The sequence below is a fragment of the Azospirillum brasilense genome (assembly GCF_007827815.1).
GTDB classification, from domain to species: domain Bacteria; phylum Pseudomonadota; class Alphaproteobacteria; order Azospirillales; family Azospirillaceae; genus Azospirillum; species Azospirillum brasilense_C.
Genome location: NZ_VITH01000018.1, coordinates 1 through 57,671, shown reverse-complemented (window position 1 = coordinate 57,671; position 57,671 = coordinate 1). Strand labels below are relative to the sequence as shown.

General features: G+C 69.2%; 46 protein-coding genes, 1 tRNA gene and 1 rRNA gene (1 of these 48 running past the window's edge). 21 read left to right on the top strand and 27 right to left on the bottom strand.

Annotated features, from left to right (window positions below; translation table 11 throughout):
- On the top strand, window positions 1–456 hold the 3' portion of the coding sequence (locus FBZ83_RS32115) for a hypothetical protein (protein ID WP_247888502.1). It extends 303 nt beyond the left edge of the window; 456 of the gene's 759 nt are visible here — the last part of the coding sequence; its start codon lies beyond the left edge, outside the window; its stop codon occupies window positions 454–456.
- A 153-nt stretch (window positions 457–609) separates the two neighbouring features.
- On the opposite strand, the gene FBZ83_RS27205 is transcribed toward FBZ83_RS32115, so the two are convergent.
- The 3 genes from FBZ83_RS27205 to rocF all read right to left on the bottom strand — a co-directional run bounded on the left by FBZ83_RS27205 (window position 610) and on the right by rocF (window position 4,184).
- Entirely contained in the window at window positions 610–1,725 is a 1,116-nt protein-coding gene (locus FBZ83_RS27205; RefSeq protein WP_145689921.1) for a M14 family metallopeptidase, read from the bottom strand.
- Window positions 1,726–1,972: 247 nt separating this feature from the next.
- Window positions 1,973–3,190 carry an ornithine--oxo-acid transaminase gene (rocD, locus tag FBZ83_RS27200; protein ID WP_145689920.1) on the bottom strand — a complete coding sequence of 406 codons (1,218 nt, stop codon included), beginning with the start codon at window positions 3,188–3,190 and terminating at the stop codon, window positions 1,973–1,975.
- A gap of 28 nt (window positions 3,191–3,218) precedes the next feature.
- Complete coding sequence (gene rocF, locus FBZ83_RS27195) at window positions 3,219–4,184, bottom strand: arginase (protein WP_145689919.1); 966 nt, start codon at window positions 4,182–4,184, stop codon at window positions 3,219–3,221.
- A 130-nt stretch (window positions 4,185–4,314) separates the two neighbouring features.
- Here rocF and FBZ83_RS27190 point away from each other — a divergent pair, with 130 nt between their 5' ends.
- A complete protein-coding gene (locus tag FBZ83_RS27190) occupies window positions 4,315–4,743 on the top strand; it encodes an Lrp/AsnC family transcriptional regulator (protein ID WP_014198205.1) in 429 nt (142 codons plus the stop codon).
- A gap of 1 nt (window position 4,744) precedes the next feature.
- Here FBZ83_RS27190 and FBZ83_RS27185 read toward each other — a convergent pair whose 3' ends face one another.
- The 19 genes from FBZ83_RS27185 to FBZ83_RS27095 form a co-directional block, all read right to left on the bottom strand.
- A complete protein-coding gene (locus FBZ83_RS27185; RefSeq protein ID WP_247888501.1) occupies window positions 4,745–5,824 on the bottom strand; it encodes a ParA family protein in 1,080 nt (359 codons plus the stop codon).
- 131 nt (window positions 5,825–5,955) lie between these two features.
- Window positions 5,956–6,741, bottom strand: a complete 786-nt coding sequence (locus FBZ83_RS27180; protein WP_145689917.1) for a galactosyltransferase-related protein — start codon at window positions 6,739–6,741, stop codon at window positions 5,956–5,958.
- Entirely contained in the window at window positions 6,738–9,224 is a 2,487-nt protein-coding gene (locus tag FBZ83_RS27175; RefSeq protein ID WP_145689916.1) for a tetratricopeptide repeat protein, read from the bottom strand. The genes FBZ83_RS27180 and FBZ83_RS27175 overlap by 4 nt, the downstream gene beginning before the upstream one ends.
- Window positions 9,225–9,235: 11 nt before the next feature.
- Window positions 9,236–9,958: a hypothetical protein gene (locus FBZ83_RS27170; protein WP_145689915.1), complete on the bottom strand. Its 723-nt coding sequence runs from the start codon at window positions 9,956–9,958 to the stop codon at window positions 9,236–9,238.
- A 19-nt stretch (window positions 9,959–9,977) separates the two neighbouring features.
- The gene (locus tag FBZ83_RS27165) at window positions 9,978–10,955 is read right to left on the bottom strand and encodes a glycosyltransferase family 10 domain-containing protein (RefSeq protein WP_145689914.1); all 978 of its coding nucleotides are present in this window, start codon (window positions 10,953–10,955) and stop codon (window positions 9,978–9,980) included.
- A gap of 166 nt (window positions 10,956–11,121) precedes the next feature.
- Window positions 11,122–11,197: transfer RNA gene (locus tag FBZ83_RS27160), tRNA-Phe, on the bottom strand.
- A gap of 98 nt (window positions 11,198–11,295) precedes the next feature.
- Complete coding sequence (gene yacG / locus FBZ83_RS27155) at window positions 11,296–11,481, bottom strand: DNA gyrase inhibitor YacG (protein WP_145689913.1); 186 nt, start codon at window positions 11,479–11,481, stop codon at window positions 11,296–11,298.
- Between the two features lie 3 nt (window positions 11,482–11,484).
- Window positions 11,485–12,726 carry a ribonuclease E/G gene (locus tag FBZ83_RS27150; RefSeq protein ID WP_145689912.1) on the bottom strand — a complete coding sequence of 414 codons (1,242 nt, stop codon included), beginning with the start codon at window positions 12,724–12,726 and terminating at the stop codon, window positions 11,485–11,487.
- The gene (locus tag FBZ83_RS27145; protein ID WP_145689911.1) at window positions 12,723–13,328 is read right to left on the bottom strand and encodes a Maf family protein; all 606 of its coding nucleotides are present in this window, start codon (window positions 13,326–13,328) and stop codon (window positions 12,723–12,725) included. Before FBZ83_RS27145 ends, FBZ83_RS27150 begins: the two co-directional genes overlap by 4 nt.
- Window positions 13,329–13,384: 56 nt before the next feature.
- Window positions 13,385–13,603 (bottom strand): translation initiation factor IF-1, encoded by a 219-nt coding sequence (gene infA, locus FBZ83_RS27140; protein WP_014198195.1) that lies wholly within the window; start codon window positions 13,601–13,603, stop codon window positions 13,385–13,387.
- A gap of 142 nt (window positions 13,604–13,745) precedes the next feature.
- A complete protein-coding gene (locus tag FBZ83_RS27135) occupies window positions 13,746–14,837 on the bottom strand; it encodes a lytic transglycosylase domain-containing protein (protein ID WP_145689910.1) in 1,092 nt (363 codons plus the stop codon).
- A 109-nt stretch (window positions 14,838–14,946) separates the two neighbouring features.
- Complete coding sequence (locus tag FBZ83_RS27130) at window positions 14,947–17,253, bottom strand: hybrid sensor histidine kinase/response regulator (RefSeq protein ID WP_145689909.1); 2,307 nt, start codon at window positions 17,251–17,253, stop codon at window positions 14,947–14,949.
- Between the two features lie 151 nt (window positions 17,254–17,404).
- Window positions 17,405–17,866, bottom strand: coding sequence for a low molecular weight phosphatase family protein (locus tag FBZ83_RS27125; RefSeq protein WP_109070989.1), 462 nt, complete (start codon window positions 17,864–17,866; stop codon window positions 17,405–17,407).
- A 16-nt stretch (window positions 17,867–17,882) separates the two neighbouring features.
- Entirely contained in the window at window positions 17,883–18,365 is a 483-nt protein-coding gene (locus FBZ83_RS27120) for a UPF0262 family protein (RefSeq protein ID WP_040134544.1), read from the bottom strand.
- Entirely contained in the window at window positions 18,362–19,681 is a 1,320-nt protein-coding gene (gene hisD, locus FBZ83_RS27115) for a histidinol dehydrogenase (protein ID WP_145689908.1), read from the bottom strand. Before hisD ends, FBZ83_RS27120 begins: the two co-directional genes overlap by 4 nt.
- Entirely contained in the window at window positions 19,665–20,399 is a 735-nt protein-coding gene (gene hisG / locus FBZ83_RS27110; RefSeq protein WP_247888500.1) for an ATP phosphoribosyltransferase, read from the bottom strand. The genes hisD and hisG overlap by 17 nt, the downstream gene beginning before the upstream one ends.
- Window positions 20,400–20,520: 121 nt before the next feature.
- The gene (locus FBZ83_RS27105; protein ID WP_145689906.1) at window positions 20,521–20,997 is read right to left on the bottom strand and encodes a hypothetical protein; all 477 of its coding nucleotides are present in this window, start codon (window positions 20,995–20,997) and stop codon (window positions 20,521–20,523) included.
- Between the two features lie 40 nt (window positions 20,998–21,037).
- Complete coding sequence (locus FBZ83_RS27100; RefSeq protein ID WP_145689905.1) at window positions 21,038–22,330, bottom strand: pentapeptide repeat-containing protein; 1,293 nt, start codon at window positions 22,328–22,330, stop codon at window positions 21,038–21,040.
- 112 nt (window positions 22,331–22,442) lie between these two features.
- Window positions 22,443–24,581 (bottom strand): hybrid sensor histidine kinase/response regulator, encoded by a 2,139-nt coding sequence (locus tag FBZ83_RS27095; RefSeq protein ID WP_145689904.1) that lies wholly within the window; start codon window positions 24,579–24,581, stop codon window positions 22,443–22,445.
- A 569-nt stretch (window positions 24,582–25,150) separates the two neighbouring features.
- Here FBZ83_RS27095 and glgX point away from each other — a divergent pair.
- Both glgX and FBZ83_RS27085 read left to right on the top strand, forming a co-directional pair.
- Complete coding sequence (glgX, locus tag FBZ83_RS27090) at window positions 25,151–27,436, top strand: glycogen debranching protein GlgX (RefSeq protein WP_145689903.1); 2,286 nt, start codon at window positions 25,151–25,153, stop codon at window positions 27,434–27,436.
- Between the two features lie 172 nt (window positions 27,437–27,608).
- Window positions 27,609–27,806 (top strand): Nif11-like leader peptide family natural product precursor, encoded by a 198-nt coding sequence (locus tag FBZ83_RS27085; RefSeq protein ID WP_145689902.1) that lies wholly within the window; start codon window positions 27,609–27,611, stop codon window positions 27,804–27,806.
- Window positions 27,807–27,821: 15 nt separating this feature from the next.
- On the opposite strand, the gene FBZ83_RS27080 is transcribed toward FBZ83_RS27085, so the two are convergent.
- Window positions 27,822–28,163 carry a hypothetical protein gene (locus tag FBZ83_RS27080; RefSeq protein WP_145689901.1) on the bottom strand — a complete coding sequence of 114 codons (342 nt, stop codon included), beginning with the start codon at window positions 28,161–28,163 and terminating at the stop codon, window positions 27,822–27,824.
- 12 nt (window positions 28,164–28,175) lie between these two features.
- On the bottom strand, window positions 28,176–28,454 hold the full coding sequence (locus tag FBZ83_RS27075; protein ID WP_236778250.1) for a helix-turn-helix domain-containing protein: 279 nt from the start codon (window positions 28,452–28,454) through the stop codon (window positions 28,176–28,178).
- Window positions 28,455–28,681: 227 nt separating this feature from the next.
- Between FBZ83_RS27075 and gpmA the strand changes: the two genes are divergently transcribed.
- On the top strand, window positions 28,682–29,443 hold the full coding sequence (gene gpmA, locus FBZ83_RS27070) for a 2,3-diphosphoglycerate-dependent phosphoglycerate mutase (RefSeq protein ID WP_145689900.1): 762 nt from the start codon (window positions 28,682–28,684) through the stop codon (window positions 29,441–29,443).
- Window positions 29,444–29,496: 53 nt separating this feature from the next.
- On the opposite strand, the gene FBZ83_RS27065 is transcribed toward gpmA, so the two are convergent.
- Complete coding sequence (locus FBZ83_RS27065; RefSeq protein WP_145689899.1) at window positions 29,497–31,773, bottom strand: helicase-related protein; 2,277 nt, start codon at window positions 31,771–31,773, stop codon at window positions 29,497–29,499.
- Window positions 31,774–32,355: 582 nt separating this feature from the next.
- On the opposite strand from FBZ83_RS27065, the gene FBZ83_RS27060 reads away from it, so the two are divergent.
- The 5 genes from FBZ83_RS27060 (at window position 32,356) to FBZ83_RS27040 (ending at window position 40,668) form a co-directional block, all read left to right on the top strand.
- A complete protein-coding gene (locus FBZ83_RS27060) occupies window positions 32,356–33,048 on the top strand; it encodes a WecB/TagA/CpsF family glycosyltransferase (RefSeq protein WP_145689898.1) in 693 nt (230 codons plus the stop codon).
- Window positions 33,049–33,051: 3 nt separating this feature from the next.
- Window positions 33,052–35,418, top strand: coding sequence for a GumC family protein (locus FBZ83_RS27055; RefSeq protein ID WP_247888499.1), 2,367 nt, complete (start codon window positions 33,052–33,054; stop codon window positions 35,416–35,418).
- Window positions 35,419–35,604: 186 nt separating this feature from the next.
- Window positions 35,605–36,864 carry an endo-1,4-beta-xylanase gene (locus FBZ83_RS27050; RefSeq protein ID WP_145689897.1) on the top strand — a complete coding sequence of 420 codons (1,260 nt, stop codon included), beginning with the start codon at window positions 35,605–35,607 and terminating at the stop codon, window positions 36,862–36,864.
- 161 nt (window positions 36,865–37,025) lie between these two features.
- Window positions 37,026–37,952 (top strand): class I SAM-dependent methyltransferase, encoded by a 927-nt coding sequence (locus FBZ83_RS27045; protein WP_145689896.1) that lies wholly within the window; start codon window positions 37,026–37,028, stop codon window positions 37,950–37,952.
- 229 nt (window positions 37,953–38,181) lie between these two features.
- Entirely contained in the window at window positions 38,182–40,668 is a 2,487-nt protein-coding gene (locus FBZ83_RS27040) for a cellulase family glycosylhydrolase (RefSeq protein WP_145689895.1), read from the top strand.
- Between the two features lie 169 nt (window positions 40,669–40,837).
- Here the strand turns inward: FBZ83_RS27040 and FBZ83_RS27035 are convergent, their stop codons facing one another.
- Window positions 40,838–42,319 carry a lipopolysaccharide biosynthesis protein gene (locus FBZ83_RS27035; RefSeq protein ID WP_119510211.1) on the bottom strand — a complete coding sequence of 494 codons (1,482 nt, stop codon included), beginning with the start codon at window positions 42,317–42,319 and terminating at the stop codon, window positions 40,838–40,840.
- 860 nt (window positions 42,320–43,179) lie between these two features.
- Here FBZ83_RS27035 and FBZ83_RS27030 point away from each other — a divergent pair.
- From FBZ83_RS27030 to FBZ83_RS26975, 11 genes are all read left to right on the top strand, one after another.
- Window positions 43,180–44,625, top strand: a complete 1,446-nt coding sequence (locus tag FBZ83_RS27030; protein ID WP_145689894.1) for an exopolysaccharide biosynthesis polyprenyl glycosylphosphotransferase — start codon at window positions 43,180–43,182, stop codon at window positions 44,623–44,625.
- A gap of 291 nt (window positions 44,626–44,916) precedes the next feature.
- Window positions 44,917–46,254 (top strand): O-antigen ligase family protein, encoded by a 1,338-nt coding sequence (locus FBZ83_RS27025; protein WP_145689893.1) that lies wholly within the window; start codon window positions 44,917–44,919, stop codon window positions 46,252–46,254.
- Between the two features lie 63 nt (window positions 46,255–46,317).
- On the top strand, window positions 46,318–47,250 hold the full coding sequence (locus tag FBZ83_RS27020) for a glycosyltransferase family 2 protein (RefSeq protein WP_145689892.1): 933 nt from the start codon (window positions 46,318–46,320) through the stop codon (window positions 47,248–47,250).
- Window positions 47,251–47,266: 16 nt separating this feature from the next.
- Window positions 47,267–48,466, top strand: coding sequence for a glycosyltransferase family 4 protein (locus tag FBZ83_RS27015; RefSeq protein WP_247888498.1), 1,200 nt, complete (start codon window positions 47,267–47,269; stop codon window positions 48,464–48,466).
- 80 nt (window positions 48,467–48,546) lie between these two features.
- Window positions 48,547–49,674 carry a glycosyltransferase family 4 protein gene (locus FBZ83_RS27010; protein WP_145689890.1) on the top strand — a complete coding sequence of 376 codons (1,128 nt, stop codon included), beginning with the start codon at window positions 48,547–48,549 and terminating at the stop codon, window positions 49,672–49,674.
- A gap of 116 nt (window positions 49,675–49,790) precedes the next feature.
- Complete coding sequence (locus FBZ83_RS27005; RefSeq protein ID WP_145689889.1) at window positions 49,791–50,702, top strand: polysaccharide deacetylase family protein; 912 nt, start codon at window positions 49,791–49,793, stop codon at window positions 50,700–50,702.
- Between the two features lie 540 nt (window positions 50,703–51,242).
- Window positions 51,243–51,542 (top strand): acyl carrier protein, encoded by a 300-nt coding sequence (locus tag FBZ83_RS26995; protein ID WP_145679156.1) that lies wholly within the window; start codon window positions 51,243–51,245, stop codon window positions 51,540–51,542.
- Between the two features lie 64 nt (window positions 51,543–51,606).
- Complete coding sequence (locus tag FBZ83_RS26990) at window positions 51,607–53,166, top strand: class I adenylate-forming enzyme family protein (RefSeq protein ID WP_145689888.1); 1,560 nt, start codon at window positions 51,607–51,609, stop codon at window positions 53,164–53,166.
- Window positions 53,167–53,204: 38 nt separating this feature from the next.
- Window positions 53,205–55,223, top strand: coding sequence for an asparagine synthase (glutamine-hydrolyzing) (gene asnB / locus FBZ83_RS26985; protein WP_145689887.1), 2,019 nt, complete (start codon window positions 53,205–53,207; stop codon window positions 55,221–55,223).
- 93 nt (window positions 55,224–55,316) lie between these two features.
- Entirely contained in the window at window positions 55,317–56,324 is a 1,008-nt protein-coding gene (gene nadE / locus FBZ83_RS26980) for an NAD(+) synthase (protein WP_137141467.1), read from the top strand.
- A gap of 38 nt (window positions 56,325–56,362) precedes the next feature.
- On the top strand, window positions 56,363–57,427 hold the full coding sequence (locus FBZ83_RS26975; RefSeq protein WP_247888497.1) for a GNAT family N-acetyltransferase: 1,065 nt from the start codon (window positions 56,363–56,365) through the stop codon (window positions 57,425–57,427).
- 151 nt (window positions 57,428–57,578) lie between these two features.
- On the opposite strand, the gene FBZ83_RS26970 is transcribed toward FBZ83_RS26975, so the two are convergent.
- Window positions 57,579–57,671: ribosomal RNA gene (locus tag FBZ83_RS26970) — 23S ribosomal RNA — on the bottom strand; the annotation flags it as partial.

The window sequence follows — 57,671 nt, the reverse complement described above, 5'->3', positions numbered from 1 at the left end:
ACATTCTGGGGCAAGGCATCCGATGCCGTTGAGTCCCTTTCGGGCCGTGCATCCGGGACGCCCGGCCCACTCGACATTTCGGCAGAACAGATGAGTCAGACCGCCGCGCGGCGCAGCGCGATCAAAAGCAGCGGCATGACCGGCGCTCAGGAAATCGCCGCGATGCAGCAAATGCAAAGCGAGATCTTCGGCAAGAATGTCGAGGGGTCCGCGGAATTCGAAGCCGCCAAAAGATCCTTTGGAAATGTCAGCACGCCGTATTTTATGAGCGCTGGCGATGAACGCTACGTGCAGAGTGACGAAGAGCGCCAAGCCGGACAGCGCTTGAACGAACTTGGCTTCAAATCGGAAAAATTCGAATCCGCCATCAAGATGTTGGCCGAAGCGGACGTGAACAATCACGCGAAGGAAAACGAAAAGATCCTTGATAAAATCAAATCCGAATCAGCGTCGTGAGACGGATCGAGAGAGCGAGCATGGCCAGGATTGCCACCTCTTGCCGGCAGCGCCGCATGGCTCTGCCGACGTGGCCCCCTCAATCAGCGCCAGCGCTTTGATCGGCCGAATGTCGCGGCTGAACAACGATGAGGGCATCATCGTGCAACTGGATTACGCGCTCAGCAACGGCCCCGTCCGCCGCAGCGTCGTCCCCGCCACCTTGGCGATCCGCTTGCCCGCCAGGGTGAAGCGGGTCGCGCTGTGGGCGTAGAGCACGCCCGCCGACTCGCTGCGCACTGGGGTCACCTCGCCGGTCAGCGGGTCGAGGATGTCGGCGACCACGGCGCCGGCCTCGACGCGGTCGCCCGCCTTGTGATGGAAAACCACCACGCCGCCCACCGGCGCGGTCAGCGGCTCGGAAGATTCCAGCAGGGTCGGGGCGCACAGCGGCTCCGGCAGGGCCGGCGGCTCGCCGGACAGGACGCCGACGTGGGTGAGGAAGCCAGCGATGGCCCGGGCGTCCGCTTCGCCCTGGGCGTGCTCCACGTCGGCCTGCCCGCGCAGCTCCACGGTCACGGAATGGCAGCCGAAGGGGATCGGGCGGTCGGGCCAGCGCTTGGCAAGCTCGTTCCAGGGGCGGCTGACCGCCTCGTCGAAGGGGTCGCCGCCGGATTCCTCGGCCAGGAAGACCGCCTGCGCGCCCAGAAGCCGCTGCAACGGGGCGAAGGCCTCCGCCGAGGGCGTCAGGGTGTAAAGGTGCATCACCGCTTCCAGGTCGCAATGCAGGTCCAGCACCCAATCGGCCTGGAGCGCCAGTTCCAGAAGACGGTGCTTCATGTGCTCCGTCTCGGTGCGCGGGGTGCGCTCGGCCAGCGCGTCGGCCAGGGCGGCGCGGATGGCGGCCTTGTTGGCCTCGCCGTCGTCGGTCAGCCGGTCGGCCACGCGCTCGGCCACCGCCTCGGTCAGGTTGGGGTAGTCGCGGTTGAAGTTCTTGCCGTCGTCCTGGTCGAAGCGGCCCAGGTGATGGTCCATCAGCGACTGGCCCAGACCCACCGGGTTGGCGACCGGGACGAGGATGACCTCGCCGGCGATCCGCCCCTCGGCCTCCAGCGCGGTCAGGATGCGGCGCAGCTTGTCGGCCACCAGCATCGCCGGGATCTCGTCGGCGTGCAGCGACGCCTGGATGTAGGCGCAGGGCCGAGCGCCCGCCGTGCCGAAGCGCTGGACGGTCAGGGTCCGCCGGGTGCCGGGGGTGGCGGACGGGAGGTCGATGATGGCGCTGTGCATGGCGGATCGCTGCCGGATAAAGGAGAAGCCCGCCCCACCGTGGCGAAGGCCGGGGCGGGCCGCAAGCGCCTTTTGCGCTGGGCTGTCGCGATTAAGTCCCCTCTCCCCCCCGGGGAGAGGGTTAGGGTGAGGGGGTTGCGCTTGGCGGGACGTCCGGCACAAGCGCAACCCCCTCACCGGCCCTCCGGGCCACCCTCTCCCCGGAGGGGAGAGGGTTAAAAGGGGCGAATGCGATGACCCTGGCCTTTTACGGAACGGCGGTGCCCGTCAGGACGGCGTCGAACTGCTCCAGCGCCCAATCGACCTGCTCGCGGGTGATGACCAGCGGCGGGGCGATGCGGATGGTGTGGTCGTGGGTGTCCTTCGCCAGGACCCCGCACGCCCGCAGCGCCTCGCAATAGCGGCGCGCCCCGCCCGCCTCCGGGTGCAGCTCCACCGCCAGCATCAGGCCGCGCCCGCGCGCCTCGCGGATCACGTTGCTGCGGATGGCGCCGAGCCGCTCCAGGAAATAGGCGCCCTGGGCGGCGGCGTTGTCGATCATGCCCTCCTCCACCAGCACCCGCATGGCGGCGCGGGCGACGGCGCAGGCCAGCGGGTTGCCGCCGAAGGTGCTGCCGTGCTGGCCGGGCTTCAGCACGCCCAGCACCTCGGAGTTCGACAGCACCGCCGACACCGGGTAGAAGCCGCCGGACAGCGCCTTGCCGATCAAGGTGACGTCAGCCTCCACCCCCTCGTGCTCCTCGGCCAGCAGCTTGCCGGTGCGGCCCAGCCCGGTCTGGATCTCGTCCAGGATCATCACGACGTTGCGCTCCGTGCACAGGTCGCGCACCCGGCGCAGATAGCCGGCGGGCGGGATGACCACCCCGGCCTCGCCCTGGATCGGCTCCAGCAGGACGGCCACCGTGTTGGGGGTCAGCGCCGCCTCCAGCGCCGCCGCGTCGCCGAAGGGCACGGTGCGGAAGCCCGGCGTGAAGGGGCCGAAGCCGCCGCGGGCGTCCGGGTCGGTGCTGAAGCTGACGATGGAGATGGTGCGGCCGTGAAAATTGTCCGAGCAGACGATGATCTCCGCCTGGTTCTCCGGCACGCCGCGCACCTCGTAACCCCACTTGCGCACCGTCTTGATCGCCGATTCCACCGCCTCCGCCCCGCTGTTCATCGGCAGGATCTTGTGCGAGCCGGTCAGCGCCGCCAGTTCCTCGTAGAACGGCGCGAGCTGATCATTGCGGAAGGCGCGGGAGGTCAGCGTCAGCTTCGACGCCTGTTGCACCATCGCCTCCAGGATCTTCGGGTGGCAATGGCCCTGGTTGACGGCGGAATAGGCCGACAGGCAGTCGAGGTAGCGGTTGCCCTCGGTGTCCCAGACATAGACGCCCTCGCCGCGCGCCAGAACGACGTCCAGCGGCTTGTAATTGTGGGCGCCCAGGCGGTGTTCGGTCCCGATCAGGTCGGCGGCGTGCGGAAGCATGGCGTTCTCTCCGGTCTGGGTTTCTTGTTCAGACGGCTTGGCCGCCGATCTGCGACTGGGTGACGGCGGGGTCGATGATGCGGCGCCCGAACAGGCTCGCGACCAGATCGACCAGCAGGAGCGCGCTCTTGCCCCGCTCGTCCAGGAAGGGGTTCAGCTCCACCACGTCGAGCGAGCCGACGACGCCGGCGTCGTGAAGCATCTCCATGATGAGGTGCGCCTCGCGGTAGGTCGCCCCGCCCAGCACCGCCGTCCCCACCGCCGGCGCGATGGCGGGGTCGAGGAAGTCCACGTCCAGGCTGACGTGCAGATGGCCGCCGGCCTGCCGCACCCGCTCGATGATGCGGCGCATGTGGACGCCGACCCCATGCTCGTCGATCAGACGCATGTCCACCACGTCCACCCCGCGGGCGCGCAGCAGGCGCCGCTCGCCGGGGTCGAGGGAGCGGATGCCGAACAGATGCACATGGGCCGGGTTCACGGTGGCCCGCTGCTCCGGCGGAAACACGTCGTCGAAACCGTCCTCCCCGCACAGCAGGGCCACCGGCATCCCGTGCATGTTGCCGGACGGCGAGGTGTGGGGGGTGTTGAAGTCACCGTGGGCGTCCAGCCACAGCACGAACAGCGGCGTACCCGTCTCCCGGCAATGGCGGGCCACCCCGGTGACCGAGCCCATGGACAGGCTGTGGTCGCCGCCCAGGAAGACCGGCACGCCGCCCGCCTGCATCATGGCGTAGGAGCGGTCGGCCAGCGCCCGCGACCAGGCGGTGATCTCCGCCAGACGGGCGGTGGCGGCGTCGCCCTCGCTCCAGGGATTGGGAGCCAGGTCACCCAGGTCGCGGACCTCGTGCCCGAGATCGCGCAGGGCGCGGACCAGCCCCGCCGTGCGCAGCGCCGCCGGCCCCATCAGGGCGCCGGGATGGCCGGCCCCCGCCTCGATGGGAACGCCGATGATCTCCACGAAGCGCTGATCGTCCCGATCCCCCGACGCCATGCCGTCCCTCTCCCGGTGTGAAACTGTCTCCCATGACTATCGGGGGCCGAGCAGGCGACAGAAAGACGGAAAAGTGCCAACGAACGGCGGCGTTTTTGACAGTTTGCCAAGCGCAGCTTATCATTTTGGCATGGATGACCTGGACCACCGCCTGCTGGGTCTGCTGCGCGCCGACGCGCGCCAGCCCGTCGCCGGCCTCGCCGCCGCGCTGAAGGTGTCGCGCGCGACCGTGCGCGCCCGCATCGACCGTCTGGTCGAGAGCGGGGTGATCGCCGGCTTCACGGTGCTGCTGCGCAAGGATCTGCGGCCTGCCATGGTCCGGGCCATCACGATGATCGAGGTGGAGGGCCGCGCCGCCGAAACGGTCATCGCCCGCCTGCACGGTTTTCCGGAGGTGCGGACGGTCTACACCACCAACGGGCGCTGGGACGTCGTCGCTGAAATCGAAACGGAGTCGCTGGAGGCCTTCGACGACACGCTGCGCCGCGTCCGGCAGATCGCCGGCATCGCCTCCACCGAGACCAGCATCCTGCTTTCCGCCCGCAAGGCGGTGCTGTAGGTCAGCCGCCGAGCCCCGCCAGCACGCCGCCCAGAAGCGGTTGCCCGAACAGCGCGCCCAGGGCGAAGCCGACGATCAGCCCGACCGCCGCGGCGACCAGCGCCCGGCCGCCGCCGCCCTTCGGCGCCTCCGCCGACGCACCGCGCCCATTGCCGCCGCCCGTGGAGTCGTCACCCTCGTCCGGCGCCGCCGCGCGGCGGGCGCTGTAGGAGGAGTCGGTGTCGGCGTGCCACGCGCGGATGCGGTCCTGCGCCGGCTTCAACTGCTCGTCGGTCGGGGAGGAACCGCGGCCGTGGACGATTTCCCAGCCCAGCGCCAGGAAACGCGTGGTCGTCCGCCCTTCCGGGCTGAAGATCGCCGCGGGCATCCGGCGGTAGGTCGCCTTCACCACATCCACGTCGTAGGGGATCGCCGTGCGGAACATCAGATCCGGGAATTCGGAGCGCAGCAGGGTCAGCGATTCGCGCCCAACCTCGTCGTTGGTGATCGACAGCATCAGGATGCCGGCCACCGACAGGTTGGGGTTCATGCCCTTCTGGATGTGCTCGACCACCGACAGGGTGCGCTTCAGCCCGTCCAGCGCGTAGCGCCCCGGAAAGACCGGAAGCACCAGCCGGTCCGACGCCGCCAGCGCGCCCGCCGCCAGATGGCCGAGCGCCGGCGGGCAGTCGATCACCACATAGTCCGGCGGGTTGCGCGAGAAGTGCAGCGCCTTGCGCAGGCCGCGCTGCGAGCCGCCGCGGGCGTCCAGCGCGTGCTCCAGCGAATAGAGCTTGCGCGCGCCGACGATCATCGACAGCCCGTCGAAGCTGGTCGGGGTGATGGCGTCCTCGACGAAGGTGTCCTGGCTCAGCAGGTCGTTGATGCCGACGCGCGCCTTCTCCCGCAGCAGGAAGTTGCTGGTGGCGCTGCTCTGCGGGTCGAAGTCGATCAGGACGACGCTCTTGCCCAGCGCGGCCAGCGCCAGGGCGAGGTTGACGGAGGTGGTCGTCTTGCCGACGCCGCCCTTCTGATTGTACACCGCCAGGATGGTCGGCTGCCGCGTCTCCGGCGCGTCGAAGACGTCTTCGTGGCTGGTCATGTCCATTCCGCTTCGTCGTTTCGCGGGTGTTCGTCCTGCGGGCCAAGAGCCGCCGAAAGCGGCGCACTATAGCCAAGCCTGCGGGCCGATGTCTTCCCGCAGATGCGCGGGTGTCCCGAAAGGTAACAGGTTCAGCGTGCCTTGAAGGCCGCCAGTTGGCCGGGCAGCGGCGCCATGGTCAGGCGGACGCGCACGATCTCCCACCGTCCCGCGGCGCCGGGATGGATGCCATCGCAGGGGCGGCGGTCGAGAATCTCGAAGGACAGGCTGGACAGGCCGTCCTCCTCCGGGATCGTGCCGCCGGACCAGTTCGCCTGAAACACCCGCTTGTTGACCCGCGAGATGGGCGAGGCCGAGGCGTCGGGGTTGAAGCCCTCGTTGTCGTGGTCCAGCGGCTCGAACCGGCCGGGCCGCCGCGCGGTCGGGATGCGGCGGGAGCGGATGCGCAGCGACAGGTCGAAATCCTCGTAGCCCCAGCCCCAGTAGGCGTTGGAATAGCCGTCGATCCGCCGGAACACGTCGTTGGGCATCAGCAGGACGCCGCCCATCGTGCTCTCCAGGTCGGTGGTCACCGTCTGGTCCGAGCGCCCCGGCGCCACCGGCCGCTGCTCCGCCCCGAAGGACAGGATGGGGGTCGGCCGGTCGACCCAGGCGTAATCGGCGTCGATGGGCAGATAGTCGATGTCGTGCAGGCAGGTGTAGCCGCTCTCCGCCTCGCCCAGCAGGAAGCCGACATTCTTGATGGCGCCCCGGTTGAAGGGTAGCCCGGCCTCCTGCTCCACGATGGTGACGCGGTAGTCGATGGGATCGGCGAGCGTTGCGAAGTAAGCGCCGACCCGCGGCACGAAGTCCCGCAGATGCGCCGCGCGGTCGCGGTAGGGCACGACGATGTGAAGGCGCCGGTCCATGGTCGTCATCGCGGGTCTCCTGCCGGTGCGAAGCGTTGCCAGATCGCCCGATAGGCGTCCTCCAGATCGCGGGCGAAGCGGTCGCCGTCGAACAGCGGGCTGGCCGTCCGCGCCGCCGTCAGCCGCGCCTTCAGCCCGGCCAGCCGTGCCGGATCGCGGGCGAGGTCCAGGGCCAGCGCCTCGTAGGACTCCAGCGAGTCGGTTACCAGCTCCGGCAGCCCCACCGTGTCGAGCAGGCTGGCGGCCACCCGCCCGGCGAAGGTCGCACCACGGCATGTCACCACCGGAAGCCCGGTCCACAGCGCGTCGCTGGCCGTGGTGTGGGCGTTGTAGGGCAGCGTGTCGAGGAACAGGTCGGCCAGCCGGTGCCGCGCCAGATGCTCCGCCAGGGGGCGCGGCGGCGCGAAGACGAGACGCTCCGGCGCCACCCCGCGGGCCGCCGCCTCGCGCCGCAGGTTGCCGGCGACCAGCGGGTTGCCGGCGTAGAGCCACAGCACGCTCCCCGGCACGGCGCGCAACAGCCGCGCCCAGACGTCGAACACAGCGGGCGTCAGCTTGTAGGGGCTGTTGAAGCAGCAGAAGACGAAGCCGTCCTCCGGCAATCCGCAATCGGCGCGCGACGGGGTGCGCTCGGCGATGGCGCGGTGGCGGTCGTTGGGCTGGTAGCAGTGGGGGAGCCGGACCACCGCCTCGCTGTAGACGCCCTCCTCGCCCGGCGGGATGGTCGCCGCGTCGGCCAGGATGACGTCGATGAAGTCCGCCCCCAGGGTGCCGGGATAGCCCAGCCAATTCACCTGCACCGGGGCGGGCCGCGCCGCCAGGATCGCCGTGCGGGCGAAGGCCGTGTAGCCCTTCAGGTCCACCAGGATGTCGATGCCGTCGGCGGCGATGGTCTGCGCGGCGTCGCGGTCGGAACGGTCGCGCAGATCCACGAAGCGCTCGACCGCGGCGGTCAGGCGGCGGCGCATCGGGCTGCCGTCGTCGATGCCGGTGGAATAGGCGGTGACGGCGAAGCGGGTGCGGTCGTGCCGCTCCAGCAGTTCCGCCATCAGATAGGCGGTGGCGTGCTCGTGGAAGTCGGCGGAGAGATAGCCGATGCGCAGGCGCCCATCCCCGGGACCGGCGGCGCGCGCCACCGCCGGCACGCCGCGTGCCTTCTGCCGCGCCCAGCGCTCCGCCGCCGCGCGCTGGTCCGCCGGGGTCGTGTCCACCGCCAGCAGGCCGAAGGGCGGCACGCCCAGCGCTCCGGCGCGCAGCCGCCCAATCAGGTCGCGCTCCAGGGTCGGCAGGTCACGCCAGTCGCAGGCGTGCCGCTGTTGCTGCACGAGCTGCGCCAGCGCCGGGTTGTAGGCGGGGGAAAGCCGGCGAACGCGGCGGAGGGCCTCGATGGACGGCGCGACCCGGTCGGCCAGAGTCGCCGCGGCGGCCAGATCCTCCCACCCCGCCGGGTCGCCGGGATCGAGGGCCACCGCCCGGCGCAGCGCGTCGAGCGCGGCGTCCGGCCGCAAGGCGCCGGTCAATGTCTGCCCAAGAACCCGCCACGCCGCGCCATGCTCCGGATGCCGCCCGATCGCGCCGCGCAGCACCGCCAGCGCGCCCGCCGTGTCGTGCAGGCCGAGCAGTTCCACCGCCAGATCGACCGCCGCCACCACGGAGTCGGGCTGGAGTTCGAGAACCGCCCGGTATTCGGCCACCGCCTCCTCCCGCCGGCCGGCGGCGGCCAGCGCGTTGGCGAGGTTGTGGCGCGGGGCGGGATCGTCCGGCGCCAGCCGCACCGCCACCGCGTTCGCCCGCACCGCCTCGCCCCAACGGCCCGCCGCGTGGGCGGCGTTGCCCAGCAGCATCCAGCCGTGACGGTCCGCCGGGTTCAGCGCTGCCATGCGTCCGCCGATCCGCCACGCCTCGTCCGGGCGCCCGGCGGCCGAAACGAGGCCGCCGAGGTTGTTCAGGGACACCGCGTGCTCCGGGTTGCGCGCCAGCGCCGCGCGGTAGGCGGATTCGGCCTCGGCGGTCCGGCCCAGAGCGTCCAGCGCGACCGCCAGATTCTTCCAGGTGCCGACGTCCTCCGGCCGGTGGCGCAGGGACTCGCGGTAGGCGGCCTCGGCCTCGGCCGGCCGGCCCAGCTCCTGGAGCGCCACGCCCAGGTTGTTCCACACGTCGCCAACGTCGGGGCAGGCCGCCAGGACGGTGCGGTAATGCGGCTCGGCCTCCGCCGGTCGCCCCTGGGCGTGGAGGGACAGCGCCACCCCGTAATGAGCGTCGAGGGAGTCGGGCGCCAGCTTCAGCGCCGCGGCGTAGACCGCCCCCGCCGGCCCCCATTGTGACAGACCCGCCAGCAGGCTGCCGAAATCCAGATAGATATCGGCGTTCTTGCGCAGCGCCAGCGCCTGCTGGAACAGCGCCACGGCGTCCCGCACGCGGCCCTCGCGCTGGGCGGCGACGGCCTGCCGATGCAACGCGGCGGCCTGTTCGGCGGTGTCGGGACGGTCCATGGGCGCCCCCCTCAGTCCCGCTGGCGGGTGTGCAGCAGGATGCGCGGAATCTCCGGCAGTCGGCGGTCATCGCCCCATTGCGAGATGTCGGGGATGGTGCTGACCCCGCGGCGGCGGGCAAGCAGGCTGAGGATGCTCTGGTCGTGGCGGTGGTCGCGGAACTCCGGGTAGTTCGGCTTGCCGCACTCGTTCGGCGCGTCGGTGAGGATGCGCTCGTCCTGGGCGAAGCGCAGCCATTCGGAGACGAAGGCGATGGTCTCCGGCGTCCGCTCGCAGACGATGAAACTCGCCAGGATCTGGGTGGCGTCGGTGTATTCGGGACGGTCCAGCCGCATGAAATGGAAGCAGTCGCGCTTGGTCCAGCCGCGGTTCTTGAATTCGTCCTGCAACGTGAACAACAGGATGGGCAGGTCACGCCGTTCCCGGCAGAGGTCGATCACCGGATCGGCGCGGTGCACGAAATGGGCTCCGCTGTCGCAGTAGAACAGCACGTCGCCGTCCTTCAGATGGCCGCGCAACAGGGTCCAGATGGCCCAGGGCTTCCACAGCCAGTAGCCCGCCCCGCGCGGCTGGTCGAGGATGAAGCGGTTGCGCTCGGCGAAGGCCGGGTCGATGTGGCTTCGCCCCAGCATGGCCACGGAATCGAAGCCGCCGATCTCCATCCCGCTCCGCGCGTTGCGCTTCTGCGCTCCCAGGAAGGCCCCGTCCGCGTAGTTCAGCAGCACCCGCGCCATCGCTCCCTCTCCCCGGCCCTCACAGCCGGCTCTCGATCCAGTCGGCGAGGCGGTAGGCGTCGAAATGGAACTCCTCCGTCCCCAGGAAGGGCGCCACGGCGCGGTGGGCGCAATAGGCGTCGTAATCACCGTCCACCGCCAGGATGTGGTCCACCGCCTCCTCGTCCGTGGCGAAGCGCGACACGTCGATGAAGCTGCCCGCCGCCACCTCCCGCTCCAGGTCGGGATCGCCCCAATAGAGCGGCACCGCCCCGGCCTGGAAGACGTCGAGGATCTTTTCCGTCAGATAGCCGGGGTGGCTGGCGTTCTCGAAGGCGAAGGCGAAGCGGTAGCGTTCGAAGACGCGGATCTTCGCCAGCCAGCCCATCTTGACGACGCTGCCGGTGTTGTTCAGGTGCCAGCCCACCGAATCGACGCGCCGCCGCCCGTCCAGCACCGGGAAGAAGCGGTTGCGGCGCTCCCCGTTCGGATTCTTGTAGAGGAAGGCGCAGAAGCCGCGCTCCGCGAAGGCCGCGCGCGTCGGCGGCACCGGCGGCAGCACCGGGGAGCAGAAATGCGGCACCGCCCCCTCCCGCATGTGCTCATAGGCGTGCATGACGTAGAGCGGCAGGCGGTAATGGCGCGGATCGTCGACGCGGTCGAAGGACACCGCCATGTCGAAGCCGTCCAGCGGCGGGCGCACGTTTTCCCCGGTGAAGAACAGGGTGCGCCGGCTGCGCGCCTCGCGGTGCCGCCCGCCGAAGACCGACACGATGGCAAGGTCGCTGTCGTCCTCGACCACCGACAGGTCGAAACGGCTGGACAGGATCTCGATGAAGAAATTCGTGCCCTTGTCGAACTCCGGCCAGAAGTCGTGGAAGGCCAGCTTCAGCCGGGGCCGACCGCCGCGCCGCCCACGGTAGGGGCCGTGCAGCAGGAAGCGGTCGAGCCGTTCCGGATCGCCGTCGGGCTTCGAGAGGAATTCCGCCAGAAACGCGCTTGTCCGCTGATCGAGCATCCCGTCATCCGTGCCGGATCGTTGCGCGACGCACGATACGGTCGCCGCGACGCGAACGCCACCCCTTCCGCGCGCTCGCCGGTCCGGGTGACGCAGCGCGGACAACAAAAAACGCCCCGCGGATGACGGAGCGTTTGCAACACCACAATCCCTTGAGGGGAAGAAATGGTGCCCAGGGACGGAGTCGAACCGCCGACACGGGGATTTTCAGTCCCCTGCTCTACCAACTGAGCTACCTGGGCACCGAGGCCGCGGCGGAGACCGCGGCGCGTCGAGGCGCGCTTTGTAGGCAAATTCGCCGGGCCTGTCCAGCCCTAAAATGCAGAAATCCGCCGCCCCGTCACTCGCGCTCGTCCGCCTCTTCGACGTCCGGGCGGTCGGGGCTTTCGATGCGGTAGACGCCGCCCAGCCAGCGCGACAAATCCACGTCGGCGCAGCGCTTGGAGCAGAAGGGCTTGGTCTCCTCCACCGCCGGACGGCCGCAGATCGGGCAGGCTTTCTCAGATGGCTTCTGGTTGTCGTTCATCGCTCAATCCTCCGCCGCGGCCGTGCGGACGGTTCCCAGCAATTCGGCCAGGGCCGTGCCGCGCCGGGCGCGGGTCATCTCCACCAGACCCAGCTTGGACAGGCCATAGACCTGGGTCTGCGCCGGGTCATCCTCCACCGCGCGGGACAGGGCGTTCAACAGCCGTTCGGCGTCGCCCCGGTTGCGCATGTTGACAAAATCGACGACGACAATGCCCCCGGCGTTGCGCAGGCGCAGTTGCCGGGCGATCTCCGCCGCCGCCTCCAGATTGACGTCCAGCGGGTTGCCGCGCTCCCCCGCGTTGACGTCGACGACGGTCATCGCCTCCGTCCGCTCGATGACCAGCGACCCGCCACCGGACAGCGGCACCCGCGTGCCGAGCAGCGTTTCGATTTCAGCGTCGAGATCGCGCAGGTCGAACAGCCGTTGCCGGCCGTCGGAGGGCGCGGCGATCAGGCGGGCGTCGAACGCCTCCACCCGCTCCTCCAGATCCGGCGCGCGGTCGGCGCACCAGCCGGCGAGGTCACGGGCCAGCGCCGCGTCGTCCACAATGATCCGCGACGGAACGGCCGCCCCATGCTCGATCAGGGCGCGGCGCGGCGCGTCAGGACCGGTCAGCAGCAATGCGGGTCCGCCGCCGCGCTCCGCCGCGTCGCGGATGGACCGCCACGCCAGATGCAGCGCGTCCGACTCCGCGACCAGCAGCCCGTCCGGCGCCGTGGCGGCGCCCGCCCGGACGATCCAGCCGGTGCCGGGGGCGATGTCCTGGATGCGGCGGGCCAGTTCGGTGCGCTCCGGCCCGCTGCCCAGCCGCTTCGACACCGCGACGTCGCGTCCCAGCGGCGCGTGCACCAGGAAACGGCCCGGCAGGGTGATGTCCATGGTCAGGGACGGCCCCTTGGCCCCGGTGGCGTCGGCCTTCACCTGCACCAGCACGGTCTGGCCGGTGCGCAGCAGGTTGCCGATCCGCTCGCCCTTGGCCTTCGGGCGCCCCTTCGGCCCGCGGGCGTCGAGCGCCGAGAGCAGGCCCGACTTGCCGGTGCCGAGATCAACGAAGGCGCCGTCCAGCCCCGTCGCGATGCGCTCCACCCGGCCGAGGAACACATGGCCCAGCAGGGACGGACGCTCGGCATGGTCGATGTAGAGGTCGGTCAGCCGCCCGCCGGTCAGCACGGCGGCCCGCGTCAGCGGACCGTCGCGGTCGATCAGGATTTCCGATGCGGCGCCGACGGTGCCTCCCGTCACGGCAGCGGGAACCCCGCGCCGCGCAGCAGCGCCGCCACTTCGAACAGGGGCAGCCCGACCACGTTGCTGTAGGAGCCGCCGATCCAGCGGACATGGGCCGCCGCCCGACCCTGGATCGCGTAGCCGCCGGCCTTGCCCTGCCATTCGCCGCAGGCGATGTAGGACTCGGTCTCCTCGTGGGACAGCGACTTGAAGGTCACGTCGGTGCGCACCAGCCGGTCCGACCGGCGCAACGCCTCGCCATCGCCGGTGGGCGACAGCAGCACGACCCCGCCGAACACCCGGTGCCGCCGCCCGGACAGCAGGCCGAGGCAGGCGCGCGCCTGCTTCTCTTCCTCCGCCTTGGGCAGGATGCGGCGGCCGCAGGCGACCACCGTGTCGGCGGCCAGCACGAAGGCGCCGGGATGGCGCGCGGCCACCGCAGCGGCCTTCTCGCCGGCCAGACGCAGCGCGTGCTGGGGCGGAAGCTCCTGCGGCAGGGGCGACTCGTCGATGTCTGCGGGGTCGACCGCGTCGGGCACCACGCCGATCTGGCGCAACAGGTCGAGCCGGCGGGGCGAGGCGGACGCCAGCACGAGCCGGTGGGTGGTTTCGGTGCTCATAACGCGGGGAGGATGGCCGACGGTGGAAACCGGTTCAACGCGGGAAACCGGTTCAATCACTTGAACCGGAACGTGATCCGGCCCTTGGTCAGGTCGTAGGGCGTCATCTCGACGTTGACGCGGTCACCGGCCAGCACGCGGATGCGGTTCTTGCGCATCTTGCCGGAGGTGTGCGCCAGCACTTCATGCTCGTTGTCGAGCTTCACACGGAACATCGCGTTCGGCAGCAGCTCGACGACGGTTCCGGAGAACTCGATCAGATCTTCCTTAGCCATAGCCCCTTAAGTCCGTAACAGTTTCGAGGCAATAACTGACCTCCCGAAGCCGCCCGGTCAAGGGGGATTCCACCGGGGGCGGTGAGCCTCCGGCGTGGGGGTTGGCCAAAGCCTTCCAGATGGGACGGAAACAGCCGGCGGTTCAGCCGAACGGGTTTCCGTCGCCGTTTTCATACTCCCCCGCGCCGTCCGCGTCCATGCCCGCGGTGCCGCCAAGGGCCGCCGACTGGAAAGAACTGAGCGGCGACGGGCCGCCGTCGAGCCGCAAGCGGGGTTCCGCGGCCTGCGCGATGCGCTCGAACATCTCCTTCTGGTCGGTGTCCATGCGGCGCGTCAGCCGCGCGACGGTCTCCGACGCGGTGAGTTCCCGGCCCGTGGCACGGTCGTAGAACAGGCCCCGGTTGCTCCGCGCCGCGGCGGGCAGAAGCTCCGCCGCGGCGGCCCTGGGCGATGACTCGGCGGCGCGGAGCAGCTTGGCGGCCCCGCCCACCCCCAGCACATAGGCGATGCGGCTCTCGGTCTCCGACACCGGGCGCTTCAGCCGCTCCTCCAGCCGGTCGCGCCCCTCGGACAGGTAGCGCGCGGCCATGCCGGCGGACAGGTCGACGTCGTGGCGCAGCGCCAGGATCTGGCGGCGCACCGCCGGGTCCTTGACCGAGGGAATGCCGTTGCGGCTCTGGATCGCGCTCGCCAGTTCGCCCTGGCCGTAGGCGGAGCCGTGGCGGCGGAACAGGTCCAGCCAAGTGCGCTCCAGGAACTGGAACGGCCCGGCGGCGGAGCTGGAGCGGTTGCGGGCCGCCGGGTCGAGCCCGCTCTCCTGGGTCGCCTGGGCGAGGATGGCGGTGAAGCTGTGGCCCGACAGGCCGGCGACCTGCTGGGCCGCCAGAACCACCTGCCCGGCGGCCGGGCTGTTCGCCAGGGCGGCGCCGATCACCGTCGACTGGGTGGCCGCCGCGGCGGCGGCCGTCGCAACGGCGCCAGGGGCGGCCTCGGGCTTGCGGGCGGGAAACGGCACTCGGGTCCCGTCGGCAAGCTGGATCGGCGCCTCCGGCTTCGTCGCCGGCAGAGGCGGCACTTTCTGTCCGTTGGCCAGCCGCCCGCGGGGAAGCGGCTGGGCGTCCGCCAGCGCGCTTTGGAACGATCCGCCCGGCGCGGCGCCGGTGGCGGACGGCGACGCGGGAACATCCGGCTTGCGCTCGGGAAGCGGGGCGAATGGTGGCAACGCGACCTTCATGGAACACCGGAACCGTCAGACCGGAACCGCTGGCGCGGAACCCTTCGTCGCAGCTTTAGCACAAAAGCCTTAATTTTTCTTAATCATTGCCGGAATCGGCGGGGCCGGATCAATCCACGGGCGTATCGACCGTCCGGGCCGCCCTTGGATCGACCGCCGTCCGCCGCCCTTCGCCGTTCCAATGATCGACGGCGGCCAGGAGCTTGTTCTTCTCCAAGGGCTTGGCCAGATGGTCGTCCATCCCGGCCTGCCGGCAGCGCTCCACCTCCACGGCCAGCACGCCCGCCGACAGGGCAAGGATCGGGACGCGGCCCGGCGCGCCGGGAAGCGCCCGGATGCGGCGCGTCGCCTCCAGACCATCCATCACCGGCATCTGGACGTCCATCAGGACCAGGTCGTAGGCCCGCTCTTGCACCGCGGTCACGGCGGCGGCGCCGTCGGGCACGGCGTCCACATGGTGCCCGGCCCGGGTCAGCATGGCGATGACCAGATCGCGGTTCATCGCCAGATCCTCGGCCAGCAGGATGCGCGCGCCGCGGCTGGACGGCTGGTGGTGGGTCAGCGCGCCGCCGTCATGGTCGTCCCGTTCCGGGGCGCTGGCGGGCTTCAGCGGCAGGCTGAACCAGAAGGTGCTGCCGACGCCGGGGCGGCTTTCCACGCCGATCTCGCCGCCCATCAGCTCGACCAGACGGCGGCAGATGGCCAGCCCCAGCCCGGTGCCGCCGCGCCCGCGGTCGAGCTGGCTGAAGCGCTGGAACAGCTCGCGCTGGCGGTCCTCGGGCACGCCGATGCCGGTGTCGCTGACGGTGACGGTGTAACGGCGGGGGCCCGACTCGTCGCCCATCGCCTTGACGGTCAGGCGGACGCTGCCGGTGTCGGTGAATTTCACCGCGTTGCCCAGCAGGTTCAGCAGGATCTGGCGCACCCGGTCGGGGTCGCCCATCACATAGCCGCGCGCCGCCGCGGAGACCGAGGTGTGGATCTCCAGCCCCTTCTGATCGGCGGCCAGCCGCACGATGGCCTCGCAGCGGTCGGCCAGGTCGTCCAGCCGGAACGGCACGCAGACCAGATCGAGCTTGCCCGCCTCCAGCTTTGACAGGTCCAGCACGTCGTTGATGACGGTCAGCAGGGAGCGCCCGGCCTCGCGGACCTGCGAGGCGTAGCGCCGCTGCTCCGCCGTCAGGGGCGTTTCCAGGAGCATGTCGGCGAAGCCGATCACGCCGTTCATCGGCGTGCGTATCTCGTGGCTCATGGTCGCCAGGAAGTCCTCCTTGGCGCGGCTGCCGGCGCGGGCCTCCTCCATGGCGGCGCGCAACTCCTGCTCGCGCCGCTTCAGCCGGCCCGACATGTCGTTGAAGGCGTTGGCGACCAGCCCGATCTCGTCGGGCGCGCCGCGCGCCTCCACCACGGTCCCGACGTCGCCGGCCCCGATCCGGGTCGCCGCTTGGCTTAGAACGCGCATCCAGCGCAGGACCGAGGCGTGGAGCAGCGACCAGAGCGCCGCCACGCTGAGCAGCCCGGCGATGCCGAGCAGGACCAGCCCGCGCAGCAGGTCGCGCTGGGCGTCCGCCACGATCGGCCCGGTCGGCATGCCCACGGCGAAGACGGTGTCGGTTTCCCCGGAATGGCGGAAGGCCCAGATGCGGTTCAGCCCGTCGGCGCTTTCGCCCTCGAACGCGCCGCTGTCCTCGGCCAGCATGCGCCGGATGTGCGGGAAGTCCGCCAGGCTGCGCCCGACCCAGCCTTCCGGATCGGGCTGGCGCGCGATCACCACGCCGCGGCGGTCCAGCACCAGGATGCGCGCGTCGTCCTGCCGCGTCACCTTCACAAGGTCGGTCAGCCAAGCCAGATCGATGGCGACGCCCAGCACCCGCTCGACCTCGCCGTTCACCAGCACCGGCTGCACCGCCAGGATCAGCGGCTTTCCCGACCGCTTGCCGACCACCACCTCGCTCAGCACGAAGGACTTGGTGTCGAGCGCCCGCTGGAAATACTCACGCTCGCGCAGGCTGATCCCGGAGCCGGGACCGGTCGTGTCGCAGATGAGGAGGCCGTTCGGGTCGGTCACCCACACGCCGGTCGTCCAGCGGTGCTGCCGCGGCATCGGCGCCAGCGTGGCGACGCAGGCGTCGGTGTTGCCGTGGGCGGCGTCGCGGACCGACGGCACCAGGGCGAGGACGCTCAGCAGGTTCCGCGCCTCGCCGATCAGGTCGCGCTGGCGCTCCACCCCATCCTCGGTCAGGTGACGCGCCAACTCGCGGGCGCTGCTCAGGCGCTGGTTGAGCTGCTGGTCGAAGAAGTACAGCGCCCCGGCCAGCGGCAGGGCCAGGGACGTCAGAACGACGACCATCAGACGCAGCCGGAGACTCCGCAGGCCGGTGGCACGAATCAGGCGGGACGGCAAACCGGCGGGCATCAGGCGGAGGACCTCTCAGGGACCGCTAGAGTCTAGGCGGGGGGACGCACGTCATTCGATGATTCATCTCAATAGCACCTCAACCCAACCTTGAAAAAGGACTTCCCCGAAAGCCGTCGCCGCGCCCTCCGATGATCACACAGGCCGATGATCACACCGTCGGGCCGCGGGACAGCGGGAAGCGCTCCTTGATCTTGCCCAGCAGGCCGTCGCGCACCTTGCGGTAGGCGTCCAGCATGGCCTCGCGGTTGCCGTCCACCAGCGTGGGGTCGAAGGTGTTCCAGAACTCCACCTCGCAGGCCATCGTGCGGGTCATCTCGATGGCGCGGTGCTGCGCCTCCGGCGACAGCGACACGATCAGGTCGAAGTTGGTGTCCTCCAGATCCTCGAAGCTGCGGCAGCGGTGGCGGGACAGATCGATGCCCATCTCCTCCATCACCGCCACGGCGAAGGGATCCACCTCGTCCCCCTCGCGCACGCCGACCGAATCGACATAGACGCGGGTGCCGTGGAAATGCCGCATGATCGCCGCCGCCATCGGGGAGCGGATCATGTTGTAGGTGCAGGCGAACAACACGCTCGTCACGGGGAGCGGTTGCAGCACCGGGGCCATGCGCCGCCCGACCCCGTCAGCCGCGGATGTGGAGGACGCAGATCAGCGTGAACAGCCGCCGCGCCGTCTGGAGATCCATCTCGACCTTTCCGGCCAGCCGTTCGCGCAGCATCTCCGATCCTTCGTTGTGCAGGCCGCGGCGCCCCATGTCGATCGCCTCGATCTGCGAGGGGGTGGAGCGCTTGATCGCCTGATAGTAGCTTTCGCAGATCAGGAAATAGTCCCGGACGATGGACCGGAAGCCGGTCACCGGCAGGGTGATCTTGTCCAGCGCGCTGTCGTCGTCGCGCCGGACGTCGAAGACCAGCCGGTTGTCCTCGATCGACAGATGCAGGTGATAGGGGCCGTCGTCCGCATGGTCGCAGGGGCAGAACTCGTTGTCTTCGAGCAGGTCGAAGATGGCAACCGCGCGCTCGTGCTCCACCTCCGGCTTGCGCCGGATCACGGTCTTCTCATCGAGCGTCACATGGACGATGCGCCGGTTGCCCTTCGTGCTCACCCTTGACCTCCCCCCGGCAGGCGCAGCGCCACCGACAGCGCGTGCGCGTCCAGACCCTCCGACCGGGCCAGCGTCACCGCCGCCGGGCCGATCGCCTTCACGCTCTCCGCGTCGCAGGCGACGAAGGTCGTCCGCTTCATGAAATCCAGCACGTTCAGGCCCGACGAGAAGCGCGCGGAGCGCGCCGTCGGCAGGACGTGGTTCGGGCCGGCGACGTAATCGCCGATGGCCTCCGGCGTGTGGCGGCCGAGGAAGATGGCCCCGGCGTTGCGCACCTTCGCCGCCAGCGCGTCGGGGTCCTCCACCGCCAGCTCCAGATGCTCCGGCGCCAGACGGTCGATCAGGGCCGGCGACTCGGCCAGCAGGTCGCGCACCACGATGATCGCGCCGTGCTCCCGCCAGCTCTCGCCGGCGATGGCGGCGCGGGGCAGCGTCTCCAGATGCGTGTCGACCGCCGCCGCCACCGCGTCGGCGAAAGCCGGGTCGTCGGTGATGAGGATCGACTGGGCCGAGGTGTCGTGCTCCGCCTGGGACAGCAGGTCCATGGCGATCCAGGCCGGGTCGTTCCGGTTGTCGGCGACCACCAGGATCTCCGACGGGCCGGCGATGCTGTCGATGCCGACCGTGCCGTAGACCAGACGCTTAGCGGCGGCGACGAAGGCGTTGCCGGGGCCGACGATCTTGTCCACCGGAGCGATGGTCGCCGTGCCGTAGGCCAGGGCGGCCACGGCCTGGGCGCCGCCGATGCGGTAGATCTCGGTGATGCCGCAGCGCTTGGCGGCGGCCAGGACCAGCGGGTTGATCGCCCCGTCCGGGGTCGGCACCACCATGACGATGCGCTCCACCCCGGCGACCTTGGCCGGCAGCGCGTTCATCAGGACGGAGCTGGGGTAGGACGCCGTGCCGCCCGGCACATAGAGGCCGGCGGCGCCGACCGCCGTCCAGCGGGCGCCCAGCCGCACGCCCTGGGCGTCGCGGTAGTCGGTGGTCTCCGGCACCTGGAGCCGGTGGAAGCTCTCGATGCGCTCCGCCGCGGTGTCGAGCGCGCGCAGCAGGTCGTCGCTGCACTTGCCCACCGCCGCGTCCACCTCCTCCTGGGAGATGCGCAGGGTTTCGGGCGTCAGCGTCTGGCGGTCCCAGCGGGCGGTGTAGTCGATCAGCGCCGCGTCGCCGCGCTTGCGCACCGCGTCGATGACGCCGGCGACCAGCGCCTGGACGTCCTCGCTGGTCTCGCGCTTGGCGTGCAGCAGACCCTCGAAACCTTTGGCGAAGCCGTCGGCGAAGCGGGGGTCCTGGGCATCAAGCCTGACGGGCATTCACAGCCTCCCGGAAGCGGTCGATCCAGCCGGAGATTTCCTCGGGCCGCGTCTTGAAGGCGGCCCGGTTGACGATGAGGCGGGAGGTGACGTCGGCGATGTGCTCGATCTCCACCAGACCGTTCGCCTTCAGCGTCGAGCCGGTGGACACCAGATCGACGATGCGGCGGCACAGGCCGAGGGTCGGGGCAAGTTCCATGGCACCGTTCAGTTTCACGCACTCCGCCTGCACCCCGCGCGCCGCGAAATGCTTCCTGGTGACCTCCGGGTATTTGGTCGCGACACGCACGTGGCTCCAACGCGACGGATCGTCGCTCTCCCCCAGTTCGACCGGTTCGGCGACCGACAGGCGGCACTTTCCGATGCCGAGGTCGAGCGGCGCGTAGATTTCCGGATAGTCGAACTCCATCAGCACGTCGTTGCCGGCCACGCCCAGATGGGCGGCGCCAAAGGCGACGAAGGTCGCCACGTCGAAGGAGCGGACACGGATGATGCTGAGGTTCGGGATGTTGGTCGCAAAGCGCAGGAGCCGGCTGTCCGCATCGTCGAACGCCGCTTCCGGCTCGATGCCGGCGTGGGCGAGCAACGGGCGCAGCTCCTTCAGGATGCGTCCCTTGGGCAGGGCCAGAACCAGCGGCTGATCGGCCGGCACAGTCGACGACTCATCGGCCAACGCGCTGGGCGCCGGCACGCCAAGAGCACGGGTATCGGCGGGCAAAGAACTCTCCTCGGGCTGAACCGCTGCCCGGATATACCACATTCCGCGCCGCCGTCACGGTCTTAGGAGGCATAGTGCGGCGCAGAACGGCGTTGCCCGGCGCTGAAACGGCAACGGCCGCTCAGTTGACCACCCGCCAGCTTCCGTCGGGCTGCCGGCAGGCGGTGCCGTAGCCGGGCTGCGCCAGACCGCCGACCATCAGCGTCGTCTGGTATTCGCGGCAGAGCTGGCCGTTGCGCGCCGTGTAGGCCGGGCCGGTCGGGGTGGCGGCGATGGGGGCCGGCGCGGGTTCGGTGAAGACCACCGCGGGCGGCGGGGCCGGGACCGGCGCCGGCTGCACATAGACCACCGGGGGCGGGGCCGGCACCACATAGACCGGCGGCCCGTAAACCGGCGCCCCATAGACCGGCGGATAGCCGTGGAAGTGCCGGTAGGGCGGCGGATAGTCGGGATAGACCGGCCCACCGAAGGACAGGAACACCGACGACCGCGCCTGCGCCGGACCGGTCAGGGCCGTCAGCCCGACCGCCAGCGCCAAACCGAAGACCACGCCGCCGAACACAACGCCACCGCGAACCGCACCGACGCGCCCGGACATGGGACAGCACTCCAGCAGGAAATCCGCAACAGATATAGTCCTAAAGCTTGAGCCCCGCCACACCGTCGAGAATGGCGCCGTCGGACAGCGAGCGCCGGTCCAGCTTCGCCCCGAACATGCGGGCGTTGGTCAGGTCCGTCTTGGTCAGGTCGCAGCCGGACAGGTTGGCGAAGGACAGGTCGGCCCCCGCGAAACTCACCTCGCGCAGGCAGGCGCCGCGCAGGTCGGCGTAGCGCAGCCGCGCGCCCGTCAGGTCGGATTGCATCGACCGCTTCTCGTCGAAATAGAGCGGGCGCAGGTTGGCCTTGCGCAGGTCGGCGTTGTTCAGCTTGGCCAGCCGCAGATTGACGCCGCGCAGGTCGCCGCCGATCAGCTTTGCGAGCCGCAGATCGCCCTTCTCCAGGACCGCCGCCTGAAGCTGCACGCTCGTCAGGTCCAGCCCGTAGAGCGTCGCCCCCACCGCCCGCAGCATGGTCAGGCAGGTGTGGGCCAGCGACGGGGCGTGCCGCAGGTCGAATCCCGAGAGGTCGAGCGCCGTCCCCTCCGCCCCGCTCGACCCAACCCAGCGGATGTGGTCGTGCAGAAGCTCATCCAGCGGGCGCCCGAGTTCGGCGACGACGCGGCCCACCGGATCGTCGGTCAGGGCGTCCTCCATGTCGGCGTCGGCCAGTTCGGTCATGACCATGGTGGCGCCGGTCAGCACCGCGCCGCGCAGGCAGGCGCCGCGCAGATCCGCTCCCGACAGGTCCGCCCCTTCCAGGTTCGATCCGGTGAAGTTGGCCCCGCGCATGGTGGCGCGCACCAGCTTGCACCCGCGCATCAGCGCGTCGGTGAAGTCGGTGTGGATGGCCATGGCGCCGGACAGCCGGGCGTTGGTCAGGTTGGCGCCCGACAGGTCGGCCCCCGACGCCTCCGTCGGCTGGGAGTCCACCTTGAGGATGCGCAGGCTGCCGTCGCGGTCCTTTTCCGCCAGCGAGCCGTCGCGCAGGTCGGCCTCGAACAGGTTGGCGCCGATCAGGATGGAGCCGCGCAGGCAGGCGCCGCGCAGGTCCGCCTTGATCAGGCTGGCGTTCTCCAGGTTGGCCAGCCGCAGGTCGGCGGCGAACATCGACGCGCAGTCGAGCCGCGCCCCGGCCAGGTTGGTCCCGCGCAGGCTGGCCCCGGCGAAGTCGGCGTGGGCGAGGTCACGCCCGGCGAGGTCCAGCCCGTTCAGGTCGAAAAAGGACAACGTCGCCCGCGCCCCGCCGATGCGGGCGTTCCGAAACATCTCGTGCCGGCGCACCACCGCGTCGAGCTGGACCTGATCCAGACGGGTGAGAGGACGCTGCTGCATGGCCGTGTTCGCCTCCGATCACGGTTTCAGAGTACCTTTTGCGGCCTTCACGAATCATTAATGCAGCACTCGATAGGAGGCTCTTCCTGTCGAGGACGAGACCTTCCGGCGGTCAGGCCGCGGACGACCGGCTGTGGCGGACCGGCTGGCGGTCCGTTCCCAAGGCGTTCAAGGCGTCGCGCAGCACGTCGGGGGTGACGGGCTTGTGCAGCAGCCGGCAGCCGGCGGCCACCGCCTCGCGGATGCGTTCGGGGGCGGTGTCGCCGGTCAGGATGATGCCGGGGATCGGCCGCCCCTCCTGCTCCGCCGCGCGGGTCACCGTCTCGGCGCCGGTCAGCGGTCCCGGCAGGCGGAAGTCGGACAGGATCACGTCCGGGCAGCGCGGGGCCGCGCGCAGCGCCGCCAGCGCCGCCGGCCCGTCCGCCGCCATCAGAACGTCGTGGCCCCAGCTTTCCAGAAGGAGTTGCATCCCGGCGCTCTGCACCGGGTCGTCCTCCACGATCAGGATCAGGCGGGTGTCGGAATCCTCCGCCCGGCCGGCGACCACCGGGATCACCGCGTCCGTCCGCGATTCGCTGGCCGCCAGCGGGACCATGATGGAGAAGACGGAGCCATGGCCGGGGCGCGAGCGGACCTCCACCGCGTGGCCCAGCAGCGCAGCCTTGCGGCGCACCTTGGGAAGCCCCAGCCCCAGGCCGCGGCGGCGGTCGCGCTCCGGGTTGCCGAGCTGCACGAAGTCTTCGAAGATGGCGTCCAGATGCTCCGCCGCGATGCCGGAGCCGGTGTCCCACACCTCGATGCGCAGCCATTGGCCGCGCCGCCGGCAACCGACCACGACACCGCCCGACGGGGTGTAGGCGATGGCGTTGCGCAGCAGGTCTCCCAGCATCCGCGTCAGCAGCGTGGCGTCGGTGCGCACCATCGCGGGGAAGCCGCGCACCCGCAGGTCCAACGCCTTGTCCGCCGCCAGCCCGCGGAATTCCGTGGCCACGCTGTCCAGCACCGTGGCGACCGGCACGTCGGCGATGTTCGGACGGACCACCCCGGCGTCCAGGGTGGCGACCTCCAGCAGCGCGTGCAGCAGCTTCTCCCCGCTGTCCAGCGCCTCGCCCATCTTCTCGGCGATCGACCGCTCGCGCGGCTCCTTCAGCCGCTCCATCAGCAGATGATGGAACAGGCGCAGCGCCTGGAAAGGCTGGCGCAGGTCGTGGTTGGCCGCCGACAGGAAACGGGCCTTGGCCTGGTTGGCGCGCTCCTTCTCGGCCAGGGCGCGGACGAGCTTCTGGTTGAGGGAGCGCAGGTCGGCGGTGCGCTCCTCGACCCGCTGCTCCAGCCGGGCGTTGGCGTCGCGCAGGGCGTCGCGGGCCGCCGCCTCGCGCCGCAGGCTGGCCCAGCCGAGGGCGGCCAGCCCGAACAAAGCGAGGACGCTGACGCCGACCATCATGAAGCCGTGCTGCAGGCGGTTGCTCCACGGCTCCAGGACGATCCCGCGCGGCAGGGCGACCGCGGCGACCGCCGGGAAGTCGCGCATCCGCTTCAGGCCGATGACGGCGCCCTCTCCACCGACCGTCCAATCGCTCTCGCCGGCATCCTCCCCCGGCCCCAGCGCCGGCAGCGGGCCGATCCCGGCGCCCCCGATGCCGGCCAGCCGCGTGCCGTCCAGGCGGAACAGCCCGGCCACGTTGTGCCGCCCGTCGCTGAACACGTCGAGCACCGTGTGCAGGCTGGACGAGGGAAGCGCCAGCAGGACCGCCCCCTCCAGAATGCCCCCGCGCCCCAGGATGCGGCGGACCATCAGGATGGAATCCAGCCCGTCCACCTGCCCGTGCAGAAGCTCGAGAGCGCCGTCCGCCCCCTGGAACAGGCTGGCGGTGCCGCCGTCGGGATGGATGGAGGGGCCGAACACCGTCCGGCCGCCGGCGTCCAGGATGGACAGCGCGCCGAACCGCGACGCCGCCAGCGCCTCGCCCAGGGCCCGGTCGGCGAGCGACGCGAAGCCGCCCTCTTCCAGCCGGTCGGCGACCCGCGCCAGGGCGGCGGCCCCGCCGTCCAGCACCGCGTCGGCGTGCCCTTCGAGGAAGGCCGCGGCCTGCCGGGTGCCGCGTTCGGCGCGGTCGAGCGTGCTGACGTAATCGACCAGCGACAGCCCCCCCCAGGCCACGCCGCCGAGCAGCGTCATCACCAGGACGATGGCGGCCAGGATGGCTTTCGGGTGGAAGTTCAGCAAGGCGTTGACCGGGAGCCGGATCATGGGCGGGCGCGTCTTGGTGAGGCGGGGCGGAGACGGCGTCGCCGATCCGCCGGATGCACGATGCCGTGGATCACCGGCGAAGCCTGTGTCCGGGGCGATGATCGATGGATGGGAAGCGGACTCAAGGGTTCGAGGATCGCCGGACAGCGCATCGCGCGTGGGTTGAAAGAGCGGCAGAGGAATGGCCGCCAACGCCGCCCATCATTGATCTTTCCACGTCTTCACATCCGAAGACCCGGAGACGGCATGGAAAGGCGAAAGTTGTCATTTGCGTTACACCCGCTTCCTCAGCCCTTTGTCGGAAAGCCCCCGGACATCCCCCAGAAGTTTATTTGCCTTTATTGTCTGGAACCGATGATAGCATGCGATAGTTATCGGCGCGACTCGCCATGGCGACTATGACCATACTCATACCGAACCCACTCTTTGGGTGAGGGAGGACCAATTGCTTCGGCCAGGAGTTGAAGCTCCGGCATTCATCGGAAATTGTGCCGATGACGGGATCACCCGGGCGGTCTGCGCGTTCCTGTGCTGCTTCATGCCGCAACGCGCCCACACGAGGTTCAACCGTGAAGAAGCCGCCGTTCGCTCCTAAGGTTTTCCGCCAGTCCCGCATCCGGGAAGGTCTTCCCTACCCTCTCGGCGCCACATGGGACGGGCTGGGCGTCAACTTCGCGCTGTTTTCCGCCAACGCCACCAAGGTGGAGTTGTGCCTGTTCGACCAGGAGGGGCGCCGCGAGCTGGAACGGATCGAGCTGCCCGAATACACCGACGAGGTGTGGCACGGCTATCTGCCGGACGCCCGGCCGGGCACCGTCTACGGCTACCGCGTGCACGGGCCGTACGAGCCCAAGGCCGGCCACCGCTTCAACCCGAACAAGCTGCTGCTCGACCCCTACGCCAAGCACATGGTCGGGCCGCTGCGCTGGTCGGACGCGCATTTCGGCTACCGCGTCGGCTCGCCGCGCGGCGACCTGTCGTTCGACCGGCGCGACAGCGCTCCCGGCATGCCGAAATGCGTGGTGATCGACCCGGCCTTCACCTGGGGCCACGACCGCCACCCGGCGATCCCCTGGGAGAAGTCGATCTTCTACGAGACCCACGTGCGCGGCTACACCATGCGGCATCCGGCGGTGCCGCCGCAGTACCGCGGCACCTTTGCCGGCTTCGCCCAGCAGGAGGTGGTGGAGTACATCCGCTCGCTGGGCGTCACCGCGGTGGAGCTTCTGCCGGTCCACGCCTTCGTGGACGACCGCTACCTGCTGGAAAAGGGGCTGCGCAACTACTGGGGCTACAACAGCATCTCCTTCTTCGCGCCCGACCCGCGCTACATGGCGACCGGCGCGATCCATGAGTTCAAGGAGATGGTCGCCCGCCTGCACGACGCCGGGATCGAGGTGATCCTCGACGTCGTCTACAACCACACCGCCGAAGGCAACGAGATGGGGCCGACGCTGTCCTTCAAGGGCATCGACAACGCCTCCTACTACCGGCTGGCGCCGGACCCGCGCTACTACATCAACGACACCGGCACGGGCAACACGCTGAACCTCGTGCATTCGCGCGTCCTGCAGATGGTCACCGACAGCCTGCGCTACTGGGTGACCGAGATGCATGTCGACGGCTTCCGCTTCGACCTCGCCACCATCCTGGCGCGGGAGACCTACGGCTTCGACCACAGCGGCGGCTTCCTCGACGCCTGCCGCCAGGACCCGGTGCTGTCGCGCGTCAAGCTGATCGCCGAGCCGTGGGACTGCGGCCCCGGCGGCTATCAGGTCGGCGGCTTCCCGCCGGGCTGGGCGGAGTGGAACGACAAGTTCCGCGACACCGTGCGCTCCTACTGGAAGGGCGACGAGGGCAAGCTGCCCGAACTGGCGACCCGCATGGCCGCTTCGGCCGACGTGTTCAACCGCCGGGGCCGCAAGCCCTGGGCCAGCGTCAACTTCGTCACCGCCCACGACGGCTTCACGCTGCACGACCTCGTCGCCTACAACGACAAGCACAACGACGCGAACGGCGAGGACAACCGTGACGGCCATTCGCACAACATCTCCTGGAACCACGGGGCGGAGGGGCCGACCGACGATCCGGAGATCAACGCCCTGCGCTTCCGCCAGATGCGCAACCTGCTGGCCACGCTGCTGCTGTCCCAGGGCACGCCGATGATCCTGGCCGGGGACGAGTTCGCGCGCAGCCAGAACGGCAACAACAACGCCTACTGCCAGGACAACGAGATCAGCTGGATCGACTGGGAGGGCGTCAGCGACGAGGGCTGGGCGCTGACCGACTTCGTCCGCCACCTGATCGGGCTGCGGCAGAGCCACCCGCTGCTGCGCCGCGGGCGCTTCTTCACCGGGGCCTACAACCCCGACCTGGAGGTGAAGGACCTCACCTGGATCACCCCCGCCGGCGAGGAGAAGACGACCGAGCAGTGGCAGGACCCGATGGCCCGCTGCCTGGGCATGCTGCTCGACGGGCGGGCGCAGGCCACCGGCATCAAGAAGGTGGCGTCCGACGCCACGCTGCTGCTCATCATCAACGCCTACCACGACGTGGTGCCGTTCAAGCTGCCGGAGGTCGCCGGCGGCAGCCGCTGGCTGACCCTGGTGGACACGACGGAGCCCGAACGGCTCGAGGTTGCCACCGCCCAGACCGGCGACGAGATCCCGGTCAACGGCCGCTCCCTGCTGCTGTTCGAGCTGATGCCCGACCGCCGCTCCGACATGGGGCTGAAGGCCGCCGCGCGGGCCCTGCGCGCTGCCTCCGGTCCGGGCGAACCGGTCGCGGCGATCACGCCGGACAGCATCGCGTCGGGCGCCAGCCCGGCCGAGACGGTGCAGCAACCGGGCGAGTGATCGCCCGATCCATCTAGGCTGGTGATGACCGACGGTGCGGCAGGACGCCGCACCGTCGGTCCTGATTTTTATATACAATTTTAGGCAAATAGACGATATCAAGACAGCGGACTGTCCGCATCGTTCCATTGCTTGTGTCGGCAACGCCGCAACGACATCAGGAGGTCTGGGCATGTGTCATGGCGACTACATCCGGTTCCTGGTCGCGGTCGAGGCCGACCCCGCCCTGCGCAAAGCGCTGCGGCGGGCGTCGCGTGGGCTTCTGACATTGGGCGATCTGGTCGATTTCGCCGCCGGCCACGGCTACCGCTTCACCGAGGCGGACATTCCCCTGGCCGCGGCGCAGCCCGTGGGCTGCGGAGCCGATTGATCCAGCCGGATACGGTCACGGCGGCGGGGCCGTGGTGTTGCAACTGCCGCGGACCGTCATCATGAGCCCGTCGTCGGACGGGAAGATGTCCTTCTCGGCGTCGCGCGGAATGGGAATTTTCTGACGGCGGCAGAACAGCAGGAGGATGCCGAGCGTCTTGCTGGGCATGAAGGCGACGTCCCGCACCTTCGCGGCACCCTGCTGCACCATGACCACCACGCCTCCGTCCGATTTCGGAACGACGGAGGCGATCAGGCCCAAGGGGAGATCGGTCTGATTCGGCACCTTCTGGTACCAACCGAAGGCTTTCTTGAGGGCCGAGTTCGTGAAGACAAGATGACGCGTTTCGAAAATCATTCCGGACCAGTTTCAGGCCCGGCCGCCCTCCAGTTCCGGGTTCAACCGGAACGTGATCGCACGCCCCAGTTTGGAGTCCCGCAGAAGGATCTGCTTGGTCTCCAGCAGCTTGATGGCCCGGTTGACATTGGGCCGCTGCATGCCGAGCGCATCAGCCAGTTCGGACTGGAGCACCGGCACGGGACGGTCGAAATGGAGCCGCCGGCTCAGGTAGGTGAACACACGAAGCGCCTCCAGGGTGATGTCCCGATCGGTCGAAACGGTCCTGGAGAGGAGGTCATGATGCTGCATGGCGGCCTCGGAACGCAAGTTGGCTCGGCGTCGCAGTCCGGCTGCGCAACGCGCCGGGCGTATAATTTCGCCTGCTCCGCAGGTTACCCCGCATTTGTTGTCCGAATGTGTCTCGTGCGTTTCGAAATTGACACAAAGCCGGGCCATTTGTGACGCCTTGGCCGGAACCCTTCCTCCGTCCCCCCGTTCCCGGAAGGAGCAACCGTCACGTGAGGAGGAGGGAACCCATGCATCGGCTCGTGCTGCTGCGGCATGGTCAGAGCGTCTGGAACCGCTCGGACCTGTTCACCGGCTGGACCGACGTCGATCTGACCGAACAGGGGGTGGCCGAGACCCGTCACGCCGCCGGCCTGTTGAAGCAGGCCGGATTCGATTTCGACGTGGCCTTCACCTCCGTCCTGAAGCGGGCGATCAAGACGCTCGACATCGTGCTGGAGGAGATGGACCGGATGTGGCTGCCGGTGCACAAGCACTGGCGCCTGAACGAGCGCCATTACGGCGCGCTCCAGGGGTTGAACAAGACGGAGACGGCGGCCCGCCACGGCGCCGATCAGGTCTTCCTGTGGCGGCGGAGCTGGGACGTCCCGCCGCCGCCGGTCGAGCCGGAGGACCCGTGCTCCGCGGTGTCGGACCGGCGTTACGCCGGCCTCGGGCGCGCGAATCTGCCCCGCGGCGAAAGCCTGAAGGACACCACCGAGCGGGTGATCCCTTTCTGGGAGGAGGGCATCTGCCCGGCCCTGCGGCTGGGCGCGCGGGTTCTGGTGTCGGCCCACGGCAACAGCCTGCGCGGCCTCGTCAAGCATCTCGACAAGGTGCCCGACCAGGACATCCCGCTGTTCGAAATCCCGACCAGCCGCCCGCTGGTCTACGAGCTGGGCGCCGATCTGGTGCCGCTGCGCCGGTACTTCCTGACCGACGGCGGCGGCACCGAGGAGATCACCTGGACCCGCCGGGACGACACCGGCCAGAGCGGGGTCGTGGCGGCGTGATACGATGAGCCCTTTCCTTCATTCCCTCTCCCCTCCGGGGAGAGGGAACGACCTCACCCGCCGGCGGGGCGTCGGCCGCGGTGCCCCGCCCCGCCCTTGCCGCGCTTGCGGCCGGGCAGCGGGTGGTGGAATTGCGGATGGCCGCCCTCCGCCGGGGCCGCTCCCTTGTCCGGGCCGCGCGCCCCGTCGGGACGGCGACCGCGCCGCTCGCCATGCCGCTCGCCCTGGCGCTCCTCGACCCGCCCGGCGTAGCAGCTGTCGCAGACCCGGAAGCGGTGGTTGGCCTTCAGCCGCGTGCCGCAGACCGGGCAGGCGCGGGCCAGAGAGCGTTCGGCCAGGGTCCGCTCGATGAAGGCGTTCAGCATGGCCCGGCGCTCCTGGCACAGGTCCATGTCCGGATAGGCGTCGGGGAAGCGGTAGGCCAGCCACGCGTAGGCAGTCAGCTCCTTCACGGCGCGCTCGGCCTTCTCCAGTTCCACGTCGGTGCCGACGCGGTGGTGGAAGCGTTCGGCGGCGTCGGGGGCGGAATTGCGGATCCCCTTGCCCTGGTTGGTCGCCCACAGCGCCAGCAGGCGCAGGTTGTTCTGGTCGCGCACGTCGATCGGGCAGCGCGCCAGCATGTCGCGCTCCGCCAGCGGCAGCTTCGCCCGGTCCACGGCCGTGGCGGCCTGGATGCGCTGCTCCAGGTCGGTCATGCGGAAGGTCTGGTTGGCGCGCAGCAGCTCCTGCCCCGCCGTGCGCAGCACCTTGGCGAGGCTGTCGGTGTCCAGCTCGCGCGCGATGGCCTCGACGTGGGTCAGGTTGGGGCTGATCCAGGCCCGCGGGTCCTCCGGCGGCACCGGCGGGGTGGTCAGCGCCCGGCGCACCGGGTTGATGTTCTCCCCCTCCAGCACCGCGACGCGGCCTTCCTCGTGCATGCCGAAGCGCCCCGCCCGCCCGCCGATCTGGCGGATTTCGGAGGAGTTCAGGTCGCGCTCCTCCCGCCCGTCGTACTTGCGGGTGGTCGACAGGACGACGCGGGCGACCGGCAGGTTCAGCCCCATGCCGATGGCGTCGGTCGCCACCAGCACGTCCGCCGAGCCGTCGCGGAAGCGCCGCGCCTCGGCCCGCCGCACCTCCGGCGACAGGGCGCCGTAGATCACCGCCACCGTGTGGTCGCGGGCCAGCAGTTCGCGCCGCAGCCCCATCACGTCCTTGCGCGAGAAGGCGATCACCGCGTCGCCGCGGCGGACATTCTCCAGCGCCACCCGCTCCTCCTGCACGCGCAGCGGCGACTTGCGGGTGAACTCCACGACCTCCAGCTCCTCCCCCAGCGCGGTGGCGAGGCGCTGCACGTAGGGGATGGCGTCGGCGGAGCCGGTCATCAGGATTTCCGGGGCGGCCACCCCGGCCACCGCCTGGGTCCAGGCCCAGCCGCGGTCGGGATCGCCGATCATCTGGATTTCGTCGATGACGCAGGCGCCCCAGACCTTGGAGGTGTTGACCATCTCGATGGTCGAGGAGGTGAAGGAGGCGCCGGGCCGCACATCGCGCTCCTCGCCGGTCACCAGGCTGCAGGCCCGCCCGCGCGTCTCCAGCGCCTCCTGCCCCTCCAGCGCCAACAGGCGCAGCGGGGCGAGGTAGCAGCCGCTCGGCGCCTCGGCCAGCCGGTCCATGGCGGCGTGGGTCTTGCCGGAGTTGGTCGGGCCGACGAACAGCCGCAGCTTGCGCACCATGGCGCGCGCCGTGGCGAAGCTGTCGAGATAGACGCCGAGGCCGGAGGCGTTCTCCAGCCGCTCCCGCCGGACCTTCAGACCGGCGCGGGCGGCGGCGGTGGAGAAGGCCTCCTCCAGCGCGTCGAGCAGGGTCTGCAGGCGCGGGATGCGGCCGCCGAAGCCGATCACCCGGCCCAGCTCGTCGGCGAAGCCCTTGGGCCGCCACGCCTCGCCGAAGCCGTTGGCGCGCTGCGCCATCGAGGCGAACCAGCCGTCCACCCGCCCGCGCGCCTTCTCGATGGCGGCGGAGGACAGGCAGGCCGCCTTGACCCGCTTGCCCAGGGTCTTCGCCTGGGGACGGCCGAAGCCCTCCTCCGCGGTCATCAGGCCCCACAGCTCCGCCTCGATGTCGGGCAGCGGGCCGAGCGCCACGCGGAACCGCAGCTTCAGCTTCCGGTCGGTTCCGGGAACGACCACCTCATGGACGACGGCGACCGACCAGCGGGCCGGGGTGCTGTCGGCATCCACCTCGATCCCGTCGCCGCGCACCACCGCGGCGATGGCGCGCAGCGCGTCGCGGCGATCGAACTCGTCGGCGGTGCCGGCTTGGCGGGGGGTGGTCTCGTCGTTGCTCATGAACTGGTCTTCTTCCATCGCCGGCCCCGGAGAGATCGGCCTGAGAAATCAAGGGACTGGTCGGGGGCTGGTGTGGTCCGGCGGTCTTGGTCCGACGGTCTTGGGGGGCTTCGCCGGACCTCGAACAGTGCCGCACCGCGGGGCGGACGCCCACCCCCTCTTCCGCACACCGGTGCCCCACGGGCGTACCTATATGGTCGGAGCCATAGGATAGGGCAAGCCGATTCAGGGGCTCCCCCGGCGTGGCCGGGCTAATTCGCCTGAACTTCCCCCTCTCCCATCCCACCGCTGCGAAAAAGGGGCGGTGCCGGCCACATCATTCCCTGTTGTCTGGCGGTCGCGTCGAAAGGGGTACCCGGTAACGGTCAAGCCGGCTGCCACCAATCGAAAGTGTTAGCAAGCAATATCGTCTTACTGCACCGCAAACCGTCGGGCATCATCGTTCCAGAGACAACGTAACCGTCGTCGCTTCGCAGATTTGGTTAGGAGATGTGCATGCCGACCCCTCGTGACGTCCTGGCACTGATCGAGAGAATACGGTGTATTTCTTGCGAGGACGAGCGCCATGCATTGATAAAGACATTGTCAGCCGTCGAGCGACCGACCATCCTGTCGTTCCTCAACGCTCACGGCGTGAACCTCTGCGCGGGGTCCTCCGCCGCGTGGTCGGCCTTCCGCGCCTCCGACGTCCTGTTGCGGGACGGGGTGGCGCTGGAGACCGCCCTGCCGTGGCTCGACCAGCCGGTCGGGCTGAACATGAACGGGACCGATTTCATCCCGCTTCTCCTCCGCCACCTGTCGCCCCGCCGGGTCGCCGTCTACGGCACCGCGGCGCCCTGGCTGGACGAGGGGATCGAGCGGCTGAAGGAGCGGACCCCGCATGACTATGTCGATGCCCAGCACGGGTTCCATTCCGTGGAGCATTACATCGCCCGTGCGCGGGAGATTGAGCCCGACGTCATCATCCTGGCCATGGGCATGCCCCGCCAGGAAGAGGTCGCGGCCCAGCTCAAGCGCGCGCTGGATCATAAGGTGCTGATCGTCAACGGCGGCGCCATCATCGATTTCCTCGCCGGGCGCTTCACCCGGGCCCCCGCCGCCCTCCAGCGCATCGGGCTGGAATGGGCGTTCCGGCTGGTCCAGGAGCCCCGCCGCCTGTTTCGCCGCTATTGCGTCGGCGCTTTCGGCTTCGCCCACACCGTCATGCTTATGCGCCGTGCCGCCATGCGTTCGTCCAGCGCCCCAGCACCCGCGCCCATGCATAAGGAGCTTTGAGTCGTGGAAAATCTGCCCCAAGTCAATCATGGCGGCCATCACGGCGGTCCGCCGGCTCCGGTTCCGGCATGGCCCGCCGCCCCCGGCCCGTCCCGGCGCAGCGAGTTCGAATCCCAGACCCCGTCCATGGGTCCCGACTTCCGCTTCATCCTGCGCGTGCTGGCCAGCCACAAGTGGCTGATCGCGGCCATCGTGGTGGTGCTGACCGGCCTGTCGGCCCTGGGCGTCTCCACGCTCAAGGACCAGTACACCTCCGAAGCGCTTCTGCTGGTCGACAACCGGCAGGTCCGCGTCGTCCGCGAGGTCGAGCAGGTGGTGGGCGCGATCCCCACCGAGGACGCGGCGATCCTGAGCGAGATCGAGATCCTGAAGTCGCCGCAGGTGCTGAACCAGGTGGTGAACGATCTCCAGCTCGCCCAGCATCCGGAATTCAACCCGCCGGCGCAGGAGGACGAGACGCTTCCGCTCGTCGAGCGCGCGGTGGCCTACGGCCGCGACCTCGCCTCGCGCTTCTGGGAGGGCACCCCGCCGGCCCCGGTCGCCTGGCTGCTGAGCCACGGTGACGAGGTGGCGCAGGACATCCGGGCGCGCGAGGCGCACGCGGCGCTGGGCAACGACCAGATCATCGCGCGCATCCACCGCAAGCTGGACGTCGCCATCGTCGGCCGGTCGCGCGTGATCCAGGTGCGCTTCACCTCCAAGGAGCCGCAGCTGAGCCGCGACGTGGTGGACGGCATCGTCCGCCGCTACATGGAAACCCGTCAGCAGATGGACCGCGACCTGTCGACCAGCGCGATCTCCTGGCTGCAGGACCGCATCGTCCTGCTGCGCAAGGAGGTGGCCGAGGCCGACGCCCGGGTCGAGGAGGCCCGCGTCAAGGGCGGCCTGCTGAAGGGCGGCACCGGCCTGATGGCCCAGAACGAGCTTGAGCAGACCCGCCTGCGCCTGAGCGAGGCCTCGGCCATCCGCGCCCGCTCGGTCGCCCAGGCCGACACGCTGGAGCGCAACCTGAAGGCCGGCAACTGGAACGCCATCGGCGGCAGCATCGCCTCGCCGGTCGTCGCCCAGCTCCGCGCCACGGTCGCCGCCATCTCCACGGAAATGGCCCAGCTCTCCCGCCAGTACGGTCCGAAGCACCCGCGCATCGTCGAGCTGCAGGGCCGCCTGAACGAGGCCAACTCTTCGCTCCAGCAGGAAATCCGCCGCGAGATCAACGGCGTCCGCGAAGCCGCCCAGGTCGCGGTCGAGCAGGAGACCGCGCTCCGCTCCATGATCACCCGCATGGAGGGCAGCTACGCCACCATGCAGGAGCAGGCCATCCCGCTGCGCACCCTGGAATCCGAGGCGACCGCCAAGCGCCAGCTTCTCGACAGCCTGCTGGGCCGTCTGGAAGAGGTCGAGGCCCAGAAGGACAGCCGCGCCTTCCCGGCCGCCGTTAAGCTGGTCTCCGCGCCGCAGGTGCCGCACGAGCCGTCGGGTCCCTTCCGCGTCCTCCTGCTGCTGGCCGGCTTCGTCGCCGCCCTCGCGCTCGCCATCTTCAGCGTCTTCGGTCTGGAGCTTCTCCAGCGCCGCATCCACACCCCGGACGCCGTGCGCCGCATCCTGGGCGTCGGCACCGTCCACATCGTGCCGCACCACAGCGACCGTGGGGCCAAGGGCCGGCTCTACAAGATCTTCCAGCGCCATCCCTTCTCGCTGTTCAGCGAATCCCTGCGCGCCCTGTTCCGCAACCATCTGTCGGATCTCGGTCCGGTCGGTGCGCTGGCGGTGACCTCGGCCCGCCCGCAAGACGGCAAGACCTCGCTGACGCTCGCCGTCGCCCAGGTCGCCAGCCAGGCCGGCCGCCGGGTGGTGGTGGTGGACACCGACTTCCGCCGCTCCCGCATGGAAGGGCTGTTCGACCTGTCCACCAAGAAGGGCCTGTCTGACTGGATCGCCGGTGACGCCACGCTGGACGAGATCGTCCACACCTCCGACGACGTGCCCTTCGCCATGGTTCCGGCGGGCAAGCTGAACCCGATGACGCTGGACCGCTTCAACGTCGACAGCCTGGTGCAGCTGATGGCCGGCCTGTCCCCCAGCTTCGATCTGGTGGTGTTCGACACCGCCCCGGCGCTGGCCGTGTCGGATGCCCGCATCGTCTGCGGCGCCGCCTCCAAGGTTCTCTTCGTCACCCGCTGGGGCCACACCACGGCGAGCGACCTGGACGCGGTGGCCGACCTGGGTCCGATCGACCACAGCAAGTTCGTCTGCGTGATGACCGACGTGAACCTGAAGAAGGCGGCCAGCAAGGGCTACCAGGGTCCGTACAACAGCTACGTCGCCACGCGGAAATACTACGGCGACCAGACCCTGCGCGCCGCGCCGTAAGCGACGTCTCCTTCACCTCTGCCTGCATAGCCCTCTCCCCTCCGGGGAGAGGGTGGCCCGGAGGGCCGGTGAGGGGGTTGTGCTTGTGAGGGACGTTCCGACACGCACAACCCCCTCACCCTAACCCTCTCCCCAAGGGGAGAGGGAATTTTCATTTCATCGCAAACCACACGAGGCCCGACGCCCATGGCCCAGACCTCGCCAAAAGCCACCTCGCCAAAAGCCCTCTCCTTCACGCGCCGGGACGCCTTGCGCGCCGCCGCAGCCGCCGCGGTGCTGGCAAGCTGCAAGGCCGCCGCCGGCCCCGCCGTCGCCGAGGCGGCGTCCGTTGCCGCGGTGCCCAACCCCACCCTGCGCGACGCCTGCCGGGCCGCCGGCATTCTGCACGGCGCCGCCCGCGACCATCTGATCGAGCCGGAAGACCCCATGCTCGACACGCTGATGGCGCGGGAATGCGACGTGGTGACGCCCGAGAACGGCGGCAAATGGGCCGTCTTCCAGCCGCAGGAGGGCAATTTCGACTGGGGCCGCTTCGATGCCGGGGTGGAGCTGGCCCGCCGCATCGGCGCCAAGCCCAATTGGCACTGCGCCCTGTGGCAGCACATGGGCATGCCCGACTACATGACGCTGCCGGCCAGCCGCCAGCGCGCGCTGGGCATCGCGGAGAGCGCCTATTTCTCGGCCGACGGCACGCTGTCCGAGGACAATTACTGGCCGCGCTTCACCGCCATGGTCGCGGCGGTCAAGCAGCGCTACGGCGACAATTTCTACCGCATCGACGTGATGAACGAGGCCTTCTTCTGGGAAACCGAGCGCAGCCACCCGCAGGAGCAGGACCGCTACGGCTTCCGCAAGGGCATGTGGTGGGTGGTGGCCGGCGGCGCCAAGGGACCGGAGTGGCTCGACCCCTTCTTCCACCACATCCGCAAGGAATTCCCCTCCGCCAAGCTGGTCATCAACGAATTCGGCATCGAGATCGACGAGGGCTGGCAGCAGCGCAAGCGCGCCTATTTCCAGACTTGGCTGACCGACGCGGTCAATCGCGGCGTGCCGATCGACGGGGTGGGGCTGCAGAGCCATCTGATGGCCGGCAAGCCCTACGACCGCGAGGGCATGAAGGGTTTCCTGCGGGCCATGGACCGGCTGGGCCTGCCCATCCACATCACCGAGTTCGACGTGAACGAGAAGCATTTGCCGCGCTCCTGGTCGCGGGCGGAGAAGGACCGCGCCATGGCCTTCCTGGCCGGGCAGTATCTGGGCGACATCGCCGGCAACGCGCGGCTGGCCGAGCTGTGCTGGTGGCACCTGCGCTCCGACCTGAACTACATCTCCCGCGAGATGCCGGAGTTGAAGCCCCACCCCTCCCCCTACGACGCGGCGTCGCGCCCGCTGCCGCTGTACGAGGCGTCGGTGCAGGCGCTGCGCGGGCGCAACCGGTCGGGGTGAGGCCAGTCGGGGTGACTCCGGCCGGGAGGCGGCGCGGTACCCCTTCCGGCCCCGTTACCCCGCCCGATCGCGCGGCCCGTTGCGCCGTCCGCGCCTGTAAGGATTTCCGACAACGACCTTAGATTAGCGGAACAGCGGCGTTTCTCCCAACGAGGTGATCTGTGGACACGTTGACGTCGGATGAGCTGGTCGCCCGCTACAAGCGGAAGTTCGGTCTGGCCCCGAACTACCCCCTCAGCGAAACCATGGTCCGCCAGCATTGGGACCTGGAACGCCAGCTCGCCCGCGAGCTGCTGGATTCCCGGCGCGAAGAGCGCTGGACGGTGTTCGAGCGGAACTACACCACCCTCTACAGCGCGTGCCCCTGGCTGAACGACGCGGTGGACACGGCGGCGCAGAACGACGAGCTGGACTTCCGCCACTTCCTGACGCTGCTCAAAGGCACGCGGGACGTCTACGAAGTCGGGTCGGGCAAGGGCCGGCTGCTCAGCTATCTGGCCCGCCACGGCCACCGCTGCGTCGCCACCGAGATCACCCGCGAGCGCGGCGAGCGCTGGACCGACGAGCGCTCCAACGTGACGTGGCGCTGCTGCGACGGCGTCAACCTCGCCGAGTTCGAGCCGCGCGGCCATTACGACGCCGTCGTCTCCACCCACGTCATCGAGCATCTCCACCCCGAGGACGTGTCCGTGCACCTGTCCAACGTGCACGCCATCCTCAAGCCGGGCGGCCGCTACGTGCTCAGCATGCCGCACAAGCACGCCGGGCCGATGGACCTGTCGGAGGTCTTCGGGCTGGATGAGCCGATCTGCATGCATCTGCGCGAATACACCTGGAGCGAGACCGAGCGCGCGCTGCGCGAGGCCGGCTTCACCCGGATGGAGGCCGTCTACATCGCCCCGATGGCGGTCCGCCGGCGCATGCACATCCATGGGTCCGGTCGCGCATACCTCGCCTATGTGAAGGCCGTGGAATCCTTCATGGGAGCGATGCCGTTAACCCTACGGCGCAAGCTCGGCAAGCTCGGCCAGCTCTACCTGTTCCGGCCGGAGGTCTTCATGGTGGCTCACAAAAGTCACGAGGGCTGAGGCGGCGGATTTCGGAAACCATTCTGTAACAAGACTTTACACTTCTCCCTCCCCGTGGCCGCAAGGCCCCACTGTGGCGCGGAAACCGCAGCGAAGGCGGTTTCTCGCGCCTCATTCTTTTCACAGCCCAGCGTGGCTTTTGAGCCGCATTTCCCTAAAATCCGAAATACCTCGTTAACCAATTGGGCCTCACCTTTGCTCCACCGAAAATGGAGAGAGGTTACTTCCAATGGCAACGACCACCACGGGTCTCGTCGACACGACCTTCGTCGTCAACGCCTCGGGGCAGGCTGCCGGCGGGATCTGGCCGCAGTTCCGGCTGCTCCTGGATGGTGTCAACCTCGGCCAGGCGACGGTCAGCTCGACCAGCGACGGCCGCTACACCTTCAAGGCCCAGGTCGCACCGGATCAGGCGCACAAGCTGCAGATCGTCTACTTCAACGACGGCTTTGTGAACGGGCAGGACCGCAACCTGCTCGTCAAGTCGCTGGAAGTGAACGGCAAGTCCGTCGCCTCCACCAGCTCGCTGGTCAGCTACGACCGCGGCGCCTCCGACGGCAAGGACGTGATTCCCGGCCAGGAAGGCATGTGGTGGGACGGTTCGCTCGATTTCGCTCTGACCAAGGATTATTTCCCGGTCCCGACGCCGCCGGCCCCCGCCGGCAACACCCAGGTCATCCTGAACCTGCAGGGCAACGCCGCAGCCGGCGTCAACGCGCATTTCAACCTGCTGATCGACGGCAAGAAGGTCGGCGAGGGCATGGCCGGCACCTCGGCCAAGGACTACGCCTTCTCGATCAACGCCACGGCGGATCAGGCGCACAAGGTCCAGATCCAGTACGACAACGACGCCACGATCAACGGCCAGGACCGCAACCTGCTGGTCAACAAGATCACCATCAACGGCAAGTCGGTCCTGCCCACCGACAGCATCGTCACCTATGACAAGGGCGCCTTGGACGGCAAGGACGTGGTCAAGGGCCAGTCCGGCATGTGGTGGAACGGCACGCTGGTCGTCGACGCCGACAAGAGCTTCTTCGCCGGCTCCTCGAACCCGAACAACCCCACCACCCCGACCAACCCGCCGGCCCCCACCCCGACCAAGCCGACCCTGTCGGTCAGCGACGTCTCGGTGACGGAGCCGACCGGCAAGACCACCGGCATCGCGCCGGGCTTCCTGCACACCGAGGGCGGCCAGATCATGGACAGCAGCGGCAAGGCCGTGAAGCTGACCGGCGTGAACTGGTTCGGGTCCGAGGGCTACGCCTTCGCGCCGCAGGGGCTGTGGATGGACAGCTACCAGAGCCACATGAACCAGATGAAGGATCTGGGCTTCAACACCATCCGCCTGCCCTACTCCGACGCGATGCTCGACAACGGCCGCATGCCGACCGGCATCGACTATTCGAAGAACCCCGACCTGCGCGGCAAGACCTCGCTGGAGGTCTTCGACAAGATCATCGACTACGCCGACAAGATCGGCATGAAGATCATCCTCGACCACCACCGCTCCGGCGATGGCGCGTCGGCCAACGAGAACGGGCTCTGGTACACCAGCCAGTACCCGGAATCGAAGATGATCGAAAACTGGAAGATGCTGGCGACCCGTTACAAGGGCAACGACGCCGTCATCGGCGCCGACCTGCACAACGAGCCGCACAACCCGGCGACCTGGGGCGACGGCGGCCCGAACGACTGGGCCCGCGCCGCGGAGCGCATCGGCAACGCCATCCAGTCGGTCAACAAGGACTGGCTGCTGATCGTCGAGGGCGTCGAGACCTATCAGAACCAGTGGTACTGGTGGGGCGGCAACCTGCTGGGCGAGAAGAACTACGAGGTCAAGTTCAACGAGCCGGGCAAGCTGGTCTATTCGGTCCACGACTACGGCCCGTCGCTCTACATGATGGACTGGTTCAAGGCCAACAACTTCCCGAACAACATGCCGGCGAAGTGGGACCAGATGTGGGGCCACTTCATCCAGAACGACGAGACCCCGATCCTGGTCGGCGAGTTCGGCAGCCGCATGGAAACCGCCATCGACAAGGCGTGGATGCCCAAGCTGATCCAGTACATGAACGGCGACTGGAACGGCGACGGCAAGATCGACCTCGCCGCGGGTGACCAGGGGGCGAGCTGGACCTACTGGGCCTGGAGCCCCGGTTCGGGCGACACCGGCGGCATCATGAACGACAGCTGGAAGGTGGACTACAACAAGTACAACGCCATCAAGGCGGGCCTGTACAGCAGCACTGCCGCCAGCCCGGTCACCACCGACGCCGTGTTCACGGTGAAGCTGTCCCAGGCCTACAACCAGACGGTGACGGTGGACTACGCCACGGCGGACGGCACGGCCAAGGCCGGTTCGGACTATCTGGCGACCAGCGGCAAGCTGACCTTCGCCGCCGGCGAGACCACCAAGACGGTCGCCGTCAAGGTGCTGAGCGACGACGTGGTCGAGGGTGTCGAGACCTTCAACCTGAAGCTCTCCAACCCGACGCAGGCGACCATCGCCGACGGGACCGGCATCGGCACCATCAACCCGCCGGGCACCGCCCAGGCCCTGTCGGCGGACCTGCTGGCCCACAGCCTGGCCCAGGACACGGCGACGGTGCAGTCGGTGGGCGTGCAGTCCACGCTCGACCTGTCGTCGGTCGACTTCTCGCACATGATGACGGTGGAGGCCGTGAGCCTGATGCTCGAGCATCAGGCCGCGTAACGACCGCGGAAGCGGTGAAGGTCCCCTCTCCCGCCCCGGGAGAGGGTGCCCGCGTAGCGGGCGGGTGAGGGTCGTACGAGGATCAGGCACCGATCCTTGGCGGCACCCTCACCCTTCCCACGCTGACGCGTGGGCCCCTTCCCTCTCCCGAGGCGGGAGAGGGAAAATCTCAGGACGCCGATTGCAGGCGGCGGACGCGGCCCAGCAGCAGCTTGCCCAGCATCGCCCGGCCCGTCGATCCCATGCCCGGACCGAACACCGCCGCCGCCAGGAACACCAGCACCAGCAGCACCTTCTCGGCGGTGAAGGCCGGGTCGACCGCGGTGCCGAACAGGTACCAGCCCGCCGCGTAGGCGAAGGCCGCCGGCACCAGGATCCAGCCGATGCGCACGGCGTTCAGCGGGACCTCGTCGCGGCAGATGCGCCGGCGCACCGTCTCGGTCAGGACGATCTGGAAGACCTCGCGCCCGAGGTTGGCCAGAGCGGCGCCGAGCAGGCCCCACTGCCAGACCAGCGCCAGGGCCAGGGCCGAGCCCACCGCGAGGCTGGCCGCGGAGATCCAGGGCAGCACGCCGACGCGCTTGGCCTTCAGGATCGCCACCTCCGGATTCATCCGCACCCCGTGCAGCACATAGGCCAGCACCAGGAAGGGCATGCTGGTCAGCACCGGCGTGTAGTCGGCCGACGCGATCAGCCAGAGGATCTCCGGCGCGGTCAGCGCCAGCCCCAGCCCGGCCCCGGTCAGCAGGACGACGAACAGGTGGAAGACGAAGTCCGCCTGGCCGTGGTCCGCCGCGCCGTGCTGGGACTCCAGCCGGCTGACCGACCAGATCTGCAGGAAGGAGGCGGTGAGGAACATGAAGAGGATCTGCGACAGCCGCATCCCGAAGGCGAACAGCCCGACCGCCGCGGTGGACAGCAGGATGTTCAGCAGCCAGCGCGAGACGAAGTTGTTGGCGATGTCGAGCAGCGACTGCGGCGCGTATGGCAGCCCCAGCGCCGCCACCCGCTTCAGGATCGGCAGGGAGAAGGAGAAGCCCGTGTCCTTCAGGATCGCCACCACCAGCAGGAGGCCGAGCGCCAGGAAGGACGCGCCGTTCGCCAGGAAGATGCCCTCCACCCCGAGGCCGAGCGCCCATAGGAACAGCAGGTTGAAGGCCAGCAGGGCGACGACCTTGGCCAGCGACACCAGCAGGCACAGGCCCGAGCGCTTGCGCGCCCGGTAATAGGCCAGCGCCAGCTCGAACAGGGTGGTCAGGGCGACCCCGGCCAGCGCGATCGCCATCACCGCGGCGTGGCCGGTATCGCCGAACATCGCCCAGCTTCCCGCCATGCCCAGCGGCCAGGCCAGCCCGACCATCGCCACCGACGTGCCGACCACCGCCAGCAGGCAGGTGCTGGCGACGCGGCGCCGGTCGCCCTCTTCCGCGTGCTCGAAATAGACGGCGGTGAAGGCGTTGTTCATGCCGATCATCAGCATGACCGCCAGCAGGTCGGCGACCACCACCACCAGCGCGTAGACGCCGAATTCGGAAGGGCTGAGAAGCCGTGTGTAGAGCGGCAAGAGCAAAAGCCCGGCAGCCCGGTTCACCACGTTGGCCAGCATGAACAGCCAACCGTGTTTCAAGATCGTCGCTGCTTCGGACGCCATCAGGAACTCCGCCTAGAACTCCGGTGGGGCGGCGCTGCCGCACCCGCGAACGCAATTCCGATGATTGGAACCGGACCGGGACGTTTCAATTTCGCGTTGGTGCCGTCGTCGTCCTCTTCGGACGTATCCCGATGGCAACCCGTCCCCCCACCCCGGCTCTCCCCCGCTTTCGCAGGGGAGGGAGATGATCGCGGAGCGGTGGCGGTCCCCTTCCCTGCGAAAGCGGGGGAGGGTCAGGGAGGGGGCAACACGGTTCACCAGTCAGGCAGACAACCGGCCCAGCCTGCGAGGGCACTCCACCGCGATCAACGGGGCGTTGGAGACACCCCCTCATCCGGAATCGCCCAACGGAGTCTTATGGGATACGTCCGTGCCTCCACCTCGGCGGGACGGGCAGGCCAACCTGAGGGAAACGCACCGCCGCCCGGTGGCGCACCCGACCATAGGGGAGCGGGAACATCCCTCGAATACCCCCAATTTGCGGGGAGGAAAGGAGTAGCCGGGGAGCGGCGGTGGCAGCGCCGCCACCGATCCGGATGATCCGGACGAAGTCACCCACTTTCCTTAATCTCTTCACACTCATCCAAGGGAATCCACTCTGGATGTAAGGGGTATCGCCGCTGGCGGGGGAAGCCTCTTGTGATTTGTTGATTGACGGCGGCCTTTATCCTAATTCGTGGAGAACAGCGCAACCTCCTGATCTGTCTGCACAGAGCCAAGGCACGCGCTGATATTTGTGTGTCTTTCGAAACACAGAAAGACTCAAAGAAAAAGCTGATGAGAGACCGTCTTACGCTGCGGCGCGTTAGGTCAGGCGCGAGGCGGATGACATTCCGTTTCACACATAAATGGGACCTGCGATGAGCAAACTCGACCCAGAAGCGGTCATCAATCTGGCCCCGGTGAAGAAGACGGCCATGCCGACGGTGGGACCCGGGCTGCTGTTGGCTCTGTCCGACGGCTTCATGCTCGCCCTGCTCGGCTGGACGCTCATCCAGCTGTTCGGAAGCGACACCCTGACTCCGGAAGCGGACCTGTCGCAGCGCGCCCTGGTCACCGGCCTCATGCTGGTGCCGCTGGTGAAATCGGTTTTCGGAATTTATTCGCTGGGCCGCTTCGATTACCTGGAGCGCACCCGCCGCACGTTCCAGGCGGCCCTGCTGTCGGTCGCCGTGCTGGCCGTGCCCTTCATCGTCATGGACGGCTTCCGCTCCTTCTTCGTCGAGGCGCTGTCGGTCGCCCTGATCGGCTTCGCGATCACCTACGCCGCCGACCTGCTGCTGGTGCACGGGCTGATGGCCAGCGCGCTGAACTGGCGCACCCCGGTGGTGATCGTCGGCGCCGGCCCGCAGGGTGCCGCCATCGCGGAGAAGCTGCAGCGCCTGCCCTGGCTGGGGATGCGTCCGGTCTGCTTCTTCGACGACGACGACACGCTGTGGCAGACCCGCGTCGCCAACCTGCCGGTGGTCGGCTCGACCGACCTGCTCGCCAAGTCCCCGGCCTACGCCCAGCAGGCCCAGGCGGCCATCGTCGCCGACATCGGGCGCCATGGCGCGGACCTGACGACTCTGGTCGGCCGGCTGCCCTTCAAGCAGGTCTATTGCCTGCTGGGCGAGGGCAACGTCAGCGCCGTCGACGCCACCTACCACAACCTGCACGGTTCGCTGGCCCTGCGCGTCTCGGTCCGTCCGCCGACCAGCTACCTGCGCATCCGCCGCGCGCTCGACATCCTGCTGTCGGGCCTCCTGCTGGTGGCGGTGGCGCCGCTGATGCTCGGCATCGCCGCGGCGATCCGTCTGGACAGCCCCGGTCCGGTGATGTTCCGCCAGAAGCGCTGGGCCGGCGGCGACAAGACCTTCGACGTGCTGAAGTTCCGCTCGATGCACATCAACGCGGAGGAGCATCTCCAGCGCCTGCTGGAGAACGATCCGAAGATGCGCGAAGAGTACATGACCTACCACAAGCTGACCTACGATCCGCGGATCACCCCGATCGGCCGCTTCCTGCGCAAGACTTCGCTCGACGAACTGCCGCAGCTGGTGAACATCCTGATGGGCGACATGAGCCTGATCGGCCCGCGCGCCTACATGCCCAAGGAACTGCCGGAGGTCGGCGCCTCGGCCGAGGTCATCGGCTCCGTCCGTCCGGGCCTGACCGGCTACTGGCAGGTGTCGGGGCGCCACCGCACCACCTTCCAGGAACGCGTCGCGATGGACGTCTTCTATGTCCGCAACTGCGGCCTGCTGTTCGACTTCTACATCCTGTGCAAGACGGCGGTGATCGTCCTCAAGGGCGAAGGGTCATGACCCCGCAGCGCTCCATCCAGGCCCCTCTTCCCAACCGGGAGAGGGGCTTTCCCTTTTCTGGGCTCCGCTCCGACGCCGCCGGGACCGGCCGTCATAGGCCCTGCGGGACCCGCAAGATCGGGGTGGATGGCCCAACCGGAGGTAGCCCCGATGGGGACGGCCTCCTTAGGCCTAATGCCTCCGCCCGGCTACAGGTCCGGGCATCGGGTTGGCATCTTCAGAAAACGATGCGGTGCGCCCGCCATGGGCGTTCACTGCCATAGCAGCCCTTTTCACCGGAACAGCGGCCCCATGAAAGTCCTCGAAGTTCTGGAAAAGAGCATCACCGTCTTCTGCATCGTCTCGTTCGGCGGCTCGGTGCTCCCGGCGCTGCTGACCGGCGGCGGAACGACCGATCCGGACGCGCCGGGCGCGGTGATCTACTTCATGGCCGTCTACGTCATGATCCTGGGCCTGATCGCGCTGCGGCCCAGCCTGGCCTTCCGCATCCCGACGGGAAGCCCGGCGGTGTCGCTGATCGTGGCGCTGGCCTTCCTGTCGGCCCTGTGGTCGATCTACCCGGACGTGACGCTGCGCCGCGCGGTGGCCTTCCTGTTCACCACCGCCTTCGCCGTCTATCTGGCGCTGCGCTACACCTTCCCGGAAATCATCCGGATGCTGGCGACCGGCCTGTCGATCCTGATGGTGCTGTCCTACGCCTCGGTCTTCGCCATGCCGGCGGTCGGGCTCGACCACGAGCAGCATGTCGGCGCCTGGAAGGGCATCTTCTGGCAGAAGAACGTGACCGGCCGCATGATGGTCTGGCTGGTGCTCTGCCTGCTCTGGCTCGATTGGACGCGCGAGGGCAAGCGCTGGGTGGTCCGGCCGCTGCTGCTGATGGCCCTGCTGCTGATCGTGATGAGCCGGTCGGGCACCGGCCTGGTGACCTCGATCCTGGTCGCCGGCCTGCTGCTGGCCAGCGGCTTCGTGCGCGGCGGCATCCGCAGCTTCGCCCCGGCCATGGCCTTCGTCCTGCTGGTCGCGGTGGTCGGCATCACCAGCGGCACGACTTTCTGGCACGACATCCTCTACATGCTGGGCCGCGACCCGACGCTGACCGGACGCACGGTGCTGTGGGAACACACGCTGATGTCGATCCAGGACCGCTTCCTGCTCGGCTGGGGCTACGGCGCCTACTGGTACGGAGCCTACGGTCCGGGCAGCACCTTCACCCAGGGCTGGGGCATCAACTCCGCCCACAACGGGTGGATGGAGGCGTGGCTCGACCTCGGCCTGCCCGGCGTGATCCTGACGGCGATGCTGATGGGCCGCCTGCTGATCCAGGGCTTCGGCGCCATCCGCTACAGCGAGAACCGCGCCGAGCCCGCCTGGATCTTCACCGTCGGCTGCGCGCTGCTGCTGATCTCGGTGTCGGAGAGCGTGTTCCTGGAACGCCATTCCCTGAACTGGATCGTGCTGGTGATCGCGGTGACCCGTCTCGTGCAGCGCCGTCGCTGGGCGAAGATGCAGGCCCGGATGCACGACCAGCAGCAGGCCGCCCACGCCGGCTTCGCCAGCTCCTCCCCCTACGGAACCTCCTACGGCGGGCCGTCGGCCGCCGGCTGGAGCGGTCCGGCCCGGCCCGGCTGACGGATACGGAGGCCCCCGCATGTTCCATCCCCCGAAATCTCCGTCGCGACAGAAGGTAGTGTCATGACGCCCCCGCAAGAGATGGTCACCGTCGTCATCCCCACCCGCAACCGGCCGGACATGGTCGCGCGGGCCGTGGAGAGCGCCCTGGCCCAGACCTACGCCCCGCTCGAAGTCGTCGTCGTCATCGACGGCCCCGACCCCGCCACCGAGGAGCGTCTGAGGGCGTTCGGCGATCCGCGCCTGACCGTGATCGCGCTGGAACAGAACCGCGGCGCCGCCGGTGCCCGCAATCTGGGCGTGGAACGCGCGGAAGGCGCCTGGATCGCCTTCCTCGACGACGACGACGAATGGATGCCGGGCAAGATCGCCCTGCAGATGGCCGCCCGCCCGCCCGGCGTGCGCTACCCGATCATGAGCTGCCGCTGCAAGGTGGTCACCGCCCGCGGCGACTTCGAATGGCCGCGGCGCCTGTGCACCCCGCGGGACCGGATCGGCGACTACCTGTTCGTCCGCCACGGGCTGTTCAAGGGCGAGACCTTCGCCCCCACCACCACCCTGCTCGCCCCGAAGGCGCTGCTCCAGCGCCAGCCGATCCCGAAGTCGGCCTTCGACGACTGGGAGTGGCTGATCTCCTGCGGGCAGATCGAAAGCTGCGCCCTGGTGACGGTGCCCGAGGTGCTGGCGATCCATTATACGGAATCCGACCGCATCACCCTGTCCACCTGCCACAACATCGACATGGCCCTGAACTGGGCGGAGTCGGTGCGGCCCCGGCTGTCGCCGCGCGCCTACGCCAGCCTGCTGCTCCAGGCGACCGGCGGGGAGCAGGCGGCGCGGACCCCGGCGGTGCGCAAGCGCATCCTGAAATCGGCGCTGCGCGACGGCGCGCCGACCCCGATGGCGCTGACCACCTTCCTGATGCATTCGCTGATGCCGGTCGGGCTGCGGCGCCGGCTGCGTCAGGCCATCTTCTCGGCTCCCGGCGCGGCGTGAGGGCAGAATGGGTTTGATGGACATGGGTTTCCGGCGCAAGAAGGCGGCCCGCGCCTGCATTGTCTTCGCCACCCCCGGCGCGCTGGACGGCGGCGGGGGGATTGGGCGGATGACGGGCTACATCGTCGACGCCTTCCAGAACAGCTCGGCCGCCCCGGACACCGTGGTGCTCGACACCCGCGGCACCGGCAGCGCCCTGCTGTCGCCGGTCTATCTGGCCGGCACGCTCGCGCGGCTGGGCGCCCTGATGCTGCGCCGCCGCCCGACGGTCGTGCACATCAACGTGTCGGAGAACGCCAGCGTCTGGCGCAAGGCGGTGGTCCAGCTCTTCGCCGGTCTGTTCTCATGCCCCACGGTCGTGCATCTGCACGGCGCGTCCTTCATGGAGTATTTCGACAAGGGGCCGGTGTCCCGCGCGATCAGCCGCTGGCTGTTCGACCGCTGCGGCATCGCCCTGGTGCTCGGCGAGAGCTGGCGGAACTTCCTGGTGCAATCGGTCGGGACGGACCCGCACAAGGTGCGCGTGCTCTACAACGCCGTGCCGGACATCGGCGCCGACCTGCCGGTCCGCGCGGCCCCGCCGGAGGGGGCGATCGTGTCGCTCCTCGTGCTCGCCAACCTGTCGGAGCGCAAGGGCATCGGCACGCTGCTGCGCTCCTGCCGGCTGATGAAGGACCGGGGCTTCCGCTTCCGCGTGACCATCGGCGGCGGCGGCGACGTCGAGGGCTACCGCCGCATGGCGGCGGAGCTGGGCGTGGACGGCGAATGCCGCTTCGAGGGCTGGATCTCCCGCGAGCAGGCGCACGCCCATTTGCGCAACCACGACATGCTGCTTCTGCCCTCGACCCATGAGGGGTTGCCCATGGTGATCCTGGAGGCGCTGTCCACCGGCATGCCGGTGGTCACCACCCCGGTCGGCTCGATCCCGGAGGTGCTGACCGACGGGGAGACGGCGCGCATCGTCCCGGTCAACGACCCGGAGGCGCTGGCCCACGCCGTCCGCGACCTCGCCGCCCAGCCGGCGCTCTACGCGCGCCTGTCGGCGCAGGGGCGCCGGCTGTTCCTGGAGAAATTCGTCATCGAGTCCTATGGCCGCAGCCTTCAGGACATCTATGCGGAGCTGAACCGCCCCGACGCCGTCCGGCGCCCCTCATTGGGAGCGCTGCCCGACGCCGCGGCGGCCAAGCCATCGCTGACCCGCGCGGGCCGACAGTAAGAACCCATTTTCTCCGCGGGGTCCTTTAATTCCTTCCTCCCTGAAGCTTCGCGAGGGGAGCGCGACAGTCAGGAGCGGATATGATCTACATCGTTTCACCCGGCGGCACGCTCGAAAAGGGCGGCATGGGGCGAATCGTCGACAACTTCACGACAGACCTGCGGGAAAACCGTCCCGACGTGAAGTTCGAGGTGATCGACAGCTACGGGCCGGACGCGAAATTCCACCTGATGCCTTTCTACTTCGCCGCCGCGCTGCTGCGCCTGTTCGGCTGCTTCGCGACCGGCAAGGCCCAGCTCGTGCACATCCACATGGCGGAGTATGGCAGCGTCCTGCGCAAGGGGCTGATTGTCGCCATGGCTTCGCTGTTCCGGGTGCCGGTCGTCCTGCATCTGCACGGCGGGCGTTTCCCGAAGCATTACGAGGACGCCAAGCCGCTGTCCCGCTGGGCCATCCGCCACATGATGGAGATGACCAGCGAGGTGGTGGTGCTGGGCGAATACTGGCGCAACTGGGTGGTCACCACCTTCCCGGCGGTGCGCCGCACGACCCTGCTGCACAACGCCGTGCCGGGGCCGGAAACCATCCCGGAGCGCGCGGAGGACGGGCCGGTGCGCCTGCTGTTCCTCGGCCGCCTGATCAAGCTGAAGGGCATCGACGTGCTGCTCGACGCCCTGGCGTCGGAGGCCTGCCGCAGCCGCTCCTGGCAGCTGACCATCGCCGGCGACGGCGACCTGGAGACCTACCGCGCCCAGGCCAAGGCGCTCGGGCTTGAGGAGCGCGTGCGCTTCACCGGCTGGCTCGACCAGACCGGCTGCCGCAAGGAGCTGGTGCAGGCCCATGTGCTGGTCCAGCCCTCGATGTTCGAGGGGCTGCCGATGTCGGTGCTGGAGGCCATGGCCAACGGCCTGACCATCGTCGCCACCCCGGTCGGCAGCGTGGGCGACGCCATCGCCGACGACGAGACCGGCCTGCTGGTGCCGCCGGGCGACCGGGCGGCCCTGGCCGAGGCGCTGGCCCGCGTGATCGACGACGCGGAGCTGCGCCGCCGGCTGGGCCAGGGCGCCCGCCGCCGCTTCGAACGGCAGTTCGACATCGCCGTCTACCGGGAGCGCATCGTCGAGATCTACCGCCGCAACGCCCGCGGCTGGCTGTCCGAATCGGCGCCCGCGGCGTCGATCGGGCCGCGCCGGGCGCGCTCCGGCTGACGATCCCACCGATCCGGGCCCGGTTCAGAACCGGGCCCGTCCTGCCTTTCAACCGGTCCGCAACCGCCTCGCCAGACAGAACGAAGGACCGGACACACAGCAGAGGTCCAATCCCCATGAAGCAAGCCATCGCGGCCGGAATCGTGCGCTGGACGGGAGTCGGTGCCCTGTTCCGAAATCTGTTCGCGCGCCGGAACGTGACGATCGTCGTGTATCACGATCCGGACCCGGAGGTGATGCGCGCGCATCTCGCCTGGTACGCCGAACGCTACAGTTTCACCACGCTGGACGCGGTGGCCGATGCGCTGGAAAGCGGGCGGTGGGGTGACCTGCCGCCCTATCCGCTTGTCATCACCTTCGACGACGGCCACCGCAACAACGCCCGCCTGGAATCCCTGTTCACGGAATTCGGGGTGCGCCCGACCATCTACCTGTGCAGCCGCGTGGTCGGCACCGCCCGCCCCTATTGGTGGAAGACCGCCGCCGCCGGGCGAATCGGCGCCGAGACTTTGAAGCGCCTCCCCGACCCGGAGCGGCGCCGCCGGCTTGCCGAGGCCGGCGACGATCCCGACCGGGACGGCGCCGACCGCCAGTCGCTGACCTGGGACGAGGTCCGGCGTCTGGCCACCGTCACCGACTACGGCGCCCACACCCGCACCCACCCGATCCTCCTGCAATGCGACGACCAGCGCTGCGCCGAGGAGATCGCTCTGTGCAAGACCGAGCTGGAGGAGGCCACCGGCCTGCCCTGCCGCCATTTCGCCTTCCCCAACGGCGATTTCAGCGACCGCGAGGTGGCGATCATCCGGCAGGCCGGCTACCGAACCGCCCGCACCATCGATCCGGGCTGGAACGGCCCGAAGGCCGACCCGCTGCGCCTGCACGCCGTGCCGATTTCCGACGACGCCTCGGTCGACTGGCTGTCGGTGCAGGTGACCGGCATCCCGGCCTGGCTGCGCAAGCGCAAGAACGGCGGCGTCACGCAGGCCCCCACCCCGACGCACGGCGATCCGCTGCCGGCGGCGTGATTTTTTAATTTTCCCTCTCCCGCCCCGGGAGAGGGAAGGGGCCCGCGCGCAGCGTGGGAAGGGTGAGGGTACGGCAACGGCCAAGTGCTTGATCCTTGTTTTCACCCTCACCCGGCGCCTTCGGCGCCACCCTCTCCCGGGACGGGAGAGGGAATTAGGGCGCCGCCCCCTCAGCAACCATGACGAGAGCGATAGGCCCGCCTACGCCGCAAGTCAGAGAGGGTTCCCCAAGAGTACGAGAAGGTATTCCCTGCTCAATTGCAATGACCCTGAGTGGTTAGCCACTGTCTTCACCGTCCGATCATCCTTTGCACTCTCGAAAACACCGCATTCGAATGCAATAAAGAATGACGTACTCGGCGGCGTTGCCGAAACCTCGCTGCAAGGAACGGGAAACCCCTTTCCCAATCCCACGCAACGAGGCGGTAGCACCGAAAGGAACGGATCGGCCCTTTGGATTAATCCCCCAACGACGCCGACCCTCCGTCCCGATCTGCCGGCCAAGGATCGACGACCACACCCACAGGAGTTGCCAGCGACATGCGGACCGCCACCATGACCACCGATACGACGACCCTGAGCGCACCCGCCACCCAGGAGATCCGCGCCTTCATCGTGGAGAACTTCCTGCTCGGCAGCGACTCCGGCTTCGACAACGCCGAATCCCTGCTGGAGACCGGCATCATCGACTCGACCGGCATCATGCACGTCGTGGCCTTCCTCGAGGAGCACTTCGGCATCATCGTCGAGGACGAGGACATGGTCGCCGACAACCTCGAGTCGGTCAGCCGCATCGCCGCCTACGTCGAGCGCAAGCGGACCCTGAAGGACGCGGCCTGATCCTTCCGCCAGGACGGAACGGGTCATCGGGACAGTCACCGAAGCCAGGCAAGGGAACAGCGTCATGGCGCACCTGCTTCATCAGTTCCTCAGCGAGACCGCCGCAAGCCGGCCGCACCACACCGCGCTGATCGCGGGGGAGAACGCCGTCACCTTCGCCGAGCTGGACCGCCAGAGCGACGCCGTCGCCTGCGCGCTCCAGTCCGCCGGGGTGGTGCGCGGCGACCGCGTGGCGGTCATGCTGGAGAACTCGATCGAGTATGTCGCCGGCCTGTTCGGCGCGCTGAAGGCCGGGGCCGTCTATGTCCCCGTCAACCCGTCCACCAAGGCGGACAAGCTGGCCTACATCCTGACCGACGCCGGCGTGCGGGCGCTGATCGCTCCCGCCGCGCTCGCCCGGCAGGTTGTGCCGGCGGCTGGCGAGGCGCCTCACCTCGCCACCACGCTGTGGGTTGGGCCCGCCGTGCCGGCCGGGGCCGGCGGGCTCTCCTTCACGGACATCGTGGCCACCCACCCGGACCCCCAGTCCGGAGGTTTCAAACCGCAGGACCGCGGCCTGATCGACCAGGATCTTGCCGCCATCCTCTACACCTCGGGAACCACCGGGCGGCCCAAGGGCGTCATGCTCAGCCACGCCGCGCTGGTGAACACCACCTGGTCGATCTCCACCTATCTGGAGAACACCCCCGACGACGTCGTGATGTGCGTCCTGCCGCTGACCTTCGGGTACGGCCTGTCGCAGATCCTGACCGGGGCGCGGGTCGGCTTCACGGTGGTCCTGGAACGCTCCTTCGCCTTCCCGGCGGAAACGCTGGCGCGCATGGTGAAGCACCGCATCACCGGCCTGCCCGGCGTGCCGACCTTCTTCTCCACCCTTCTCGGGATGGAGGCGCTGAAGACCGCCGACCTGTCCTCCCTGCGCTACCTCACCAACGCGGCGGCCCCCCTGCCGACCGCCCACATCGACCGCGTGCGCGAGCGCTTCCCGGATGCCGCCTTCTATTCGATGTACGGCATGACGGAATGCTGCACCCGCATCTGCTACCTCGACCCGCGCGACCTCGGCACCAAGACCGCCTCGGTGGGCCGGGCGATTCCCAACTGCGAAGCCTACGTGGTGGACGAGTTGGGCAACCGCGCCGCCCCCGGCGAGGTCGGCGAGCTGGTGGTCCGCGGCGCCAACGTGATGCGCGGCTACTGGAACCGTCCGGAGGAAACCGCCAAGCGCCTGCGCAGCGGGCCGCAGGGCGAGACCCTGCTCTACACCGGCGACCTCTTCACCATGGACGCCGACGGCTGCCTCTACTTCGTCAGCCGCAAGGACGACGTGTTCAAGTGCCGCGGCGAGAAGGTCAGCCCCAAGGAGGTCGAGAACGCCCTCTACGAGCTGGAAGCCGTGGTCGAGGCCGCCGTTCTCGGTGTGCCCGACGCCGCCGACGGCATGGCGGTGAAGGCCTATCTGGTCGTCCGCCCCGGCGCCACCCTGACCGAGATGGCGATCCGCCAGCACTGCCGGGGCCGCCTGGAAAGCCATCTGGTGCCCAAGTTCATCGAGATCCGCGACGAGTTGCCGAAGACCGACTCCGGCAAGATCCGGCGCGCGACGCTCGCCGAAACCGCCTGATCCTTTTCCGCTGATCACGACACACAGGAGAGCGTGCGATGTGTGGTGTCGCCGGAGTTCTCGCCGGGCCGCGTGCCGAGCCCGCCGGACTCGACGAACTGAAGCGCATGATCGCCATGATCGGGCATCGCGGCCCGGACGGCTACGGCTTCTACCGCGACGGGCGGATCGGGCTCGCCCATGCGCGCCTCAGCATCGTCGGCTTGGCCGGCGGCTTCCAGCCGATCCACAACGAGGAGCGGACTCTCTGGATCACCTTCAACGGCGAGATCTTCAACCACGTCGAACTGCGGCGTGATCTGGAGGCGCGCGGGCACCGCTTCTACACCCGCACCGACACCGAGGTGATCGTCCACGCCTTCGAGGAGTACGGCCCCGCCGCCTGGGCCAAGCTGAACGGCCAGTTCGCCATCGGCCTGTGGGACGCGGTGAAGCGCGAGCTGTGGCTGGTCCGCGACCGGCTGGGCATCCTGCCGCTGTTCTACGCCCGCAGCGGCGACCATCTCGCTTTCGCGTCGGAGGCCAAGGCCCTGTTCGGCGGTGGCCGGATCGAGCCGCGCTTCGACGCCGCCCGCCTCGCCCAGGTCTTCACCCACTGGAGCGTCGCTCCCCAGGGCAGCGTCTTCGCCGGGGTGCAGAGCGTGCCGCCCGCCACCGCCATCCGCATCGACGCCGACCTGCGCCTGCACGAGGCCCGCTATTGGGAGCCGGACATGGCCGGCGATCCCGCCCTGTCCCGCATCACGCTGGACGAGGCGGCGGACCGGCTGGAGGAGAAGCTGCTCGACGCCATCCGCCTGCGGCTGCGCGCCGACGTGCCTGTGGGCGTCTACATCAGCGGCGGGCTGGACAGCTCGGTGATCGCGGCGCTGGCCCGCAAGCTCGACACCACGCAGATGCACAGCTTCGGCGTGCGCTTCGCCGACAACGCCTTCGACGAGACGCCGCAGCAGCGGCTGGTCGCCGGCCATGTCGGGACGGAGCATCACGACATCCTCTGCACGGCGGAGGACATCCAGGCGGCCCTGCCCGACGTGATCTGGCACGGCGAATCGCCGCTGGTCCGCACCGCCCCGGCGCCGCTCTTCCTGCTCTCCCGCCTCGTCCGCGACAGCGGTATCCGCGTCGTGCTGTCCGGCGAGGGCGCCGACGAATGGCTGGCCGGCTACGACATCTTCAAGGAGGACAAGGTCCGCCGCTTCTGGGCGCGGCAGCCGCAATCCACGGCGCGCCCGAAGCTGCTCAGCCGCATCCATCCCTACGCCGCCACCAGCGGCCAGAAGGACAGCCCGCTTTGGCAGGCCTTCTGGAAGCGCGGCATGACGGAGACGGACGATCCCTTCTACGCCCACCGCATCCGCTGGCAGAACACCGCCTGGACCCAGCGCCTGCTGGCCCCGGACGTGCGCTCCGCCGCCAACGCGCAGGCCTTCGACGAGGCCGTCGCCGCCCACCTGCCCGCCGGCTGGTCGCGCTGGAGCCCGCTTGCCCGCACCCAGTGGACGGAGATTGCCGCCTTCATGTCGCCCTACCTGCTGACCAGCCAGGGCGACCGGGTGGCGATGGCCAACAGCATCGAGGTCCGCTATCCCTTCCTCGATCCGGAGGTGGACGACCTCTGCGCCGCCCTGCCCGACCGGGTCAAGATGCTGGGGCTGCGCGACAAGCTGGCGCTGCGCCGCGTCGCCTCGCGCCTGCTGCCGGCGGAGATCTTCCACCGCCCGAAGCGCCCCTACCGCGCCCCGATGACCACCGCCCTCTTCGGCGCCCGGGCCCCGGCCTATGTGCGGGACCTGCTGTCCGAGGAGTCGCTGAACCGCTACGGGCTGGTCGACGCCGCCGGCGTCGCCGCGCTGGCCGCCAAGGCCCACCGCACCGACGGCCGCATGGCCGGCGAGCGCGAGGAGATGGCCCTGGTCGGCGTGCTCACCCTCCAGATGCTCGCCCGGAACGTGCTGGACGAGCTTACGGGCCGGGCCTCGACGCTCCGCGCCCGCTTGGACGCCGCGCCCATCCACATTCTCGAAGAGCATTTGGACAGCGCCGCCGCCGCCTGATCCGGCGGCCCGGCACGGTCCCCAAGGCACAGTCCTTCTCACAGTCCCCATCTCACAGTCGATGCAACAACGCCAACCGGGAAAACCGACACCATGCTGAACGCCCTGCATCCCTTCGACGCCAACGCCCTCTCGCTCGACTGCGCGGCGGCTGCCCGGGAAATCGAACAGTTCATCCAGCGCACCGTCGCCCACGACCTGAAGCGCCAGGGCATCGTGCTCGGCGTGTCCGGCGGCATCGACAGCTCGGTCTGCGCGGCGTTGGCCGTCCGCGCGCTGGGGCCGGAGCGCGTCCTGGCCATCCTGATGCCGGAGAAGGAATCCTCGCCCGACAGCACCCGCCGGGGCCGGTTGCTCTGCGAGAGCCTGGGCATCGAGCCAATCATGGAGAACCTGACCGCTCCGCTGACCGCGCTCGGCTGCTACGACCGCCGCGACAGCGCCATCCGCCGTCTCTTCCCGGAATACGGTCCGGGCTGGAAGCAGAAGATCGGCTTGGCCGCCGGCCTGCTCGACGCCGACCGCGTCAATTACTTCACCATGACGGTGGAATCGCCGGAAGGCGACCGCCAAACCAGCCGCATGCCGGTGGACGTCTATCTGTCGGTGGTCGCCGCCACCAACCTGAAGCAGCGCGTCCGCAAGACCATGGAATACACCCACGCCGACCGGCTGAACTACGCGGTCCTCGGCACGCCGAACCGGCTGGAGTATGAACTGGGCTTCTTCGTGCGCGGCGGCGACGGTCTGGCCGACCTCAAGCCGATCGCCCATCTGTTCAAGACACAGGTCTACCAGATGGCCGCCTATCTCGGCCTGCCCGATGACATCCAGAGCCAGTCGCCGAGCACCGACACCTACACCCTGCCGCAGTCGCAGGAGGAGTTCTACTACGCCATCCCCTACGACAAGCTGGACCTGGCGCTCTGCGCCTACGGCCGCGGCGTGCCGGAGGACGAGGCGGCCCGCGCCCTCAACCTGTCGGTCGAGCAGGTCCGCCGCGTCTACAAGGACATCGTCCTGAAGCGCCGCACGTCGGGCCGCATCCTGCGCAACGCCGCGCTGGTGCAGCCGGTCGAGGTGGATGGGAGCGACGCATGACCGCAATGCCCTGGCTTCAGCGGGGTGTGGAACGGTTCATGTCCGAGGATCGCGTCGCGCTGGAGTCCTTCCAGCGCGACCACTTCGGCGCGGACTCCCCGCTGCTGGACGACACCCATTTCAATTGGCTGTTCGAGGAGCCGCCGACCCCCGATCCGGAGGGGATGCAGCTCTGGGTCTGCAAGCGGAACGGGGGGATCGTCGGCCAGCAGGCGGGCATTCCCTTCGCGTTGAAGGTGGGGCAGCGGCTGCGCCGTGCCTCCTGGGCGATCGACCTGATGGTCGCTCCGGAATGGCGGCTGCGCGGCGTCGGGCCGGGCCTGTCGGAGACCCACGCCGCCGCCAGCGAGGTGAGCGTCTCCCTGTCGATGACCGACGCCGCCTACAAATCCTACAAGCGGGCGGGCTGGCTCGATCTCGGCAACGTCCCGACCTATCTGCGCGTGATCGATCCGCCACGCTGCCTGCGCGTCAGCCCCTATGACGGCGGACTGGCCCGCCTGATGGCGCGGCTGGGCAAGCCGGCGATGAGCGCCGCTTCGCTGGTCGGCCACGCGGCCGCCCGGACCTTCGGCGCCCGGCTGGTCGAGGTCGAGCGCTTCGACGAGCGGATGGACGGGCTGTGGGAGGCCGCGGCCCCCCAGCATCTCTGTGCCGCCCGGCGCGACCACGCCTATCTCCAGTGGCGCTTCGACAAGATCCCCAACGCGGCGCGGCACCGCCGCTTCCTCGTCATGCGCGGTGAGACGGTGGTGGCCTATGTGGTCCTGCGGGTGGACCGCTGGCGCGGCGAGAGTGTCGGGGTGGTCTGCGATTATCTGGCCCGTCCGGGCTGGCTGATGCCCGCCTTCGCCCTGCTGGTCGAGCGCGCCCGGCGGGACCGGCTGGTTGCCCTGCTCTGCCGCACGCTGAACGCGCAGGCGGCCCGTCCCCTGTCGATGATGGGCTTCCTGTGCCTGAAGAACGGTCTGCGCCAGCCGACCCGGATGATGGCCCGCCCCGCCGCCGACCGCCCGGAGCTGACCCCGCTTATCGGCGACCCGAAAAACTGGTTCGTCACCGCCGCCGACAGCGACATGGGCTTCAAGGATCTTGGCGAGTAAGGGGGGCGGGGATAAACCGTCTCGCCCAAAACGAAAAGGGCGCCCGCATGGCTGCGGGCGCCCTTTTCGTTGGGTCGTGCATAAAGTCGAGACTGTGAGGATGCATATTCCGAGCGCATGAGCGGTTTGCCGCTGCACACGACGTTCATGAAGGATCAAGCCGATCGAGCGATTAGTAAGGCTCAGCTTCAGGCGTTGCCGCCCGTCCACATGCCTCCTATCGACGTGATGGTCTGTCACGGCT

What these genes read in the sequence shown, in the direction of transcription:
- FBZ83_RS27205 (WP_145689921.1), bottom strand. Translation starts at nt 1,725, where the DNA reads ATGCACAGCGCCATCATCGACCTCCCGTCCGCCACCCCCGGCACCCGG.
- rocD (WP_145689920.1), bottom strand. Translation starts at nt 3,190, where the DNA reads ATGCTTCCGCACGCCGCCGACCTGATCGGGACCGAACACCGCCTGGGC.
- rocF (WP_145689919.1), bottom strand. Translation starts at nt 4,184, where the DNA reads ATGGCGTCGGGGGATCGGGACGATCAGCGCTTCGTGGAGATCATCGGC.
- FBZ83_RS27190 (WP_014198205.1), top strand. Translation starts at nt 4,315, where the DNA reads ATGGATGACCTGGACCACCGCCTGCTGGGTCTGCTGCGCGCCGACGCG.
- FBZ83_RS27185 (WP_247888501.1), bottom strand. Translation starts at nt 5,824, where the DNA reads ATGACCAGCCACGAAGACGTCTTCGACGCGCCGGAGACGCGGCAGCCG.
- FBZ83_RS27180 (WP_145689917.1), bottom strand. Translation starts at nt 6,741, where the DNA reads ATGACGACCATGGACCGGCGCCTTCACATCGTCGTGCCCTACCGCGAC.
- FBZ83_RS27175 (WP_145689916.1), bottom strand. Translation starts at nt 9,224, where the DNA reads ATGGACCGTCCCGACACCGCCGAACAGGCCGCCGCGTTGCATCGGCAG.
- FBZ83_RS27170 (WP_145689915.1), bottom strand. Translation starts at nt 9,958, where the DNA reads ATGGCGCGGGTGCTGCTGAACTACGCGGACGGGGCCTTCCTGGGAGCG.
- FBZ83_RS27165 (WP_145689914.1), bottom strand. Translation starts at nt 10,955, where the DNA reads ATGCTCGATCAGCGGACAAGCGCGTTTCTGGCGGAATTCCTCTCGAAG.
- yacG (WP_145689913.1), bottom strand. Translation starts at nt 11,481, where the DNA reads ATGAACGACAACCAGAAGCCATCTGAGAAAGCCTGCCCGATCTGCGGC.
- FBZ83_RS27145 (WP_145689911.1), bottom strand. Translation starts at nt 13,328, where the DNA reads ATGAGCACCGAAACCACCCACCGGCTCGTGCTGGCGTCCGCCTCGCCC.
- infA (WP_014198195.1), bottom strand. Translation starts at nt 13,603, where the DNA reads ATGGCTAAGGAAGATCTGATCGAGTTCTCCGGAACCGTCGTCGAGCTG.
- FBZ83_RS27135 (WP_145689910.1), bottom strand. Translation starts at nt 14,837, where the DNA reads ATGAAGGTCGCGTTGCCACCATTCGCCCCGCTTCCCGAGCGCAAGCCG.
- FBZ83_RS27130 (WP_145689909.1), bottom strand. Translation starts at nt 17,253, where the DNA reads ATGCCCGCCGGTTTGCCGTCCCGCCTGATTCGTGCCACCGGCCTGCGG.
- FBZ83_RS27125 (WP_109070989.1), bottom strand. Translation starts at nt 17,866, where the DNA reads ATGGCCCCGGTGCTGCAACCGCTCCCCGTGACGAGCGTGTTGTTCGCC.
- hisD (WP_145689908.1), bottom strand. Translation starts at nt 19,681, where the DNA reads ATGCCCGTCAGGCTTGATGCCCAGGACCCCCGCTTCGCCGACGGCTTC.
- FBZ83_RS27105 (WP_145689906.1), bottom strand. Translation starts at nt 20,997, where the DNA reads ATGTCCGGGCGCGTCGGTGCGGTTCGCGGTGGCGTTGTGTTCGGCGGC.
- FBZ83_RS27100 (WP_145689905.1), bottom strand. Translation starts at nt 22,330, where the DNA reads ATGCAGCAGCGTCCTCTCACCCGTCTGGATCAGGTCCAGCTCGACGCG.
- FBZ83_RS27095 (WP_145689904.1), bottom strand. Translation starts at nt 24,581, where the DNA reads ATGATCCGGCTCCCGGTCAACGCCTTGCTGAACTTCCACCCGAAAGCC.
- FBZ83_RS27085 (WP_145689902.1), top strand. Translation starts at nt 27,609, where the DNA reads ATGTGTCATGGCGACTACATCCGGTTCCTGGTCGCGGTCGAGGCCGAC.
- FBZ83_RS27080 (WP_145689901.1), bottom strand. Translation starts at nt 28,163, where the DNA reads ATGATTTTCGAAACGCGTCATCTTGTCTTCACGAACTCGGCCCTCAAG.
- FBZ83_RS27075 (WP_236778250.1), bottom strand. Translation starts at nt 28,454, where the DNA reads ATGCAGCATCATGACCTCCTCTCCAGGACCGTTTCGACCGATCGGGAC.
- gpmA (WP_145689900.1), top strand. Translation starts at nt 28,682, where the DNA reads ATGCATCGGCTCGTGCTGCTGCGGCATGGTCAGAGCGTCTGGAACCGC.
- FBZ83_RS27065 (WP_145689899.1), bottom strand. Translation starts at nt 31,773, where the DNA reads ATGAGCAACGACGAGACCACCCCCCGCCAAGCCGGCACCGCCGACGAG.
- FBZ83_RS27050 (WP_145689897.1), top strand. Translation starts at nt 35,605, where the DNA reads ATGGCCCAGACCTCGCCAAAAGCCACCTCGCCAAAAGCCCTCTCCTTC.
- FBZ83_RS27040 (WP_145689895.1), top strand. Translation starts at nt 38,182, where the DNA reads ATGGCAACGACCACCACGGGTCTCGTCGACACGACCTTCGTCGTCAAC.
- FBZ83_RS27035 (WP_119510211.1), bottom strand. Translation starts at nt 42,319, where the DNA reads ATGGCGTCCGAAGCAGCGACGATCTTGAAACACGGTTGGCTGTTCATG.
- FBZ83_RS27030 (WP_145689894.1), top strand. Translation starts at nt 43,180, where the DNA reads ATGAGCAAACTCGACCCAGAAGCGGTCATCAATCTGGCCCCGGTGAAG.
- FBZ83_RS27025 (WP_145689893.1), top strand. Translation starts at nt 44,917, where the DNA reads ATGAAAGTCCTCGAAGTTCTGGAAAAGAGCATCACCGTCTTCTGCATC.
- FBZ83_RS27020 (WP_145689892.1), top strand. Translation starts at nt 46,318, where the DNA reads ATGACGCCCCCGCAAGAGATGGTCACCGTCGTCATCCCCACCCGCAAC.
- FBZ83_RS27015 (WP_247888498.1), top strand. Translation starts at nt 47,267, where the DNA reads ATGGACATGGGTTTCCGGCGCAAGAAGGCGGCCCGCGCCTGCATTGTC.
- FBZ83_RS27010 (WP_145689890.1), top strand. Translation starts at nt 48,547, where the DNA reads ATGATCTACATCGTTTCACCCGGCGGCACGCTCGAAAAGGGCGGCATG.
- FBZ83_RS27005 (WP_145689889.1), top strand. Translation starts at nt 49,791, where the DNA reads ATGAAGCAAGCCATCGCGGCCGGAATCGTGCGCTGGACGGGAGTCGGT.
- FBZ83_RS26995 (WP_145679156.1), top strand. Translation starts at nt 51,243, where the DNA reads ATGCGGACCGCCACCATGACCACCGATACGACGACCCTGAGCGCACCC.
- FBZ83_RS26990 (WP_145689888.1), top strand. Translation starts at nt 51,607, where the DNA reads ATGGCGCACCTGCTTCATCAGTTCCTCAGCGAGACCGCCGCAAGCCGG.
- asnB (WP_145689887.1), top strand. Translation starts at nt 53,205, where the DNA reads ATGTGTGGTGTCGCCGGAGTTCTCGCCGGGCCGCGTGCCGAGCCCGCC.
- nadE (WP_137141467.1), top strand. Translation starts at nt 55,317, where the DNA reads ATGCTGAACGCCCTGCATCCCTTCGACGCCAACGCCCTCTCGCTCGAC.
- FBZ83_RS26975 (WP_247888497.1), top strand. Translation starts at nt 56,363, where the DNA reads ATGTCCGAGGATCGCGTCGCGCTGGAGTCCTTCCAGCGCGACCACTTC.